Origin of the sequence: Nostoc sp. FACHB-133 (genome assembly GCF_014698055.1) — a bacterium.
Lineage (GTDB): Bacteria > Cyanobacteriota > Cyanobacteriia > Cyanobacteriales > Nostocaceae > Nostoc.
Genome location: NZ_JACJSH010000002.1, coordinates 115343 through 173013 on the forward strand (window position 1 = coordinate 115343; position 57671 = coordinate 173013).

Consider the following 57671-nt stretch of genomic DNA (forward strand, 5'->3'; position numbering starts at 1 on the left):
TTGGGGATGCCAGCGTTCGGTGGCTCTTGCCCATAGTGAAATCACAGGGGCACAACCAGCAATCACAACGGTGTTGTGAAGTGTGTCGAGATTATCGTCTAGTAGCCTGACTCGAACTTTATTTGTACCTATTTGGCTAGTACCTTCTCCATCAGCCGGAATCATATCTTGACGAAAAGCATCTTTACCAATCAAGGGATAAGCTATCCATTGTCCTCCTACACGAGCCATGCTAACTCGCAGTTGCTGACCATTAGGAACAGGTTTGGCAAGGACGGCTTCGATTTCAGGTAAATCCCGCTCTAACCAGAATAGATCCTCAACTTGACAGCCAAGCGCTTTGGCCAAGCGAAGTGTTATAGCAACTGAGGGAGCATATAATCCCGACTCTACACCACTAATAGTTTGACGAGTCACACTAGCGATGTTAGCCAAATCTTGTTGGCTCATGCCTAAGCGAGTTCTAATGGACTTCAAGTTATTACGGAGGTCACTATCCTGCTTCATTGGCTTTATCTCTTAGTTTCAAAAAGCCGTAGCGGATTTAACTTGTATCTGCCAAGGCGAAAGTATGGTCTTTGAGTTTATATCATTTCTCTCTGACGACTTTTTGTGCTTTCGCTGTCTTGATTCCCCATATAAAAAGACTATCACAGAAATTGCAAGTTTGCTTGCGAAGCGCAAATTATTTTTGCAAGTGGTTGTTTTTTAGCTGCTATTATCGCTCAAAAGCCCCAAATTCCAAGAAACAGAGTATTTGTCTAGTAAGAAAAGTTTACCAATTTTATTGGTAGAAGTAGCGTTTGATACAGTTTTAGAGATTATTTTCAGCTTTGATGCTTGCTTGATAGACGAGTAATAAAAGCCGTAGAAAACATACCAATCAATTTCGTACTTGGGTTTTAACTATTAATCCTCCTCATTGTCCTTAAAAAAATGATTCAATTTTCCACTATCTTTTCTTTATAAACTACTAATTTATTATGATTAAACCCCTTGAACCCTCATTCTTTCGTTTTTGCTCGTCCAGCGATCGCCTTCTAACAATTCTCTCACTGCAAGCGTTTCCCATTTCTGGATAAGTCTATTTTAATAAAACAATGGCCAAACCTTTTAAGTGGACATATAAAGGTAAAGTCTTGGCCATCTAATACTTGGCTTATTTCCGCCGTCCTGTACTAGTGCGTTGTGTGGGTTAAGAGCGTTGTCGCAACTGACGTAGGGCAAAAGCTTTTTCGATTGCTGAGAATAGGTAGACGATTCACCATTGGGTGCAGTTGTAAACTTGGCTTGTACCCTACAATATAAAACTGTCCTAGACGAAAGCTGGAGCAGTTTTTGTTAGAAGTAAATTGTATAGGGGACAATTAATGTTGTCCCCACTTTATCCATAGTAAATACCGTTGTACAATACTATTCACCTCAAGTTGCCTACTTTATGCAAAAAAGGAATAATCTTGAAGTTTTGGCATTACAATCTTTGTGCCCGTATATGCCACTACCAAATCTAGCGTAGCGTTCCTCAGTTGGTCAATTCTCCTAGCCCTAGTTTTCCGTTGACGAGCGCTTGACTTTTAACACAGTCGCTATATGTGCCGCAAACATTTTTCAACTTAGTATAACGATGGTATTAGTAAAGAATTAACACCCATTTATAGCGTTTTTAGCAAGCATAATTTTCCCTGTGATGTAGGCTTGAGCGATCGCTATTCGCCGTAACTTGCCACTGCTAGTTTTTTCTAGTTGTCCTGGGCGAATGAAGAGTATATTGTCCACAAGGATTTTAATACCCAGCTGCTTGAGAACAATCTCGCTGACTTGGCGTTGATGGTCAATTACTTGTTGAAGAATACTGGTCTGTTTGGTTTCTATCAAGACAATAATGCGGTCATCAGCCTGAATTGTCGCAACTTTGCTCGGTTGTACAAACGGTAGCGACTCTATGGCATGTTCAAAATCGCTTGCAAAATAACTTTGACCATTAATTTTGAAGCGATCATTCAGCCGACCTATGACGAACAACTCACCCTCGCTAATTACACCCAAATCACCAGTAGGAAAAAAACCATCACAATTGTAAAAAGGGCGTTCGCTTTCAAAATAATTATCGACCAAAGTCCCGCCTCTAAGTTCAACTTCACCAATTTCACCTCCATGGCATAAAAGACCATCTTCAGTTCTTAAACGGATATCAAATGTACTCAACGCTTGACCTACAGAAATAGCTTTGCAGCCATTTGCCAAAGTCACAATCCGGGGAACATCTTCTAACTTACAGCAGGAAATCATCAGGACTGCCTCCGCCATACCATAACAAGGCTTAATTGCTGTAGGTTGCAATCCATAGGGTGCAAGCACTTCCAAGAACTGATGTAGTTTGTCTATATTAATTGGCTCACTGCCATTAAAAACCATTCGTAGCTGGGTCAAGTTTAAGTTGGCAATTTCTTCTGGATCGGTAATTGCCAAGCGACGGAGACAGTAGCTAATGGCAAAATCTGGAATAACTGCGATCGCAATCTTTTTTTCTGACAGTTCGCTCAACCACTCCACAGGATTCATCAAAAAATGCATTGGGGTACTCAGGTGCAAGTTATGCCTCACGTATAGGGTTGTGAGCAAACCACCTACTAATCCCATATCGTGATAAAGTGGCAGCCAACTTGCAGTTGCATCACTGGGTCTATTTTGAGCATGGTTAGCGATCGCCTGCATTTGTGTCACAATTTTCCCATGAGTGACTGGAATTCCTTTGGGGAAAGAAGTCGAGCCAGAAGAAAACTGCACAAAAGCAATATCAGTATCTGTAATTGTTGCAAAATTTGCTGATTCTTGGGGCTGAATATCTGTGTCTGGTAACTGTAAACGCTGGAGGCTCAATTCTAAACTTCTAATACTAGGTGCTTCCAACACAAATTCAGCTTGATATTGGGTTGTAACCTTCGTCAAAAATTCCAGGTAGCTCTCTTTAACAACACCCATGCTGTAGGGTTTGACTGACAGTGGAATTGCTCCCAGTCCAACTAGAGCAAAGAATGCAATAATCACACTTTCGGTTGTTTCAAAAGGAAACAGAATCCTTGAGCCAGCTGTCACACCCGCAGTCCGAAAGTACTCCATATAGGCTGCAATCTTCTGGTACATCTCACAATAGGCGAGAAACTTAGACTCAGCAGCGCGATCCTGCCTTAAAAACAAGCCCAAGTGTGAGTCAGTATTCTTGAGGGCCTGAATCATTGCGATCACGGTCATCGACAGCTTAGTTCTAGGTTGTAAGTCTTGCATTGTTTTGACCTCAACCATCTTGTTGCTTATTTTCATCAAGAAAATCCTGGAGAGTTCTAAGTGATCGTTCAATTGAATCAATGAATGCTACTTTCACAAGAGCATCGGCAGCAACCTTTACAGTTCCGTTTTTGAAAATCTCAATAAATTGGTGAAAGATTACTTGATAATAGTAATTTTCCTCCGCGTCTTTGAGTTTCGTAATAATCTTGACCTCTCCAGGTAATATTTCACGGCTATAGTTGACTTCAATACGAGCAACTACAGGAATAATCCGCTGTCCGTGAAATAAGTTGTGATGCTCAAGCCATGACCATCGGCCTGCTTCTAGGTATTCGAGAACAGTGGCATTATTGACGTGACCCAAACTGTCAAGATCATTTGGGCGTACCTGAAGTTTTAGGTTAACAGCTTCAAAGTTCATAAGTGGGTTGGCGTGAATATTTATTATCAAGGCAAGGCAGAAGGTGAGTCACTTTCCGTCTTGGCGCTTTGCGTCGTTAGCGCAGCGTTAGCGAGTCTTCTCCCAAGGGGAGACGCTACGCGAACGAGCGTCTGGCAAAGTAACGAACCCGAAGGGAAAGAGGGTTTTAGTTAACTTTACTTTTTATTACACACTTCTGTTTATTTGCACCTTTCTACTGCCAAGTCGCTGCAATCATGACTGGGGAGAGATAGCCACAACAGTAGACACATAATCCCCAGTGTGAGATATGGAAAGGTGAACAGTCCAACCTTGAACCTGAAAATGCTCTGCCAGTGAGCCGTAAAATTCAAAGTAAGGTGCGTAACGGGAATTATGTCGCACTTCTACATCTGTCCAGTAGAAATTAGGGGCCATTGCTAAAGCCTTAAACAAGGCTTCTTTAGCTGAAAAAGTACCTGCCATACTTTGGAGAGGGTTTTTACTTTGGCTGAAGTAAAGGCACTCAGTGTTTGTAAAGAAAATGCCTGGAAGTTTCAAAGCTTCAACTTTTGTTAGTTCTGCAATCAGTTGAATATCGTGCCCCAGTCCAATTAACATCCCACCAGATCCAGCCATGTCTGCTCAACTTCAGCAGCAGAGTTTACCTGAATTCCTGTAATTTGTCTGAGAGCAGAAAATATCAGATTTTGTTTGCGCTCAATATTGTCTGGCAGAACCATCTCATACTTGATCGAATCCCACCAGTTGACGTGAGAATCCCGCTGCTCAAGATGTTGGCGGTTACTACCATAAAGTTCGCCCCCTTCTCGCACAAACAAGTGTGCAACAGCAAATGCGCCTTTGGGTGAGTACTCTTCACTATCAACTAAAGCTTTGGCAAAACTTATGAAGTATGTCAGATGCTGCGATTCATCAGCAGCAATTTGCTTAAATAGCTTTTTTAATCCAGGGTCTTGAGCAATACTTGCACACCAAGAGTAGTTAACCGTGGCTGTAATCTCTGAAATCGCTAATAATACTAGTGTTCTGAGCATGTCATCGTCGGGAAAAATCTTCCGAAACTCAATGACAGTCTCGTCACTGACAGGTTCTAGACTGAGTAGAGTCGATAAGCGATTAAGTGTGGTTTCGTGAAAGCTTTCTTCCTCATTCCAGTAACGGCTCCAAGTACTACAAGCTTGCATAATGCTTGCTAAAACTGGATTGCCATCTTGCCAACGACGACACTCAGCATCAGCCAATCTAGCCAAGCGATCGGCTCCTGGCTTAGTAGTCAATTCTGCACGTCCAGCATTCCAGAGATTAGCTTTGTCAAATTTACTCACAGCCTCCAGGTTAATCGCACCAATCATTTCCACTGCACTCCATCGTCGCTTTTCATGGAAATGGTGTTGTTCCCATATTAAATCAACTAAAGAGCTTCGTTGCTCGGCAACAATTGCATATAAGCTGCTGACAATATCAGATCGAGAAATTGTATTTACCATAGTGAAGATATTTGAATTTAATTTTTAAGTTTTAGAGGTTATTTGAAAAGCCTTGGTGACTAACTGGAAGTCGCAGCTACATAAACAAAACCCATCTACCCTTCTCTTCAAGACGCTGACGCGTAGCTTACTTCTCCGTTCGTGTTAGCGTCTCCGTTAGGAGAAGGAGTACGGTAACGCTAAGGGCGAACGTGGGTTAAAAAGCTAGTTGTAAAACTAAAAATGAAAATTTTTGCCACTACCCTTTATTGTCTAGACTCTATTCTCCAAAAAGTTTTAAGATTTAAAATTTATTATTTTTAGGTCAAAGTATTAACTTTATCAGCTTCATTTAGAAATGCTTCTAATACATCTGAAATAGGGGTATCAAGAGAGAAAGCTGGCAAACGTATTTGGACTCCATACTGCTTTTTCAGCATATTCGCAGTTTTGGCGAAAATCTCCATCAGATCGATGCTGTTATGTAGGTGATCGGAACGAGCAATAATCGCCGATAGCGTCAAGTCATTTTCAAAAATTTCTGCAATAGATAAACCAACATTTTGGGCAAAAATCTCACAGATATAGTCTTTCAAGATTTGAAACTCCTTTGTTGCGGTATTACAGTAAGTTAGATGCTGTTAGTTACAAGTTTTACTTAACATTAACAGAGAATTTGACGTTTATATGCTACTGATTACATACAGTAAGCTCAAATTAGCACAATTAATAAAGTTTTAGCTGCGTATTTATACTAAAGATGAGTTGCTATGTGTCCTGATGAAGTTTTTTAGCGGTAAACAAGGAGAACATACGTTAAAAACGCAAGTAGTAGTCCGTCAAAAAGTGGTCAGGTTATCTGTTTAGAGCATGGTCACAAAGAAGGGTGTAGAGAAGACAGCATTGAAACGGGGCTTGAAACTCAGACCGATGCAGTCGTTTTGAAAAGCGGGGTTTGTATCTCACCAGCTGTTGGGACTATTTCTTTCACTACGTAAGGATTCAGGTGGCAGAGTATTTACTCAAACAGTTATAACGATTGGGTCAATAGTTACAGCAGAAACTTTTCCCCAACTTGCCGCCACAATCAAAGCACCAGCCGCCAACTCATATCTTGCACTTGATAAAAACAATCAGTATTACGTTGCAGCACTTCTAGAACTTACTCTTGGTACGCACTCAAGGTTTTTTCTCCAAAAGATATTAGTATCATTTTTATAACCATCACTACGGTTATTACTGCCTTACTTCAGTGCTGATGAGCAATTAAAAAATTTAAATTATACAATTAACATCCGGAAAACAATGTTGAAGTTAGGAAAAATAGTGAAGATATGATTGTAACTTTCTTTGATTGAGTTCATCTAAAAGGCTTTCACAATGGTTACTACTCCTGTATACTATTTGCAATTTCTAGACAATCCGAATATTGAAATTTCTCAAGATCAGTTGCGATCGCTTTTAGGAGAAATAGAAGTAAAACTGCATCGTAGCGGAGTTTATCGACGTGCTTTAGCGATTGTACAGAAGTTAATAGGTGAACAAACAGATCAGGCTCAAGATTTATTAAAAGCCGTAGGTAGAGAAGCAATCGGGTTAGCATTTCAACAATTTGCCCAACAATCTCAAAAAGTTGAAACAGTTACAGATAACAAGCAAGCCACAGAAACAGTCAATTCTTCACCAGAGATACAGCAGGAGCATTGCACTCTCCGAGAGGAAACCTCTAAAAATACAGCAGAAAATTCGCTGTGGAAAAAACCACTACAATTGCTGAATCATCAGAGAATTTCTCAAGCAGAACTTGCTGAACAAGCTGAACTTGCAGCTCAACAACGCATGGTGTGCCTACGTCAAATCGGGCAACAACTCCAAAAGACCCGTCAATCCAAAGGCCTTTCTTTGCACCACATCCAGCTTTCCACTCATATCCGAACGGAGCTGATAGAGGCATTAGAAAACGGCAACTGGAAAGAATTATCAGATGACATTTTTGTACGTGGATTTATACGACGTTATGGAGATGCTTTAGGACTTAATGGTGTTGCTTTAGCTGCCTCTTTGCCATTCCTAGCAGCTATACCAGTAACTCAGCCCTTTTCGGATCAATCTAAAAAAGGAATGGGATTGGAAATTCGTCCGACGCATTTATATGTAGGTTATACAGCTCTTCTTGCTGGTGCAATGGGAGGATTAGCTTTCATGTCCCAGCAACAAGCAAATACCAATATGTCAATTGAGCAAGATAACTCTTCTTCTGTTTTACAATCGTTAAAACAACAATCCCCTACTGTTAAACCAGGGATTAAATCTACTAACACTGGTGTGGCTGTCGGATCTGATATTTCCCCACCAGAAGGATTATATTAACGAACTGCACTTGCCTGATAACGGCTCTCGTGTGGGTTACGCCGCCAATTTTAACTTTTAAACGGTATCTTCTGAATGTCTACAATGCCGTACAAAGAACTGATATAAGCGTTTTCAGCCGCCTATACGGTTATGGTATTTCCCCACTGTTGCGTTCGCGCAGCGTCTCGTAGAGAAGGACGTTGCTCTACAGCGTGTTCCAAATCCTGAATGCGCTGCCTAAGCTGTTGATTCTCAGTTTCCAACTGCCGTAGTGATTCCATTTCATCCAGCCGTTGCTGTAACTGGATGTTTTGCTCTTTCTGTTGCTTGTACAGGTTTTGCAAGGATTGGATTTGCTCTTGTACCTGGGTTTCAGCTTTAGCACCTGCTTCTGCTTGCAAACCAATTCTCAATTCCGGAGAAAGTCGCTCTAGTTCCTGTTTATGCTGTTTTTTGAGTGCTGCGATCGCTTCGGTGTACTCTTTTGGGTAAGTCCGTTCACTTGATTCAGACACAATTGCGGCATTTAAATCAGCCAAATCACTATTGTTTACCAGCAGTCTCTCTCGGTAGCAGTAGGGAAGGATTTTTCTTGGGACGCGACGTAACAGCTTCGTGTAGCTTGTCGGGAATCTTGACCAGCCTGAGTAAGGGGCGAGTTTGAGAGGGTTTAAAGGAGACGAAAATCTGAGAGGAGATGACCTGACTTTTCACGGTAAGCCCTCAAACCTCGAAAAAGCATGGCTTTTTCCACAGGCTAATTCTCAATAGCTTTGAGTTAATGAAAAGAGCTAACAGAAAAATCAGTGGTTAGGAAATCTTTAAAATGAGCTTTTTTATATGCCGTGAAAAGTCAGATATCTTCTTCTTTTGACAAAGGTATTGCGCTAAATAAACTAGCCCTTATTTAATGCCTACGTGAATTTGTTGAAAATTATTGGCATTTTGAGTATCAAAAAACTACATTGCTGTGGAGAGTCTCGAATGTTAAATGTTTATCGGAGAAATAAGATCGGGATTAATTGCTTTATTCAGTACTGCGTTGCTGTTCGCAACATTAGCAGGATTATTTTTACCCTACTTCACTATAGGCAAGAGGTGTTTGCTCCGGGTAAATTTGGCGATTTCATCAAACCGATTTTTGACACCCTTGACCTTTATCATAATCTAAGGTGTTGACCCCAGAGCGAGCGCTATTTCCTTTAAGCAGCTAGCCGAAAATCACCCAGAAGGGCAGACTTAACCTACTAATACTCCACTAGAAAAACAGATAGCGGTGACAGAAGCGCTCAAGCAAATCGATAGTAATCCCACTTTGAAAGCGCGGGTAATTGGGGCGTTGAAAGCCGGTGGAACAGAGGCATTAAAGGAACTAATGGATCATCCTCTTGTCAATATACTTTTGGCAACTTTAAAAGGATGGCAGGATGTTGAATAGTTCCGTTGCTACAGATGAAGCAGAGGATTTAGCTGGTGATGGCAAATGAGGAGCATTTGGCAATACTAAAGAAAGGTGTAAAAACTTGGAATAAATGGAGAGAAAAATATAATAAGTTGTAAGAATGGATCAACAGGAAGCTCCATACCTCTAAACTGTATGATACTGAAGTGGAGTGTAATTAGTTAATTATTGTGCTATTGTCAAATCCATGCATTTCAAACCTCACCAAAGTACTTTTGACGATAAATTAAGTGCAATTATAGGACTGGTAATTGGATTGGTGTTCATTGCTAGTGGTTTTTGGGTAAGCAATAAAGTCGCACACGAGCGTGCAACACTGATAGAAACACAGGGGATGGTAGTGGACAGCATCAGTCGTCGTGAGCGCGATAGTAAGGATAAGCTCATAGAAACCTATGCACCAGTTATTGAGTTTGTAGCTAAAAATGAGCGGATTCGTTTTACAGGTAATTATGAATCCTACCGCTCCAGTAATGGCAACAAAGTGGTTGTTCGTTATCACCCCAAACAACCAGAAACTACTGCGCTTGTAGTGAATCCGCTTGAAGGCTTGGTTTCTGTGGGAATGTTTGGGATGGGTGGCTTGGTTATAGTCTCTAGTCTTGGTAAGGTGTTGCCTATACAATGGTCTTCAGGTGGGCAAGCTGACCATAGTTGATGTTGCACAACACGGTAATCACAATCTAGCTAACTGACAGCTTTCAGATTGCATATTAGATACCAACCTTGTCAAGACGAACTAGATAGGTGGTAATATTTATAACAACAACACTTAAATCTGCCTAAACAGACCAATGCCGGACTCAGAAGACCCAAAGCAAGTCTCCAAGAACGACTTACGCAATTCACAGTTTGGCAGCGGGTTGATTAACGCTGGCACATTGAATGCTGGGCAAATTGGCGGCGACATCTACAACATTCACCTTGGGCAGCAGATGGCGGTATCAGGTAATTCAGTCCAATCACAGAATCAACGCCAGCGATCGCTCTCCGAAAGAGACTCACTCGAAAAAGCCTACACACTGCAAAGGCAGAGAGTTGACAGGATAAGAAATGCATGGGTGATAGAGACAGACCTATCCCACAAGTTTCAATACAAACAGCAACTTCAGGCAGAGGAACTTACGTTGAGGGAACTTGGCGAATGAAGGGTTCTGGTGGAGAATTGTTACTAAACGTTTTAGCGGATCATAAAGATAAAGAAGTTACCTTATTATAAGTTATCTTAGCTTTTTCAACCGTATAAAAGTATCCCAACTTATCCCTGTTTCTATATTCAAATTGGGTAATTCCAATTCTTCCTATTAGTGGTTCTACATTTCTATAAAAATCAAACCCAACTTTTTCAATTGCCATAGCTAATTCATGACATTCCTCAAATGAAGCAAATTGAGAAATACGAATTGATGGAATTTCATTTTTCAGCAATGCTTGAAAGTTTTTATAATGCATTTCGCGGTCATTTAAGGCTTCCTACTGGGTTGTTTTTAGCATGAGAAATTTATCATTCATATTTTGTAAATTAGGTTTTTCTCAAAATAGAAAGCGATACAGATTTTTAATGTATTTTTTATTAAAAAGTTATTTATCCTGATAATATTTTTTTGTTTAACATTTATCATGTCAAAATTTTTGACGTTAATAATTGCAAAGAAGAGGGAGAATGGTCTCTTCCCTTCCCTTCGCATGATTATTTAATTAACTGTTTGAAAAAGCTGCTTTCTTGACTTATCAAGGATAGCAGCCATTAAACTCTCGCCCATTTCAATACTTTGGGATCTTTATCATATCCATAGCTAACGCCTTCCTTAGTAGTTATAGGCTCTCCCTTGCTTGCCTTGCTTCTAATAGTGCTAAGAGAATAGTACGTTAGTTCATTCATTTCTTTATGGGTAAGCTTTTCGCTTGTGCTTATTTTTGACTTATTTTGAGCTTTATATTGAGATGAATCATCTATTTTGATTTGAGGATTTTTTGGGGGTTTAGTAAGACTTACTTTTTGATTTCGATAGTCCTGAACAGTCACAAGTTGCCAACTAGAATCTTGTGACAATTCCAAAACCCATTGGTGATAATCAAATAGGCTTTCCCTATGTCCAACACTGATAAATGTTGTTTTTGTTGATTGTAACTGTTGATATAAACTTTCTTCATTTTTCAAATCCAAAGCACTCGTTGCTTCATCTAATATAGTAAAGCTAGGATGAGTCACTAACAGTCGTGCAAAAGCCAAGCGTTGTTGTTCTCCTATCGATAATATATTCTCCCAAGGAACTTCAGTATCAAAGCCATCGACTCGACTAAGTAAGTTTTGCAGGTTGACTTGTTGTAACACTGCTTTGAGTTCTACGTCAGTCATCTGACGATTAGTATTAGGATAAAGTAACTGTTCGCGCAAAGTTCCCAAAATTATGTAAGGACGTTGGGGTAAAAACAAGACTTCTTCTAAAGGAGGTCGCACTAGGCGGCCAGTCCCAGCGTTCCACAAACCAGCTATTGCTCTCAATAGAGAACTTTTACCTCGACCACTTGGCCCAACAATCAATAAACCTTCACCTGGCTGAATCGACAACGACAAATCTTCAAAGACTACCTGTTCATAGTTAGGCGTTTGTAAAGTGACATTCTCAAAAGCGAGATGGTTTTCTTCTATTGTTTTAATAGTACTGACATTTTCTGGTTCTCTAGTTACTTCTTCTAAAGCATTTGAAAATTCAGATAACCGTTCAACATAGCTAGAAAATCTCCCAGAATTTCCAAATTCATTAATTAAATCACCCAAAGCATTAGCAAAAAAATAGCAACATACAGATGCTTGGATAATTTCTCCAAATTCCATTTCACCTTTAATCTGTAAAGGCCCAAATACTATATATGGAAATATTTGAATTACAGATTGATAACCTCTATTAAAAATCTCACTATTCCTCTCCCAATCAATTTTGCGTTTAGCATTTTTTATCAAATTACTAAATCGACGGGTAATAATATTTGATTCCTGCTTCTCTCCTCGAAAGAAAGCTACTGATTCAGCATGAGTTCGTAAATGAGTCAAGCAATAGGTGTAGTCAGCTTTCGCTTCGAGTTCTTCTCGATTAATTTTATTTAATTCTTGGGTCAAGTAGACAGCAATAAAATTGCCTATAACCGTATAAGTAACTAAAATCAGTGCAACGGACTCAGAGATTGACCAAAGAACTAATAAAAAAGCTGTCATCTCCAGTATTTTTTCCAAGAGAGTAGCTGAAAAACTTAAAGCATTGCTTGCAATAGGTTCGATCTCTTGAGATAAACGTTGATCTGGATTATCAATATCAGATTTAAAGTTGATTTTGTAATAAGCTCGACTGTTTAAATATTTTGATAAAATATTATTATTCAGCCATTGATACCAATCTAGAGCAATTTTTTTTCTTACTAGTCTAGAGAACCCCGCTAAGAGAGTTCCCAATAGCAGGGCTGAACCATAAAGCAGTAAACCATCATAAAACTGAGAGATTTCTTTCTCTTTAATTATGATATCGGCTAAATAGCGATTAATAAAGCTATTAAAAACATTTGCAGCAACAAGCACAATTATTAATAATATCAGAAGAATAAGCATTCCCCATGAACGAATCACCTCTGAAAATGCTCTGTCCCCTGGCTCGTGTGGATACCAGTAAGGTTGTGCGACTGCTTTTACGTCTTTCCAAAATTGAAGGAAACTTAATAAAGTATTTGTTGAAGGTTGAGCTTGAACAACTTTGGTTGGCATATTCTGAAACTAAACTAAGACTTTATCTAATAATTAAGCTAGTTATATGGAAATAGTGTTAAGGCTAAATTCTTACTAAATAGGCATCATAGTTATAAATAAGTTAGCAAACTGTCCTAGTGTAATTTTTGGGCTTTTTGGAGAGTTATAGGCTTTTTATCACAAATCGGTAAACATGCTTGTGAAGGTATTATTTAGCCCAATATTTATACTAACTGACACATTCATTAAATCTCCTGCAAGCTCCTTGGTGTCGAGAGTTGACAGCAGTTAATAATTTTTCAGTAAATAATTTTTGCGCTATGTTTCATATTCTATAACCATGTTTCATATTCTATAACGCAGTATAAACCAATTTATATTTTATTTTTTGTTTTTACCCCAATTTACCGAGTTGATACTTCTTAACTGTCTTAACTGTCTTAACTGTCTTAACTGTCTGTTTAACTGTCCGCTTAACTGTCTTAATGGGTATTGTATTTTGTTGACTAAGGTGAGATAATTCATAAGCTAAATTAAAAAGTACAGTTTGAAATAAACAAACTCCACTTATCGAAAAGTAAACTTTTATTGAAACCTAGTAAAATATATCATTCATTGGAAAAGCAAATTTCTGATACTTGATTACTATCAGAAAGTCTAGTTAATATTAACTTTCTTCTTAGCTAAGACTGTGACAATTTCAGGTAGCTTTAGAGGGAAATATTAATTTATTAAAATTAGCATCGATTAGAGTAAAATCATGAATTTAATAAAGTTTCTAGAAAATCTTTCAGCAAAGAATGTTGAACTTTGGGTTGATGGAGACAAACTGTACTATCGATCGCCTGAACAATCACTCCCCCTTGAGTTATTGCGAAAAATTAAGCAATCTGAACCAGAAATTATCCGAATTTTATCCCAGAGTACCGATCGCTCTGCAACTTATCCCCTATCTCACGGTCAAAAGGCACTCTGGTTTTTATATCAATTAGCACCCAGCAGTACTGCCTACAACGCCACGTATGCAGCAAAATTAGTTACAAATTTAGATATTCCCGCCCTAAAGCAAGCAGCACAATCTCTAGTTGAAAGACATCCAGTTTTGAGGAATACCTTTACAACCATTGACGGCGAACCTGTGCAAACAGTTCACGAAAATCAGCAAGTTAACTTTAGCATCCAAGAAGCTTTCGATCTTGGACAAGATGATGTAAACAACTGGCTCTCAGAAAAGAGCGATCGCCCCTTCGACTTAGAGCAAGGCCCGATATTGCGCTTTGATTTATTAATTAACCATATTAAAACTGATAAATTAGCAACAAAAGAACATATTCTCTTAATCACGCTACATCAGATAGTGGGAGATTTCTGTTCTTTAGAAATCATGATCGGTGAACTGAGAGCTTCGTATAAAGCGATGTCTACGACTGGCTACGCCTACGCCACAGATGTGGCAGCCCAACTATCAGTACAAAACTATCAGTATCAAGATTACGTGAAGTGGTCAGAGCAAATGCTCGCTAGTTCAGCTGGAGAAAGTTTGTGGACTTACTGGCAGCAACAACTATCTGGTGAGTTGCCATTGCTCAATTTGCCAACAGATCGACCAAGACCTGAGAGCCAAACCTATAATGGTGCTTCCCGCTTGTTTACTATTGACGAAGAACTGCGGCAAAAGCTTACAAAATTGGTGAAGAGAGAAGGTGCGTCTCTTTATATGGTTTTATTGACAGCACTAAAAATACTATTACTACGTTATACCAATCAAGAAGATATTTTAATTGGCTCTCCAATGGTGAATCGGGGCCGTTCAGAGTTTGAAAATATTGTGGGTTATTTTACTAATCCTGTAGTCTTGCGAGGAGACCTTTCAGGAAAACCGACTTTTAAAAAGTTGCTGGAGCGATCGCGCTCTTGTGTGTTAAATGCCCAAGACCATCAGGATTACCCCTTTCCTCTGCTGGTGGAGCAACTGCAACCTGTCCGCAACCTGAGTTTTTCGCCACTCTATCAGGTAGCCTTCGTCTGCGATCGCTCCCAACAGATGGATACCGATGGTTTGATTTTGGAATCAATGATTCCAGGGTCTAAAGGAGGCGCCTTTGATTTAACCTTAACCATTCTTGAGGGAACAGACTCACTCAAAGGTACATGGAATTACAACACTGACTTATTTGATGACAGCACAATCGCGCGGATGATGGGGCATTTTGTAACTTTACTCGAAGCCATTGTGGCAAATCCCCAGCAACGAATTGACCAATTACCAATGCTCACACAATCTGAGAAACAGCAGTTATTAGTTGAGTGGAATGATACTCAAGTAGACTACGCCTTCGATAAATGTATTCATCGGTTATTTGAGGAGCAGGTGGAGCGTACACCTGATGCTGTGGCAGTGGTGTTTGAGAATCAACAATTGACGTACCACGAATTGAATTGTCGTGCTAACCAGTTAGCGCATTACTTACGTTCTTTGGGAGTAGGAGCCGAGGTGCTGGTGGGGATATGTGTGGAGCGTTCTTTGGAGATGGTGGTGGGATTAATTGGTATTCTCAAGGCGGGTGGGGCTTACGTACCACTTGACCCAGAATATCCCAAAGACCGTCTGAGCTTCATGCTTGCAGATGCTCAAGTTTCAGTATTACTGACTCAACAGAGGCTCCTCGATCAACTACCTGACTATCAGGGAAAACTGATTTGTTTAGATAAAGTCTGGTCAGAAATTCTGCAAAACAAACAGAATAACCCGATTGAGGTAATAACGCCTACTCATCTAGCGAATGTGATTTACACATCCGGCTCCACAGGCAAACCCAAAGGGGTAATGGTTGAGCATAGTGGATTGTGCAATCTAGCTCAAGCTCAAATTCAGGCTTTCGGCTTGGATTGTGATAGTCGAGTTCTCCAGTTTGCCTCCTTCAGTTTTGATGCTTGCATATCAGAAATCTTGATGGCTTTGGGATCGGGAGCAAGACTTTACTTAGGAACAAAAGACTCGATAATGCCGGGTATGCCTTTAATTGAGCGATTAAAGAATGATGGCATTACCCATGTCACCCTACCACCATCAGCGCTAGCAGTCCTGCCAGTAGAAGAACTGTCAACATTGCAAGTGATCGTTGTCGCCGGAGAAGCCTGTCCTCTGGAACTGATGCGACAATGGTCTACAGGAAGAAACTTCTTTAACGCCTACGGCCCGACAGAAGCGAGTGTTTGTGCAACGATCGCTAAATGCACTCCCAAAGACCAAAAAATTTCCATAGGTCGTCCAATTTCCAATACCCAGATATACATACTTGATCAAAACTTACAACCAGTACCTGTAGGTGTACCAGGAGAACTGCACATTGGTGGTGCAGGGTTAGCGCGAGGCTATTTCAATCGCCCAGAATTAACACAAGAAAAATTCATCCCCAATCCCTTCAAAAATTCAAAATTCAAAATTCAAAATTCAAAATTATATAAAACTGGGGATCTAGCACGTTATCTGCCAGATGGCAGTATCGAATACTTGGGACGTATTGACCATCAGGTGAAAATCCGTGGTTTCCGCATCGAATTGGGAGAAATTGAAGCAGCACTAAGCCAACATCCCCACGTGCAAGCATCATGTGTTATGGCCCGTGAAGATAACAGGGGTGACAAACGCCTAGTAGCCTACATCGTACTGCAACCAGAGCAGATACCCACAGTTCAAGAACTGCGTAGCTTCCTCAAAGAAAAGCTACCAGAATACATGGTACCAAGTGCGATCGTCATATTAGAATCTTTACCCCTAACCCCCAACGGTAAAATAGATCGTCGCGCTCTACCAGAGCCAAGTAGTGAATTAAGAGACAAATATGTAGCTCCGCGCACCCCCATCGAAGAAATCCTGGCACTGATTTGGCAACAAGTCCTGAAAGTAGAACTTGTAGGCAGACATGAAAACTTCTTTGAACTAGGAGGACACTCCCTACTTGCAACGCAATTCATCTCTCGTGTGCGTAGCAGATTGAAAGTAGAAATATCATTGCGTGAGTTATTTGCTGCACCAACAATTGCCGAGTTAGCACCATCAATTCAGCAGTTACAGCAGCAAAATATAGAACTGTCAGCACCACCCATCTTAAGGCGGGTAGAGAATACAGAAATACCACTATCATTTGCTCAACAGCGTTTATGGTTTTTAAACCAGTTAGAGTCGAACAGTGCCTTATACAACATCCCCATTGGTTTGCGTCTGGTAGGAACTCTTAATTTTGCAGCCTTAGAACAAAGTTTAAAAGAACTTATAGATCGCCATGAAGTCTTGCGCACCAATTTTGTTACTGTTGATGGAAAGCCAACACAAATAATTCAAACTCAAACGAATTGGACAGTAACAGTTGTTGACTTGCAGCATTTACCCGCACTTGTACTGAGCGAAGCTGTTGGCGTTGGCGTAGCGTCTCCGTTAGGAGAAGCCTCAGCAGAAGTAACAGAACAAAAAACGGCTGCACAGAAATTACTAGAACAAAAAGCAATTGAGTCTTTTGACTTAGCTCATGATCCATTAATCAGAGCGACATTAATTGTGCTGTCTCCTACAGAGCAGTGGTTATTAGTGTGTATGCACCACGTTGTCTTTGATGGCTGGTCAATAGGTCTGTTTATCCAAGAGTTACAAGCACTGTACAATGCTTATTCTCAAGGTCAACCGTCACCCTTGTTGCCACTACCAATTCAGTATGCAGATTATGCAATTTGGCAAAGACAATGGTTAGTCGGGGAAGTACTACAAAACCATTTGAGTTACTGGGAAAAACAGTTGGCAAATGCACCCACATTCTTGCCACTACCCACAGATAGACCCAGACCTGCTGTGCAGACTTTCAATGGCTCATATCATGTGTTTGCCCTATCTGGTGAACTAACTCAACGATTGTTGCAGCTAAGTCAACAGCAAGGGGTGACTTTGTTTATGACTTTATTAGCGGCTTATAATACCCTGCTTTACCGCTACACGGGACAAGAAGATATTTTAGTGGGGACACCAATTGCCGGCCGCGATCGCACAGAGCTAGAAGGTCTAATTGGCTTTTTTGTCAATACCTTAGTGATGCGGACTGATTTAGTAGGGAACCCCAGTTTTAACGAATTACTTTCGCGCCTGAGAGAAACGGCTTTCGGAGCCTACGCACATCAAGATTTGCCCTTTGAGATGTTGGTGGAAGCATTGCAGCCAGAACGGGATCTCAGCCATACACCACTATTTCAGGTGATGTTCGTTCTTCTGAACGCTCCCATGTCTGAAATAGAGTTGACTGAGTTAAGTGTCAGTGGCTTGCCAATAGCAATCACCACGGCAAAGTTTGATTTAACTTTATCAATGGAAAACACTCCCAATGGACTCTTTGGATGGTGGGAGTACAACACTGACTTGTTTGATAGCAGCACTATCGAACGGATGACTGGTCATTTTCTGACACTGCTTGAGGCAATTGTGGCAAATCCTAGCGAGCGGATTTCCCAATTGCCAATTTTGACCCCATCTGAGCAGCAACAGTTATTAGTGGAGTGGAATGATACTCAAGTAGATTATCCCCAAGATAAATGTATCCATCAGTTATTTGAGGAGCAAGTAGAGCGTACACCCGATGCCGTAGCAGTGGTGTTTGACAATCAACAATTGACATACCACGAGTTGAATTGTCGTGCTAACCAGTTGGCGCACTACTTACGTTCTTTGGGAGTGTCCGCCGACGTACTGGTGGGAATTTGTGTGGAGCGCTCTTTAGAAATGGTGGTTGGGCTGTTGGGTATTCTCAAGGCGGGCGGGGCTTACGTACCACTCGATCCAGAATATCCTCAAGAGCGTTTGCGCTTTATCTTGGAAGATGCTCAAGTTTCAGTGCTGCTTACCCAACAGCATTTAGTTGAAAAATTACCTCAATGTCAGGCGCAGCTTGTAAGCTTGGATACTAACTGGCAGCTTATTTCTCAGTTGCCTCAAGGAAATCCCATCACTAATGTCCAAGCTAGTAACTTAGCTTATGTGATTTATACTTCCGGTTCTACAGGACAGCCCAAAGGTGTGCAAATTTCACATACGGCTGTGAGCAATTTCCTATCTGCCATGCAGCAGCGCCCAGGAATAACAAAACAAGATACACTGCTTGCAATCACTACTATTTCCTTTGATATTGCTGCCTTAGAAATTTTTCTGCCTATAAGTGTAGGTGCATGTCTGGTCATAGCCCGTCGTGACGTGACTCTTGATGGAAGAGAGTTATTTGATTTGCTAGTTAAGTCTAAGGCAACAATTATGCAAGCAACTCCAGCTACTTGGAGATTGCTTTTAGACTCCAACTACCAATTTAGCGATCTAAAAATACTTTGTGGGGGTGAAGCTTTACCTTGGGATCTAGTTAATGAACTGCTTGCCAGAAGCACTTCTTTCTGGAACCTTTATGGGCCAACAGAAACTACTATTTGGTCATCGGTATGTCAACTCGAATCTAGTGAGAGCTTGATTTCTATTGGTCGCCCAATTTCCAATACGCAAATCTACATACTTGACCAAAACTTACAACCAGTACCCGTAGGTGTACCAGGAGAGTTACATATCGGTGGTGCAGGATTAGCAAGAGGCTACTTGAACCGACCAGAGTTAACACAAGAAAAATTCATTCCCAATCCCTTTAAAAGAGGCAGGGGGCAGGGGGCAGGTGAGCCAGCCCGATCTTGTTGTTTCAACAAAGAGGGACTGGCGAATCCGAAGGAGAGCAGGGGGGAAACAAAAGACCAATCCTCTAATTCCGAGCGTCTGTATAAAACTGGGGACTTAGCTCGTTATCTGCCAGATGGAAACATCGAATACCTGGGACGTATCGATAACCAAGTAAAAATCCGGGGATTCCGTATTGAGTTAGGAGAAATCGAAGCAGCACTAAGCCAACATCCTCATGTGCAAGCATCATGTGTTATTGCCCGTGAAGATAACAGGGGTGATAAGCGCCTAGTCGCCTACATTGTACCGCAGCTACAAGTAACACTCATAACTAGTGAACTACGTAGTAACCTCAAGGAAAAGTTACCAGACTACATGGTACCAAGTGCAATAGTCATCCTGGAGTCTTTACCCCTAACCCCCAATGGCAAAATAGACCGTCGCGCTCTACCAGCACCAGAGCCAAGTAGCGAATTATTAGAGAAATATGTCGCCCCACGCAACCCCATTGAAGAAATACTGTCACTGATTTGGCAACAAGTCCTAAAAGTAGACCTTGTAGGCAGACATGACAACTTCTTTGAGTTAGGGGGACACTCACTATTAGCAACGCAACTTATTTCCCGTGTGCGTAGCAGCTTGAAAGTAGAACTGCCATTGCGATCGCTATTTGCTGCACCAACAATTGCTGAACTATCACATAACATTCAGCAGTTGCAGCAACAAGACTTAGAACTTGCCGCACTACCCATATTACCAAGGGCAGAGAATGCAGAAACACCACTGTCTTATGCTCAACAGCGTTTATGGTTTTTAGACCAATTCGAGCCGAACAGTGCCTCATACAACATCCCTTTTGGGTTGCGTTTAGTCGGAACTCTTAATGTTGCTGCCTTAGAAGAAAGCTTAATTGAAATTATTCATCGCCACGAAGCATTACGCACTAACTTCATCACAGTTGATGGACAAGCTACTCAAATCATTCAAACACAACCGAATTGGTCAATTGCAGTTGTTGACTTAAAGCATTTACCCTTAACAGAACAAGAAATCGCTGCACAGAAATTAGTTAAACAACAAGCATTTGAACCTTTTGACTTAGAGTCAGAGGCATTAATCAAAGCAACATTAATAGTGTTGTCCCAGACAGAACAGTGGTTATTAGTGTGTATGCATCACATTGTCAGTGATGGCTGGTCAATAGGTGTGTTTGTCCAGGAGTTACAAGCAATATACAATGCTTATTCTCAAAGTGAACCGTCACCTTTGTTGCCACTACCGATTCAGTACGCAGATTTTGCCTTATGGCAAAGACAATGGTTGCAAGGGGAAGTACTTAACAGTCAATTAAGTTACTGGCAAGAACAATTGGCAAATGCACCCACGTTCTTGCCATTACCCACAGACAGACCTAGACCTCCTGTACAGACTTTCAATGGCGCATATCTTGAGTTTGCCCTGTCTGTTGAGTTAACTAAAAAGTTGATAAAACTGAGTCAACAGCAAGGGGTGACTTTGTTTATGACTTTGTTGGCGGCTTATAATACCCTGCTTTACCGCTATACAGGACAAACAGATATTTTGGTGGGGACACCAATTGCTAACCGCGATCGCACCGAGATTGAAGGGTTAATTGGCTTTTTTGTCAATACTTTAGTGATGCGGACTGATTTATCTGAAAATCCCACCTTTAGCAAATTACTCCCGCGCCTGAGAGAAGTGGCATTATCCGCCTACGCACATCAAGATTTGCCCTTTGAAATGTTGGTGGAAGCATTGCAGCCAGAACGGGATCTCAGCTATACACCACTGTTCCAAGTGATGTTCGTTCTTAATAATGCGCCTATAACTGAAATAGAGTTGACTGGGTTAAGAGTCAGTTCCTTGCCAATAGAAAGTGCGATCGCTAAGTTTGATTTAACTTTATCAATGGAAAGCACTACCACTGGACTAGTGGGAGGGTGGGAATACAACACAGACTTGTTTGATAGCAGCACTATCGAACGGATGACTGGCCATTTTGTGACACTGCTGGAAAGTATTGTTGCTAATCCCCAAGAGCGCATTTCGCAATTACCAATGCTCACAGCATTTGAGCAACAGCAATTATTAATTGAGTGGAATGATACTCAAGTAGATTATCCCCAAGATAAATGTATCCATCAGTTGTTTGAGGAGCAGGTGGAGCGCACACCCGATGCTGTGGCGGTGGTGTTTGAGAATCAACAATTGACGTATCACGAATTGAATTGTCGTGCTAACCAGTTGGCGCATTATTTGCGGTCTTTGGGTGTGGAAGCTGATTTGCTAGTGGGGATATGTGTGGAGCGTTCTTTAGAGATGGTCGTGGGATTACTTGGTATTCTCAAGGCGGGTGGGGCTTATGTACCACTTGACCCTGAGTATCCCCAAGACCGTCTAACTTTCATGCTTGCAGACGCTCAAGTTTCAGTCTTGCTTACCCAACAGCATCTAGTTGAGTCTCTTCCTCAATATCAAGCGCGTGTAGTCCACTTAGATAAAGACTGGTTTGCGATCGCTAAGTCTAGCCAGGAGAATCCCATTGCCCAGGTGCAAGCTAATAACGTAGCTTATCTGATCTATACTTCTGGCTCTACTGGTCAACCGAAGGGGGTAATGCTATCTCACAGTAACCTTTGCAACCACATGTTCTGGATGCAAGCAACATTCCCCTTGACTAAAAAAGACAAAGTACTGCAAAAAACTCCCTTTGGCTTTGATGCCTCAGTTTGGGAATTCTACGCTCCATTGTTAGTAGGTGGACAGTTGTTAATAGCTGAACCTGGAGGTCATACTGACAGTGCTTATCTCTTAAGGTTAATTGCCCAGCAGCAGGTAACTACTGTTCAACTTGTTCCATCTCTACTACAAATGCTTTTAGAACAGGGAGGAATCGAAACTTGTCACTCCCTCAAACACGTGTTTTGTGGCGGTGAAGTCTTACCCGTTACTCTGCAAGAAGGCTTGTTAAGTAAACTAGATGTAAATTTGCACAATCTCTACGGGCCAACAGAGGCTTGTATTGATGCAACTTTCTGGAATTGTCAGCGTGAGATTTATCCACAACTTGTCCCAATTGGTCGTCCAATTGACAACACGCAAATCTACATACTCGACCAAAACTTACAACTAGTACCTGTGGGTGTACCAGGAGAGTTACACATCGGTGGTGCAGGATTAGCAAAAGGCTACCTCAATCGTCCAGAGTTAACGCAAGAAAAATTTATACCCAACCCGTTTGAGGATAGCGCAGCGTTAGCGAGTCCGCGAGCGTCGTTAGGAGGGAGTAGATTATATAAAACTGGGGACTTGGCTCGTTATCTACCAGATGGCAATATCGAATACCTGGGTCGCATCGACAACCAAGTAAAAATCCGGGGTTTCCGCATCGAGTTGGGAGAAATCGAAGCAGCACTAAGCCAACATAGTGATGTGCAAACATCTGTAGTCATCGTCCGCGAAGACATTCCCGGAAATAAACGCATAGTCGCCTACATAGTACCGCAGCCACAGATAACACCCATAGTAAGCGTTCTGCGTAGCTTTCTCAAAGAAAAGCTACCAGACTACATGGTACCAAGTGCGATCGTCACTCTAGAATCCCTACCCCTAACCCCCAACGGCAAAATAGACCGTCGCGCCCTACCACAACCAGAAGCACGCACAGGAATAGAAAGCAACCTAGTAGCACCGCACACCCCGATTGAAGAAAAATTAGCCCAAATTTGGACGCAAGTATTAAGAGTAGAGCAAATAGGCATACACGATAACTTTTTTGAACTAGGAGGAGATTCTATCCTCAGCATTCAAATCATCAGCAGAGCAAAAGTTGCCGGCATAAAACTGACAGTCAAACAACTATTTGCCAATCAAACCATCGCCCAATTAGCCACAGTTGTAGGTACAACAAAAGCACTCTCAATTGAACAAGGATTAGTCAGTGGGACATTACCCCTAACACCAATTCAACACTGGTTTTTCCAGCAGAAATTACCAGAAAATCACCACTTTAATCAATCATTTCTTCTCACAGTACCATCAAACCTCGACCTAGAAATATTAGAGCAAGTATGGCAACAATTATTAAAACATCATGATGCTCTAAGGCTAAGATTCACCCAAACAGATACAATATGGCAGCAGATTCATGCTGCCCCAACAGATAATATTACTATCCCCCGTTTTGACTTATCGACAGTTCCAGAAACTCAGATAGAAACTGTCATTGAAACCACAGCCAATGAATTACAGGCGAGTTTAAATCTTTCAGAAAATCTCGTGCAAGTAGCATTTTTCTGGCTGGGTATTGACAAAAAAGCGCGATTGCTAATAGTAATTCACCACCTAGTAGTAGACGGTGTTTCCTGGCGGATATTGTTAGAAGATTTGCAGACAGCTTACCAGCAACTCAGTCAAGGCAAAACCATTCAGCTACCTGCCAAAACCACATCCTTCAAAGATTGGGCGCGACAACTGACAGAATATGCTCAATCAGAAGTCTTGAAATCAGAACTAGATTATTGGTTGAGTGCATCTTACGATGCAGTTGACTCTATCCCCGTAGACTATGCACAAGGAGTAAACACAACTGCATCGGCTAGGACAATATCAATATCATTAGATGAAGCTGAAACTCTTTCCCTCCTGCAAGATGTTCCGAAAGCTTACAAAACACAAATAAATGATATCTTGCTAACTGCCTTAGTGCTGGTGTTGAGCGAATGGACTAACTCTGAGTCAGTGTTATTCAACTTAGAAGGTCATGGGCGTGAAGAGATTATTGATGGCGTAGACTTATCACGCACCGTTGGTTGGTTTACAACAATTTTCCCAGTGGTTGTGGAACTGGGAATCATAGATGATCTGGGTACTGTTTTAAAATCCGTCAAGGAACAATTACGTGTAATTCCTAATAAAGGTATTGGCTATGGCTTATTGCGTTATCTGAATGTTGATGCAGAAATTAACGCCCAACTGGAAAAAATTCCCCAAGCAGAAATTAGCTTTAATTATTTGGGACAATTTTCTCAAGTTGTGAATACATCTTCTCTAATGCAAATAGCTAATGAGTCTAGCGGAAACAGCGAGAGTTTACAAGGTCATCGCCATTATTTGCTAGACATTAATGCCATTATTATTAACGAACATCTGCAAATAGATTGGACATACAGCAGCAATATCCATCAGCACGCAACAATTGAAAATATTGCCCAAGAATTTGTCGAAACTTTGCAGCAGATCATTGCTCATTGTTTATCACCAGAAAATACAGGTTATACACCTACAGATTTTCCATTAATTCAAATTAACCAACTAGAACTAGATCGGATATTACAAAATTTATGAAGTTAGAACTTAGCAAAACTAATCGCCAAAATATTGAAGATATTTATCCCTTATCTCCCATGCAAGGGGGGATGCTGTTTGAAAGTTTATATACTCCAGACTCAGGTGTATATTTTGAGCAGATAACTTGCATTTTTACGGGAAATCTAGATGTAAAAATCTTCGAGCAAGCTTGGCAGCAAGTGGTAGCTCGGCATCCCGTCTTTCGCACAGCTTTCCTTTGGGAGTCTTTGAGTCAGCCAGTTCAAGTAGTGTATCGACAGGTTCAGGTGACGGTCGAAACTTATGACTGGCGCGAGTTATCTACACAAGAGCAGCAACAGCAATTAGAGACTTTTCTGGATTCTGAGCGACAACAGGGTTTTCAACTATCGCAAGCGCCATTAATGCGCCTACATCTAATCCAGTTGGATGGGAATACTTATCAGTTTGTTTGGTGTCATCATCATTTATTACTTGATGGCTGGTCGTCACCTTTGGTTTTCCAAGACCTGTTGGACTTTTATCAAGCTATTTCTCAGGGTAAAAGTTTATCTAACATCGGAACTGTCAGCTACCGCAACTATATTGCTTGGTTACAGCAACAGGATCGAGATTTAGCTAAAGAATTTTGGCGAGAAAAGCTGCAAGGTTTTACTACACCAACACCTTTGACTGTGGATAAACCATTGTCAATGCGCGAGCAGCATTCGATCTACAGTGAACAACAAATTGACTTAACTGTACCAGCGACAGCAGCAGTAGTGTCTTTTGTCAGACAGCATCAATTGACGATGAGTAATTTGGTGCAGGCGACTTGGGGATTGTTGCTGTCTCGCTACAGCCAAGAAACAGATGTGGTTTTTGGTGCAACAGTGTCTGGTCGTCCGCCTGAACTTGTTGGTGTAGAGTCGATAGTGGGTTTGTTTATCAATACTCTGCCAGTGCGGGTGCAAATCTCCGAGCAGACTGAATTGCTGGGTTTATTGAAGGATTTACAGGCAAAACAGGTTGAGTCTGAGCAGTTTTCCTATAGCTCATTGGTAGAGATTCAGGGGCTGAGTGATGTTCCCAGGGGTACATCTTTGTTTGAGAGTATTGTTGTTTTTGAGAATTATCCTGTTGATACTACTGTTCTACAAGGCAATAGCGATTTTTCCCTCTCGAATTTTAGGTGGATTGAACAAACAAATTATCCTTTGGCAGTTTCAGTTTCTCCTGGTGAGCAATTGTCACTGAGGGTGATGTACGATACTAGTCGGTTTGAAGATGGAACGATTAGCCGAATGCTGGGTCATTTTAGAACAATGCTTGAGGCGATGTCTGACGACAAGCCGCTTTGCGTCTACGCTACTAATCCTCAGCAACGAATTTCCCAGTTGCCAATACTAACAGAATCTGAGCAGCAACAGCTATTCGTTGAATGGAACGATACCCAATCTAACTATCCCCAGGATAAATCTATTGATCAGTTGTTTGAGGAGCAGGTAGAGCTTACACCCGATGCTGTCGCAGTGGTGTACGAGAATCAACATCTCACATACCGCGAATTGAACAGCCGTGCTAACCAGTTGGCGCATTATTTGCAATCTTTGGGTGTGAAAGCTGATGTGCTGGTGGGGATATGTGTGGAGCGTTCCTTAGAAATGGTCGTGGGACTATTGGGGATTCTCAAGGCGGGTGGTGCTTATGTGCCACTTAACCCAGAATATCCTCAAGAGCGATTGACCTTCATGCTTGAAGATACTCAGTTATCAGTCATATTGACTCAAGAAAAACTAGTTAATAAATTAGGCGAACACAAAGCTAGTGTAATTTGCTTAGACTCAAACTGGGATATCATCAATCAACACACACAACAGAACCCAACTACCAGCGTCACAGCTGATAACTTAGCTTATGTAATGTACACCTCCGGTTCTACCGGTCAACCCAAAGGTGTGAGCATTGTCCATCGAAGTGTAGTTCGACTCGTCAAAGAAACCAACTATATCAGCATTTCTGCTGGTGATGTAATTGCCCAAGCCTCAAATCACGCCTTCGATGCTGCTACTTTTGAAATTTGGGGAGCCTTACTGAACGGAGCGCGGTTGGTAGGAGTGAGCAAAGATTTGGCACTTTCGCCCAAAGATTTCGAAGTCTTTATGCGATCGCAAAGTATCAGTGTGTTATTCTTGACAACTGCTTTGTTCAATCAAATTGCTCAAGAAGTCCCCTCTGCTTTCAATTCACTACGGCATCTTCTATTTGGCGGCGAGGCTGTCGATCCTAAATGGGTTAAAGAAGTACTCAACAATGGTGCGCCGCAGCGACTACTCCATGTTTATGGGCCAACAGAGAATACAACATTTAGTTCCTGGTACTTGGTGCAGGATGTGCCAGAAGGCGCAACAACTATTCCCATCGGGCAACCAATTTCTAACACACAAATCTATTTGTTAGATTCCCAACTACAACCAGTGGGTATTGGTGTACCGGGAGAATTATACATTGGTGGAGATGGTCTAGCTAGGGAATACCTTAACCGCACCGAGTTAACACAAGAAAAATTCATCCAAAACCCCTTCGGTGGAAGCAGGGGAGCAGGGGAGCAGGGGAGCAGGGGAGCAGAGGAGCAGTCTTTCCCCTCTGCCTCTTCTGAGCGCCTCTACAAAACTGGGGATAAAGCACGTTATTTAAGCGATGGAAATATTGAATACTTAGGACGCATCGACGACCAAGTAAAAATACGTGGTTTACGGATTGAGTTGGGCGAAATTGAAGCAGTCCTGAGCCAACACAGCGATGTGCAGGTATCTTGTGTCATTGTCCGCGAAGATACCCCTGGAGATAAACGTTTAGTCGCCTACATCGTAACGCATCAGGACTGTCAACCTACGATGGGCGAAATACGTCAATTCCTCAAAGCAAAGCTGCCAGATTACATGATACCTTCGGCAATAGTAATCTTGGAATCTTTCCCCTTGACTCCCAACGGCAAAGTAGACCGCCGCGCTCTGCCAAAACCAGAATTAGACACCGCACTCCTAGAAAAATATGTCGCTCCTCGTACACCTGTTGAGGAAATGCTTGCACTCCTGTGGGCGCAAGTTTTGAAAGTAGAGCAAGTGGGTATTTACGATAATTTCTTTGAACTTGGGGGACACTCACTCCTAGCAACGCAACTGGTTTCACGCATCCGCACTAGCTTCAAAGTAGAACTACCATTACGTGAGTTATTTGCTGCATCAACAATTACGGAATTAATGCCATTGATTCAGCAGTTACAGCAACAAGACTTAGAACTTGTTGCACCACCCATCTTAAGGCGAGCAGAGAATGCAAACTTACCACTGTCTTATGCTCAACAGCGTTTGTGGTTTTTAGACCAGTTCGAGCCGAACAGTGCTTCATACAACATCCCCTTCGGGTTGCGCTTAGTCGGAACTCTTAATGTTGCCGCGCTACAACAAAGCTTAATTGAAATTATTCATCGCCACGAAGCATTACGTACTAACTTTGTTGTTGTTGATGGACAAGCTGCTCAAATCATTCAAACTAAGACGAATTGGACAGTTACAGTTGTTGACTTGCAGCATTTAGCCTTAACAGAACAAGAAATCGCTGCACAGCAATTAGTCCAACAACAAGCACTTCTTCCTTTTGACTTAGAGTCAGAAGCATTAATCAGAGCAACATTACTGGTGCTGTCTCATACAGAACAGTGGTTAGTAGTATGTATGCACCACGTTGTATCTGATGGCTGGTCAATAGGTGTGTTTGTTGAGGAGTTACAAGCACTGTACAATGCTTATTCTCAAGGTCAACCATCACCCTTATTACCACTGCCAATTCAGTACGCAGATTTCGCCTTATGGCAAAGACAATGGTTAGTCGGGGAAGTACTTAACAGCCAATTGAGTTATTGGAAAGAACAATTGGCTAATGCACCCACGTTCTTGCCACTACCCACAGACAGACCCAGACCTGCTGTGCAGACTTTCAATGGTGCATATCTTGAGTTTACTCTGTCTAGTGAACTAACTCAACGGTTGGTGCAGCTGAGTCAAAAGCAAGGGGTGACTTTGTTTATGACTTTGTTAGCGGCATATAATACCCTGCTTTATCGCTACACAGGACAAGAAGATATCCTGGTAGGTTCGCCAATTGCTAACCGCGATCGCACTGAGATAGAAGGGTTAATTGGCTTTTTTGTCAATACCTTAGTCATGCGGACTGAGATATCAGGCGATCGCAGTTTTAACGAATTACTCCCACATATCCGGGAAATGGCATTATCCGCCTACGCTCATCAAGATTTGCCCTTTGAAATGTTGGTGGAAGCATTGCAGCCAGAACGGGACTTGAGCCATACACCACTGTTCCAAGTGATGTTCGTTCTTAATAATGCACCCACATCTGAAATAGAGTTGACTGGGTTAAGTGTCAGTTCATTGCCAATAGAAAGTGCGATCGCCAAGTTTGACCTTACTTTAGGAATGCAAAACACTAACAATGGACTCGTGGGGTGGTGGGAGTACAACACTGACTTATTTGATAGCAGCACTATCGAACGGATGACTGGTCATTTTGTGACTCTACTTGAAGCAATTGTGGCGAATCCCCAAGAGCGGATTTCGCAATTACCAATGCTCACAGCATTTGAGCAACAGCAATTATTAATTGAGTGGAATGATACTCAAGTAGATTATCCCCAAGATAAATGTATCCATCAGTTGTTTGAGGAGCAGGTGGAGCGCACGCCCGATGCTGTGGCGGTGGTGTTTGAAAATCAACAATTGACGTATCACGAGTTAAATTGTCGTGCTAACCAGTTGGCACATTACTTACGTTCTTTGGGTGTGGGAGCCGATGTGCTGGTGGGGATATGTGCCGAGCGTTCTTTGGAGATGGTGGTAGGACTGTTGGGCATTCTCAAGGCGGGTGGGGCTTACTTACCGCTTGACCCTGAGTATCCCCAAGACCGTTTAAGCTTTATGCTTGCAGATGCTCAAGTTTCAGTATTACTGAGTCAGCAGCAATTAGTTGAGAAATTACCAGAACATCAAGCGCGTGTTGTTTGCTTAGATACCGACTGGCAAATCATTCCCCAGTTGAATCAGCAAAATCCAATTGCTGCTGTGCAAGCTAGTAACTTGGCTTATGTAATTTACACTTCGGGTTCCACCGGAAAGCCTAAAGGAGCGATAAATACGCATCTAGGGATTTGCAATCGCCTCCTGTGGATGCAGCAAGCATATCAATTAACAGAAATAGACTGCGTTTTACAGAAAACTCCTTTCAGCTTCGATGTCTCCGTTTGGGAGTTTTTCTGGCCATTATTGACTGGAGCGCGTTTAGTTGTAGCTAAACCAGGTGGACATAAAGATAGTGGTTACTTGGTCAACCTAATACTAGAGCAGCAAGTTACCACACTGCATTTTGTTCCTTCAATGCTCCAGATTTTCATAGAAGAACAAGGTTTAAAAGATTGCAGTAGCTTGAAGCGAGTTATTTGTAGTGGCGAAGCACTGCCAAAAGAACTTCAGGAACGCTTTTTTGCTTGTTTAGGGTGTCAATTGCATAATCTCTACGGGCCTACAGAAGCCGCAATTGATGTCACCTTCTGGGAATGTCAACCAGAGAGCAATTTGAAGACTGTGCCTATTGGTCGCCCAATTTCCAATACCCAGATATACATACTCGATCAAAACTTACAACCGGTACCTGTGGGTGTACCAGGAGAGTTACACATCGGTGGTGCAGGATTAGCGAGAGGCTACCTCAACCGAAGCGAGTTAACACAAGAGAAATTCATCCCCAACCCCTTCAGTGGAAGCAGGGGAGCAGGGGAGCAGAGGAGCAGAGGGGTAAGGGAGCGGAGGAGAAAAATAGCCCAATCTCCAGTCCCCAGCCCCCGCCTCTATAAAACCGGAGATTTGGCTCGTTATCTACCAGATGGCAATATCGAATATCTGGGACGTATCGACAACCAAGTAAAAATCCGTGGATTTCGTATCGAATTGGGAGAAATCGAAGCAGCACTAAGTCAACATAAAGATGTGCAAACATCTGTAGTCATCGTCCGCGAAGACATTCCCGGAAATAAGCACCTAGTCGCCTATATAGTACCGCAGCCACAGATAACACCCACAGTAAGCGTTCTGCGTAGCTTTCTCAAAGAAAAGCTACCAGAATACATGATACCAAGTGCGATCGTCATCTTAGAATCTTTACCCCTAACCTCCAATGGCAAAATAGACCGTCGCGCCCTACCAGCACCAGAGCCAAGTAATAAATTATCAGATAAATATGTAGCCCCAAGCACGCCCCTAGAAGAAATCCTGGCACTGATTTGGCAAGAAGTCCTAAAAATAGAGCTTGTAGGCAGACATGATAACTTTTTTACCTTGGGAGGACACTCTCTATTAGCAACGCAACTCGTCTCTCGTGTGCGTAGCAGCTTGAAATTAGAACTGCCATTGCGTTCGTTATTTGCTGCACCAACAATTGCAGAGTTAGCGCCATTAATTCAGCAATTACAGCAACAAGATATAGAACTTGCTGCATCACCCATTTTAAGGCGGGCAGAGAATACAGAACTACCATTGTCTTATGCTCAACAGCGTTTGTGGTTTTTAGACCAGTTCGAGCCGGACAGTCCTTTCTACAACATCCCAATAGGGTTGCGCTTTGTCGGGAATGTGAATGTTGTCGCTTTGGAACAAAGCTTCAGGGAAATTATTTATCGCCACGAAGTATTACGCACTAATTTTGTTTCCCTTGATGGAAAACCAACTCAAATCATTAAAATAGAACCAAATTGGTCACTGACAGTTGTTGACTTGCAGCATTTAACCTTAACAGAACAAGAAATCGCTGCACAGAAATTAGTCCAACAAGAAGCAATTGAGCCTTTTGACTTAGCTCATGATGCATTAATCAGAGCGACATTAGTGGTGTTGTCTCCTACAGAACAGTGGTTAGTAGTATGTATACACCACGTTGTATCTGATGGCTGGTCAATAGGTGTGTTTGTTGAGGAGTTACAAGCACTGTACAATGCTTATTCTCAAGGTCAACCCTCACCCCTGTTGCCACTGCCAATTCAGTACGCAGATTTCGCCTTATGGCAAAGACAATGGTTAGTCGGGGAAGTACTCAACAGCCAATTGAGTTACTGGAAAGAACAATTGGCAAATGCACCCACATTCTTGTCATTACCCACAGACAGACCCAGACCTGCTGTGCAGACTTTCAATGGTGCATATCTTGAGTTTGCCCTGTCTGTTGAGTTAACTCAACAACTAACCAAACTGAGTCAACAGCAAGGGGTGACTTTGTTTATGACTTTGTTAGCGGCATATAATACCCTGCTTTATCGCTACACAGGACAAGAAGATATATTAGTGGGTTCGCCAATTGCTAACCGCGATCGCACTGAGATTGAAGGGTTAATTGGCTTTTTTGTCAATACCTTAGTCATGCGGACTAACTTGACAGAAAATCCCACCTTTAGCAAATTACTTACCCATGTTCGGGATATGGCAATGGAGGCATACTCTCATCAGTATTTGCCCTTTGAAATGCTGGTGGAAGCATTGCAGCCAGAACGGGATCTCAGCCACACACCACTGTTCCAGGTAATGTTTGTCCTCCAGAATGCGCCCACATCTGGATTAGAAATGAGTAAGCTCAATGTCAGTTCATTGCCAGTAAAACTGACAACTTCCAGGTTTGATTTAACCTTAATCATGCAGAACAGTCCTACTGGGCTGATAGGATTGTGGGAGTACAGCACTGACTTGTTTGATGCTAGTACTATCGAGCGCATGACAAGCCATTTTGTCACCTTGCTTGAAGGCATTGTTGCTAACCCTCAACAGCAAATCTCACAATTGCCCCTGCTGAGTGAAGTTGAGCAACAAAAATTACTTTTTGAGTGGAACGATACTCAAGTTGATTATCCCCTTCATAAGTGCATTCATCATTTGTTTGAGGAGCAGGTGGAACTGACACCCGATGCAGTGGCAGTTGTGTATGAAAATCAACAACTTACTTACAACCAATTAAACTGTTGCGCTAACCAATTAGCTCATCACTTGCGTTCTTTGGGTGTAGGTGCAGATATTCTAGTCGGGTTGTGTGTCGAGCGTTCTTTGGAGATGGTCATTGGACTGTTGGGAATTCTCAAAGCAGGGGGAGCGTATGTACCACTCGATCCAGAGTATCCAACTGAGCGTTTGAGATATATTTTAGAAGATACTCAAGCTAAAGTGTTGCTAACCCAGCGATCGCTTCTTGACCGACTGCCCCCAAATCAAACACAGCTTGTTTGCCTAGATACTGACGCTGAATTAATTTCTCAGTACAGCCAGGATAATTTCATCACTGGCGTACAAGCCAATAACTTGGGTTACATAATTTACACTTCTGGTTCTACAGGTCAACCAAAGGGTATAGCCATGAATCAGCTTGCCCTTTGCAATCTGATTTTGTGGCATCCGGACAATCTGAAAATTGCTCGTGGCGCAAAAACCCTACAATTTGCTTCAATTAACTTTGATGTCTCCTTCCAAGAAATCTTCACTACTTGGTGTTCTGGCGGTACATTGTTCTTAATAACTGAGGAATTACGCCACGATACCTCAAATTTGTTAAGAGTAATCCAAGAAAAAGCAATTCAAAGAATGTTTCTCCCCGTTGTGGGATTACAACAACTAGCAGAATTCGCTGTTGGTAGTGAGTTAGTAAATACTCATTTGCGGGAAATCATTACTGCTGGGGAACAGTTGCAGATTACTCCTGCCATTTCCAAGTGGCTGAGTCAGCTAAGTAACTGTACTCTGCACAATCATTACGGGCCATCCGAGAGCCATGTAGCCACCAGTTTTACTTTGCCTAGTTTAGTAGACACTTGGCCGCCACTACCTCCAATTGGGCGACCCATTTCTAATACTCAAATCTACATCCTAGATAAATATTTACAGCCTGTACCCATTGGTGTACAAGGGGAAGTGTACATTGCTGGTGTGCTTTTAGCCAGAGGCTACTTGAACCGCCCAGAGTTAACACAAGAAAAATTCATCCCCAACCCCTTCGGTGGAAGCAGGGGAGCAGAGGAGCAGTCTTTCTTCCCCTCTGCCCCCCATCCCCTCTGCCCCTCTGCTTCTTCTGAGCGCCTCTACAAAACAGGGGATTTAGCACGTTATTTACCTGATGGGAACATTGAATCTTTAGGACGCATTGACAATCAGGTGAAAATTCGCGGTTTCCGCATCGAGTTGGGCGAAATTGAAGCAGTACTGAACCAACATACTAATGTACAGGCTTCTTGTGCGGTTGTGCGAGAAGATACCCCAGGTGATAAACGCTTAGTCGCTTACATTGTGTCGCAGCCAGAGCAGAGAGTCTCTGTAAGCGCTGTGTGTAGCTTCCTGAAGGAGAAATTACCAGAGTATATGCTGCCAAGTGCAATAGTTATCTTGGAAGCTTTACCAATTACCTCCAACGGAAAATTAGACCGTCGCGCATTGAGAGCACCTGATTTACACAGTCAATTATCAGATCAGTATGTTGCTCCACGTAACCCAATTGAAGAAATTTTGTCACTAATTTGGGCGCAAGTGCTGAAAGTAGATATTGTGGGCATACATGATAACTTCTTTGAACTTGGAGGACATTCGCTACTAGCAACGCAACTGGTTTCCCGCGTCCGTACCAACTTGAAAGTAGAACTACCATTGCGTAGCTTATTTGCTGCACCAACAATCGCTCAATTATCCCAAAACATTCAACAGTTGCAGCAACAAGACTTAGAAATTGTTGCACCACCCATCTTAAAGCGGGCAGAGAATACAGAAATACCACTGTCTTATGCTCAACAGCGTTTGTGGTTTTTAGACAAGTTAAACCCGAACAGTGCCTCATACAACATCCCCTTCGGGTTGCGCTTAGTCGGAACTATTAATGTTGTTGCCTTAGAACAAAGCTTTAGGGAAATTATTCATCGCCACGAAGCATTACGCACCAACTTTGTTGTCATTGATGGAAAGCCTTTACAAATAATTCAAACCCAGACGAATTGGACAATTACTGTTGTTGACTTGCAGCATTTACCCGTAACAGAACAACAAACTACTGCACAGAAATTACTTCAACAACAAGCAATTCAACCTTTTAACTTAGAGTCAGAAGCATTAATCAGAGCCACATTACTGATACTGTCTGCAAAAGAACAGTGGTTATTAGTGTGTATGCACCATGTTGTCAGTGATGGTTGGTCAATGAGTGTGTTTGTCGAGGAGTTACAAGCACTGTACAATGCTTATTCAATCGGTCAACCGTCACCCCTGTTGCCACTGCCAATTCAGTACGCAGATTTTGCAATTTGGCAAAGACAATGGTTGCAAGGAGAGGTACTCAATAGCCAATTGAGTTACTGGAAACAACAATTGGCAAATGCACCTACATTTTTGCCATTACCCACAGATAGACCTAGACCTGCTGTGCAGACTTTCAATGGCGCACATCTGAAGTTTACACTCTCTGCGGAACTAACCCAAAAGTTGGAAAAGCTGAGTCAACAGCAAGGGGTAACTTTGTTTATGACTTTGTTGGCGGCATATAATACTCTGCTTTATCGCTACACAGGCCAAACAGATATTTTAGTGGGGACACCAATTGCTAACCGCGATCGCGCCGAGATAGAAGGGCTAATTGGCTTTTTTGTCAACACTTTAGTAATGCGGACGAACTTGGCAGAAAACCCCAGCTTTAGCGAATTACTCCCGCGCCTGAGAGAAATGGCATTATCCGCCTATGCTCATCAAGATTTGCCCTTTGAAATGTTGGTGGAAGCATTGCAACCAGAACGAGACATGAGCCATACACCACTGTTCCAAGTGATGTTCGTTCTCCAGAATACTCCTGTGTCTCAATTGGAGTTGACCGGGTTAAGTGTCAGTGAGTTGCCAATAGAGACTTCCACGGTAAAGTTCGATCTGAGTTTAGTCATGGAGAACACTGGCACTGGACTAGTGGGGTGGTGGCAGTACAACATTGACTTCTTTTCTTGCAGCACTATCGAACGGATGATGGGTCATTTTGTGACATTGCTAGAAGGTATTGTTGCTAATCCTCAAGAGCGGATTTCGCAATTACCAATGCTCACAGCGTCTGAGCAACAGCAATTATTAGTTGAGTGGAATAATACTCAGGTAGATTATCCCCAAAATAAATGTATCCATCAGTTATTTGAGGAGCAGTCTTTGAGTACACCCGATGCTGTGGCAGTGGTGTTTGGCAATCAACAATTGACGTACCGCCAATTAAATTGTCGTGCTAACCAGTTGGCCCATTATTTGCAGTCCTTGGGTGTAAAACCAGATGTATTAGTGGGGATATTTGTAGAACGCTCCTTAGAAATGGTAGTAGGAATACTAGGAATTCTCAAGGCGGGTGGTGCTTATGTACCACTTGACCCAGAATATCCCCAAGAGCGATTGAGCTTCATGCTCGAAGATACTCAAGTTGGAGTACTGCTGACCCAAAAGCGACTCTTAGATACACTACCTGCAACTCCAGCAAAAGTTGTCTTTTTAGATGATATCTGGTTACACATTAGCCAAAACAATCAGGACAACCCCGTTAGTGAAGTCACAGCGTCTCATCTAGCAAATGTGATTTACACGAGTGGTTCCACAGGTAAACCCAAAGGTGTGATGGTTGAGCATCGGGGATTAGTTAACCTAGCTCAAGCACAGATTCAAACTTTTGGCTTGGATTCTGATAGTCGCATTCTCCAGTTTGCCTCCCTCAATTTTGATGCTTCCATCTGGGAAATCATCATGGCTTGGGAATCTGGGGCAATTCTCTACCTGGGAACAAAAGACTCAATAATGCCGGGTATGCCGTTAATGGAGCGATTACACGACTATGGTATTACTCATGTCACCCTACCACCATCAGCCCTAGCAGTCCTACCAACAGAAGAACTTCCCAAGCTGCAAACAATCGTCGTTGGTGGTGAGGCTTGTCCTGCTGAATTGATAAAACTTTGGTCTGCTGACAGAAACTTCTTTAACGCTTATGGCCCAACAGAAGCCAGTGTCTGTGCCACAGTAGCAAAATGTACTCCGGAGGACGAGAAAATTACCATTGGTCGTCCAATCGCCAATGCAGAAATCTACATTTTAGATTCGCAATTACAACCAGTACCAATTGGTGTACCAGGAGAACTCCACATTGGTGGTGCAGGAGTGGCACGAGGTTATCTCAACCGAAACGAGTTAGCACAACAGAAATTCATCCCCAATCCCTTTAACGATGAACCAGATTCCCGGCTTTACAAAACAGGAGACTTAGCACGTTATCTACCAGACGGCAACATCGAATACCTGGGACGCATCGACAATCAACTAAAAATCCGAGGTTTCCGAATTGAGTTAGGGGAAATTGAGGCAATGCTGAGTCAGCATCCAGGAGTTAGGGAAAATGTGGTAGTGGCGAGAGAAGATATTCCAGGAGAGAAACGCTTAGTAGCTTATTTTGTGCCACAGTTGGAGCAAACACCAACTACCAATGAGTTACGCATTTTCTTGACAGAGAAATTACCACAGTACATGATGCCTTCTGCTTTTGTCAGGTTAGAGTTTTTACCGTTAACTCCCAATGGCAAAGTAGACCGCAAAGCCTTACCCATTCCTGATTTCCAGAATACACAGTTGGCAGTCACTTTTGTGGCTCCACGTACCCCTGTAGAGAAGATATTGGCAGATATTTGGGCTGATGCACTGCATCTAGAGAAAGTGGGTGTTCTGGATAATTTCTTTGATTTAGGAGGCCATTCGCTGACAACGATTCGGGTGATGTCCCAGGTAAATGAGACTTTCCAGATGAAGCTACCGTTGCGCCACTTATTTACTGCACCAACGATCGCTGAACTTGCTCAAACTATTGAATCTACCTCTGGGACAGATTCTACTGTCAGTGCCAATGAAATTACTCCCTTAAACTTACAGGCAGAAGTTGTCCTTGATGAGACAATTAAGCCTGGGAATTTGGTTTATCAACCTGTGAGTCAACCAAAGGCGATTCTGCTCACAGGAGCAACAGGCTTTGTCGGTGCTTTCTTGCTGGCGGAATTATTACAACAAACTCAAGCAGATATCTACTGTCTAGTGCGTAGTGCTAATTTGACAGTAGGGAAACAACGGCTCCAAGAAACCCTGAAAGCTTATTTACTTTGGGAGGAATCTTTCAACGAGCGGATTATTCCCGTATTAGGAGATTTATCTCAACCGCTTCTTGGTCTCGGTGATGAGCAGTTTCACCTCATGGCGGGGCAAATTGACTCAATTTACCATAATGGGGCTTTGGTGAATAATATTTATCCATACGCTTTATTCAAAGCCGCAAATGTGCTTGGCACTGAGGAAGTCTTGCGATTAGCTAGTCAAATCAAAATCAAGCCTGTACATTTCATTTCTACTCTTAGCGTTTTCGCCTCAGATGAGTATTTCAAATTAGAGGTTGTTCTAGAAAATGATCCTCTAGAACACTCTCAAGGACTTGTTGGAGGCTATCCCCAAAGTAAATGGGTGGCAGAAAAGATTGTCATGATGGCACGCGATCGCGGTTTGCCTTGCAGTATCTACAGGCTTGGTAGAATAACATGGCACAGTCAAACCGGCGTTTGGAATTCAAATGACATATTTTATAGATTCATCAAAAGCTGCATTCAATTAAAAAGTGCGCCAGAGATGAACAGCATGGAAAAAATTACACCTGTAGACTATCTCGTTAAAGCTTTAATCAACCTGTCGCAGCAGCCAGAATCTTTGGGCAAAGCTTTTCATCTAATTAGTTCTCATTCTGCTCCTTGGGGTCAATTTGTTAACTACATCCGCTCTTTGGGCTACCCTCTGCAAGAGCTTTCTGATGAGGATTGGCAAGCTGAACTAGTTCGCAGTAACCAAATTTCTACTGATAACGCTTTGTATTCATTTGTATCGCTGGTTGGAGAAAATACATCTTCAGAGTCAACACCAAATGAAACACCTAGCTTAAAATTTGATTGCCAAAATACCCTCAATGGACTTGCAGATACCACCATTCGCTGGCCGGAAGTAGACGATAAATTACTCCAAGCTTTCTTTACCAACTTTAGCAATTCGACTTTGGACAAAAAAAAGTAATTGAGGTTTTTTGCATAAATGTGGCTTTGAACAGAAGCCTGGTAGAGTCGATAGCGTTATTGGGATAAGGTTTGAGTGTAACTGCTCTTTCCTTCCTTAAGAACCCTGCATAAGACTTTTGTACTTACACAGATCAAGCTTTACTTCAAGCGAGTTGACTTGGTTTTAGAATATTCCTGTTTGTGAACCTTTTTACGACCATGGGCAGGAATTTATTAAGTTTCGAAATGGGAAAGAAATTCTAGTTGACACTGCTTATAAGTAGTGATAGAAGTAAGGGAAACGCACCTTATTTACTAATAAAAACTAAGAGAGATTTAAAAATGACATAGATAATTGTAAAAATTCCTAAAATGATAAATAAAACAGCGACTTTTTGCTGATCTACATAGCTCCATATCATTTTAATGTATAGTCAAGGGAATCCCGTTATCTTTGGGTTTTAAATTGAGAATAAACGGAACAGCTTTCAATACCCAATCGGACACGGGTGTATAATTAGCAGCTTCTTCTCCAAAGCTAATAGAAAGCATATCTGTATGAATAATACCTGGATTGAGGGGTATAGCAGCCATACCAGTTGGCAATTCTTGTGCCAAAGAACGAGTTAATCCTTCGATTGCCCACTTGGAAGCACAGTATGGTGCAACTTGGGCTGAAGTCGAACGTCCCCAGCCGGAACTAAAGTTAACAATAATACCCCGTTTCTTTTTCACCATTGCTGGTACGAAATGGCGAATTATATTCGCTACTCCTTTGATATTGATATCTATTAGATCAGAAAATTCTTCAGATGGTATTTCCCACAAAGGTGCTGGATAATTAGTAATTGCCGCATTATTAATTAATATATCTGGCGGTTCATATTTTTGAAGTACGTCTAGTGCCCATTTTTTTACAAGGTGTTCATTTGCTACATCTACAGAAGTGAAATCGTTGGGCGCACTAAAATTCTGGCGTATTTTATCAATAGCATCTGATGAACGAGCGCAACCAATAACAGTATGCCCTTGTTGAATAAAACCCTCGGTCATCGCATAACCTAGACCTTTACTTATGCCTGTAATTAAGATGAGCTTACTCATATTTATCTGCTATTCCTGTTCTGAATCAATAATTCGTGGAAAAAAATAACCACTACCTCTTACTGTAATAATGAATTCTGGGTCGTTGGGGTCTGATTCTACCTTTGTCCGCAATCGTGAAATATGCACATCTACCACACGGGTATCTGTATTCATCTCTGGTACAAAGCCCCACAATTACTGTAATATTTTAACCATTGAAAAAATCTTTCCTGAATGATTCACGTAACTTCTCTAATAAGCTAAATTCTATACATGTTAACCGAATGCGTTGCTCATTTTTGTGGATCACTTTTTTTGCGATGGCGTGACCGCCTGCTGGAAGCGATCGCCAGATACTTGGTTGCAATAGTTGCAGATTACTTTAAGTGAGATTAACCTGAAGGCTCGAAACTAAGCCAATCACAACTACAACAGGAGAACATCGTGCCAATCCAAATCCATACCCGCCATAACATCGAAGTAAGCTTCACCTACTAAAATATCCCGATACAAGTTCATTTGCCGGACAAGACTCGCCTGAGTTTCTTCGACTTTCCAGCTTTTTTTGCGGTAAGTCAATTCCACATAAATCGCTGGTGTAGCAGAGGTAAATAAAATTAACGGTATCCACCAAGCAATTGAGCCAGAGAGCAAAATAGCAGGAATTAAAAGAAAAAAACCATGCAAAGTTGTAATTACAAGCAAGGATAGTTCCTTAAGCCGTTCTATTCCTGTTTCTGCCAGTTGCACCAAGTTCAATAATTCGGGTGTTTCAAATAACGCGATATCCGTAAAATTAGCAATTTTATTCAGCACAATACTTTGAGCGAAACCTTGAACGCGATCGCACAGGGAAGAAAAAACAAAGTTGGTAATCCCGTTCATTGGTCGGTTAATAAATTAAGTAATATTAATCCGCCAATGCTCCCAAGTAATAGTGGTTTGTGTAGGATAAGAGCGAGCGAGCTTACCGTACTCAGTAGGTGCTGATTGAATTACTAACAGCAGGCTACGCCGAAAAGTTTGAAACAGACTGGGTTAGCTCGGTTGCACTCAAGGTTAAATAACGTCTTTTATTGTGATATTCTAATTGACAATAAATATTCTTGAATTTGTTGTTCATTTTATTTCAAATAATACACAATAGAGTTGTAGAGACTTTCGAGTTTATTACTATGTTTAAGCAAAATTTAGAGTCTTCAACAGAGCTACTAAGACAGCTAACCAAGACCGATAAACGACTTCCCTATCGTCAACCTGAGATTTACTCTCTTGGTACCCTAGAACAAATTCAGGCTGGGTATCAGGGATCTGCAAATGATGGTCCTAATACATCTTACTGGTGGACTCCTCCTAACTGACTCAATCAAATTTTTGCTGCCAGCGCTTCTCACAATCTCGTTTGGATATATATCCATTAGGCATCGTGGTATTGCAAAGATAGGTATTAGGAAAATCCTGTTCGGCTAGTTCGGGTCTGGCATACTGGGATTTAAGGCTTGGAGGTGTGGCATTGGTGAGATCGGCATTGGTAAGATTAGCATTGGTGAGGTTAGCTCCTCCCAAATTAGCTCTTTTCAAATCGGACTTTGTGAGATTAGCTTCTCTCAAATTGGTGTTAATCATAGAAGCTTGACTGAGGTTGGAACCGCTGAGGTTGGAACCTCTGAGGTCAGCTTGTGAAAGGAAAGCTTGAGATAAATTGGCATTACCAAAATCAGCTTTTTTGAGGATAAAGAGGTCTAGGTTGATTTTGGGAAGTTGGAGGCTGTTAAGGTTAATACCAATTAGGAGATTTGCTTCTTGCTCTTGCTTTTTACATCTTTCAGATTTATCGTCTCGTTCAACACAAGTTCGATCTTTAGTAGCTAATGTTGTTTCCCTCAAGAAATTAATGAGCAAGTCGCGGCGTTTTGTACCTAAACGTAGCAAGTTCAAAGTGGTTAAAGTTTGCGCCCTCGCAATAGCCTCCAATTCTTTTAACTGACTGTCTTTTATTTCCTTTAAGATTTCCACTATCCTGTCTCGTTGTTCTTTATTGAGCCTATCATTTGGTTCTAATTCTTCTAATATATCAATGGATTGAGAAATGGAGTCTTGATGATTAAACGGCTGGTTGTCTGTATGAATGTGATGGAGGGTACCTAGTTTTTTCTCAACTAATATGTCTGTCATTTCTTTGAAATAGTTTTCTAAGGCTGTTTGTTGGTATCTTTCCTGGTCACGATTTTTTTCATATTCGTATCTTTCCTGGTCACGATTTTTTTCATATCTTTGATGACACTGAGTTAGCACAATACTTATTACAGTCACGACGACAGATAATCCTACCAATTGCAGAATATCCCATAACGTTTTATTCTCAAAGCCAGTCCATTTCAAAAAACGAGCAAATCTGTTTTTTGGAGGTATGTAGCACTCTTGTCTTTTAAGGTGTTGTTCTGTCTCCGAGTAATCAGTAGCTTGCTGATTTTCTTGCTTATTCAACATTTTTATCGCCTTCTTCTTCTAGTACAAAAAAGATTATTCTACCAATCATAAATTGTTGTATTGGTTGTAATTCTTCAGAAAAATGACAAATAAATATTTAATTTAAACTATCAATCAAAAGATAGAAAGTATTTCGATTGGTGCTTATTTAATTTTTATGATTTAGGAATACAGAAGCTAAAAAGGTGTGAGTTGATAAGTATGGCGGTGTAAATATTTGTGGTTGGTATAAAGCAGGATGAAAAAGAATTTTAATCTATTTTTCTTTTTAATTTATTTTTCTTTCTTAAGATAGATGTTTTTCCGCCGAATTACTTAGATATTTCTGGCTAATTAGCAGATGATGAAAAGGTTGCATTTATTCTAGAAATAGGTGAGACGATGTAGACAATTATTGTAATAAATTTTAGTATTATATTCGTTGAATATAAACATTGTATTTATGAAATATTTAAGTATAATTGATAAAAATCTTTCTATGAAATATGTAATTTTTCTCACTACTTAATACAGCATATAAGAAATGTTGAATAAAGGAAACGAAAACAGTTACAGCCTCAATCAGGACGTATTTCTATTTGTGCAAGATGGGATCGCTCAAATCTTGGACTTTGAGCGCGGACAATTTTATGGGCTGGATAAAGTTGCTACCTTAATGGTGTTACTTGTACTCGAAAAAGGAGTAGAAGAGACAGTTAACGAACTAACTAAAATCTATGAGGTAACTGAAGAAAATATTCGCTCTGACTTGAATAAACTCTTACAGGATTTAGAGCAAAAAAATCTATTTGTTACCGAAATAAAAACGCATAATTACATATTTAATTTGATACATTCTTGTTCAAGAGAAACCAGTAAAATTTTTAACAAAACATTACTTTTGCTCTTAAAAACAGTCAGCGCAATTTTCCACAATTTATTCAACCCTGAACCAACGCCAAATCGCCTGACAGTTGAGCTATTGTTAAGCTTAAGTTGGCTTAGTTTTCGTCTACTCGGATGGAGTCGTACTATCTCATTGTGGCAACACTGGCATCGTGCAATATCACCAACTGACACCACAGTAACAACAGATGTCATTCAAACAGTGGATCAAATCGTGCGGGAAACTGCTGCTAGTAAACTTTTCTTACCAATGGTTTGTAAAGAACGATCGCTGGTTGGTTATCATCTTCTCCGTACTTTTTACGGCTTACCTGCAACTTTAGTTATCGGCATTGACCGCTATCCGTTTCAAATCCACGCCTGGGTGGAGTGTAATGGCTTAGTTGTGACGGATGAATTAGCTCATTGTCAACCCTTTACCCCAGTTGTCAGATATTCCTAAACGCGATCGCGAGGACTGCTATGAGAACCGGATTTGAAGTCATCCTAGAAGCAACCGGAAAGGCTGAATTTCATCTCTTTTCCCCAGCAAATTCCCTAGTAACCTTTGCCCAAGACTCCGCAACAGAGATGGCAGTGGTGCTGATGGGACGAATTTATTACCAGGATGACTGGAAAACTCGCTTTCCTCAAGCATTTTCGCAGAAATTCGCCTCAGATGCAGCCTTGGCATTGGCTATTTTCCAACATTATGGCGCACAAGGTTTAGAGAAACTTGAGGGTGAATTTGCCCTAGTGGTTTTCGACCCGAAAGAATCGCGTCTTTTCGCCCTGCGAGATCCTCTAGGAAACTTTCCCTTGTACTGGACACGCCACAACCAAACTACCTGGGTTAGCACTAGTTTGCAATTATTAGCGCAACGACTTCCCCAAGCTGCCATTAATAAAGACTTTCTCGCCTCATTCTTAATGTTTACCTATGCTTTTGTCGAATTAGCCACTGAAAAGACGGCATTTGAGGAAATTCAACGGATTCTACCAGGCACTCTCCTAGTATTGACTGCCTCTCGTCGGACAACAAAAATCTGGTCTTGGGACTGGATGAAGCAAATTCAACCGATAGAAAATATCACGCACCAGGAAGCTGGTTTACAGTTTAGCTACCTTTTTCGGCAAGCGGTTAAACAGCGCATTCAGGAGGAGAAAACCGCCTCTCACTTATCAGGAGGGATGGATAGCTCTTCTATAGTGTGTATTGCCCGTGACTTACTAGCCGCAGAAACCTCTCCCAGAAAGTTGACTACCCTTTCTTTGGTTTATCAAATGCGGAGTCTGTCAGGTGAAACAGATTACATTCAGATGGTGGTAGATCAGGGTGGAGCGATTGAACCACACTATGTGGATGGGGATGCGGCTCTAGACTTCCAGTGGTTTACCCAAGAAATCCCTAGCCACGACGAACCTTATCCTGGTTTATTCCACTTAGCAATGGAAAAGGTGCTGGTGGATGTAGCTGCTCAACTAGGGGTAACGGCGATTATGAGTGGAGGGGGTGCAGAACTGATTGTAGAAGGAAATCGGATGCACTTGGCAGATTTGATGCGTCAAGGTCACTGGAACAAAGCTTTACAGGAGGCGCGTCAATGGGCTAATGCCAAAAACCAGAGCCTCTGGTCAATTTTGTACCCCTTCGGAATTGAACCCTTAATTCCGCCACTGCTGCGCGAGGGCTTCTCAGCTTTAATCCGAGACGGCTATGGACGCTGGCCAAAGCTAGGTTCATTTAGTATTCCTCCTTGGGTTCTGCCTGACTTTGCCAAGCAGCATGATATGTGGGGCAAGGCACTAGCAACTATACGTGATATCAATAGATATCCGGTAGAAGAATCCTTAAATCTGCTAGGACTGCGGGCATCTGCCGGAAATTGGGCTGCTTGGAATCTTGCCGCACCTCTGGGAATCCGCATTTGCCAACCCTTCCTCGATCCGCGTCTGATTACTTACTGTCTCAGTCTCCCCAAAGAACTGAGAGAAATCCCTGGCGTTCCTAAGCCTCTGCTGCAAGTGGCCATGGGCGGGATTCTGCCCGAACCAATTCGGACTCGGCGGTTCAAGGGAAATTTCAATGAGGTTTATTGGCAAGGACTAGCCAAGAATTTACCCCATCTGGAGGAAATGGTCGCTCAGTCGCAAATTGATGAGTTAGGCATTTTCGACAAACAGCAATTGATTCAGGCTATGCGACAACACGCGCTTGGGATTGCCGATGTGAGAAGTGGCAGCCGGATCAGTAGTTCCTTGGCTGCGATCGCCTGGTTTGACCAAATGAAAGCTAATCGGTAATCGGTTGAGGGAATTTCTACTTCCAGCCCAGCCAAATAAGCAATGACTTTACTCACTGCATTATGACAACTTTTATCCGTATCTAAAACTTGAGATAAAAATGCCCAAAGCGTTACTATTGGGTCAAATAATCGCTGATAATATCTAATTTTTAGCTCCAAGAGTGCTTGCTCAATTACACTTGTTGGTAATAGCTCTTTAAAAGGCAATCCTAAACTTTGACTAAATTTATCAAGAGAGAATTTGTACTCGTAGTGTCACAATGATAGTAGTTATATTTGCTTTCTCATCTTCAATAAAGTATTTCATGAACGAGTAAGCTTTTCCTATCTAAAAATTTTTTGGACAATCCGCACAGTTACTGCCTCCATTTCACAGCACCTACAAAAAATAGTGATCGCACCTACTCCTTGACTGCTTAATAGCATAAACGTCTGTAATCTTTATGGAGCATAGCTTAGAGCTTTTCTTAGTGCCATTCGATTATATCCACTTTTTGGTTGCGAAAAAACTTAAGGGAAAATAGAAAATCCGACCAAGTATTCTGGATAAAACTTGAGTAAATGCGTGTTGTCAACCCAGTACGACAAATAATTTGTTATTCTACACTTTCCTTAATTATCTTTTAGTAGAGAAACTACTAAAGTAAAAACATAATCTGAAAGTTCTATTTTTTGATTACTCTTGGGATAAGGTTCAGCCTTAATAAACTCTATTAAATAATTATCAATTTTTTTGATAGCTAAATCCTTCCGGCTTGCATTGTAAATCAAATTTGATTTTCCCAAATCTTTCTTATCTACTAAAATTTTAACAATAATTTGTATTTGTCCTGCCCAGAAACAATTTAGATCGGAAGGACATCTTGAATCTTCTGTTACGTCTAGTAAAGTTAGTTCAACCTTTCCAGAGTTTATACTAGCAATTTCACTAATTTTCAATTGAAACTGCTCTCCAAAATCAGCACTAACCATGTTATGTCGTGTTTCATTATAAAATGTATGAGTTAAAAAAAGATTTGTATTTAATTTTTCTGGTACATATACTACTAAGGCATGATTATTAGCCAAAATCACACTAATAAAGAGAATAAAAATCAAACTCAAGACAATCAAAATTTTTGATTTGAATTTTGTCGATTTAAAGGTCATTTTTTACAATTGAAGGTAAGCTAAATTTTTCCAGAAAATCTCAAGACTCTGAACTCTATGAATCGCGGAACTCCAAAGTGTTGCGTCAAAAATAAATATGTTAGCCGCACGGGATGCACTTGGTGAAATCTAAGAACATTTTGTAATTGCATGAAGTCGAGGTTCATTATTGAGTAGGGGCAGGAAATACTCATTTACCCCTACGCTTTACCTATAAGCCTGGGGGCAGACTAGTATCCTCAACAATTCCATTGAGCGAAGCCCCAAAACAATCAGCATTAGCCCCCATGCCAAACTTAGCGAAGACTGTCCAAACAGCCCTTCTTACATTAGCGTGTTCGTCACTCGTTAAGCGTCCTGTTGTAAGCAAGTCATTGAGTGCGCGGAGTATTGCGTCACGTTCATCTAGGAAACTGGGATTAGCGGGAGACAGTTTTAATCCATCAACGACCATTTGCCAACCAATCTGATGACCGCGTTCTTGCGAGCCTAATGCCTGCCCAATCTGGCGATTCATCTCCATTAAGGTGGCGCACCAAATCTCACCGATATTATGTTCTTCGTTGTAGCGATCTTTCCCAAGTTTGCCAAAGTGATCAGGAAAGTTGCTATCGTATGGGTGAAGACGGATACCTTTTGGATTATCGATCACCCAATCACCTGTAACGACTTTCTCAACTGGCTTACCAAAATTTTGAATCGTAAGCGCAAAATAGTCACCCCAGCCTTCACCCATGCCCCGACTTTGGGGCTGTTGGAGTCCTCGTGGACTATTCATTCGACCACCGACTAAACGATTAGTCACGCCATGAGCAAATTCATGGAAGACTACATCTGCATCAAAAGTAGTATGTCGCTTAGTAGAATCTACCAACCCCATGTTCATAATGGCTTTTCGCCCATCTGGCAGAGTTAACATATTCGCTGTCCCAGGAACCGGATTACGAAAGGCGCGAGCATCCACCGGATCGCCAGAACTTCCTTGCTCTGTAAAATTTATCTGTTGAAAATTACCGACTGCTTCATTGAAGCCCAACAGGTAGAAGAAATCGTGCATATAGTTGCAGAAATAGAAGATGTTTAATATCTTCTGTTCATCTCCATTAGGGTCGTTAGGATTGAACACGACATTACCATTTTGCTCTTGCCCTTCAAGCTTCTGAATTTCACGTTCTTGTCGTCCTGGAAATATAACCTCCCAAAGAGCTGCGATCGTATTATTGCCAACGGACTGGTTGTGAATACACCAGTCACCAGGGAATTGAGGAGGCAGAGGTTGGGGGACTGGAACAGGATACTCATTCAAGTCTCTGGGAAAACGAATCATTCTTCGGGGGGTAGTCCTGGGATTTTCTGTATAAACGTTGCCCTCCACAACCGTTCTCATTAAGCTTTGACAGTAAAGAATGTCTGGGTTAGATTGATCGGCTGAGATAATAACTTCGTATTGATCTTGATAATCTGGCAGAGTAATCTGCACGTACCATCCGAGGCGTGTCTCAGGATTTTGATAAAAAAGAACCAGATGAGCCGAAATCAAGTCAGCAAAAGGCCCTTTATCCAAGACTGTCGGTTGACTCGGCATGGGAAAAGTAACTAGCACTCGCGGGTTGTAATCGGACAAGTCCACGCTGATAGGGGTTATTGGCTGTCCCCAACCGTCTGTTATTTCTTCAGTTTCATTGGGGTTAGCGATATACCCAGCAGCAGCTGTTACGGCTTGGGTAACATCAATTTGCGGCGCAATATTAATCCCGGTTGGGAGATTAACGTTATTTCCGACGACTTCATTAATCTCCTGGTTAGGAGAAAAGCGAACGGTACGAACCATCTGAAAGACAGGAATACCACGATAGGTTTGTTGTAAGTGAACGGCGCGACTATCAGCACTAGTTGTTTCAATGGTCGGGTCTGGGACAAATTCTACTGGTTCGCTGGGAGCAAATCCGAAAGCAGCACTTGTCTGGCTGACAAAGTTTAACGCTCGATCAATCAGCGATCCATCTGTGCTTGGGGCATTGTTTGAAACGAGAGTGTTGGGTGTACCTGTGAGCGAATTGAAGTAAGAAACACTAACAGTATGGTTTCCAGGCAATTCATTAGAAACAAATGACGCATTTCGGCTGAGTTCATCAATACGCGTTTGAGTCGCACGATTTGTGCTGAAGTTACGACGGTCAATAGAGTGTACCATTGTGCATACCTAACCTTTTTGTAATGAGAAAGCAGAAGTTAAAGAACAAGGGAAAAACTAGGTTTTAATAACCTTCTATGGGCTGATCCCAAATTAAGCATTTGCTGTCACCCATGCAGCAGCGCCAACTACGCGGGCAATATCAGCCGCATAGTCAAAATCCACAAACTTATCTTCCTTTCGGTGATAGTTGACGTTGGGTTCAGCTTCGGGTGATGTTAGATCGGGCCCAACGAAAAAGTCCTCAGAGGTAATGCAAGCTGCGTAGCCCCGTTGATGAAAACTTGCATGATCGCTCCTACCCTCGGCAGGGTCGGGTTGGGTATAGATTTGAGGATGTTCTAGCCTGGGAGAAAGAACAGAAACTAGCCGTTCAAGACGTTGGGCGAGAACGAGCGATCGCTGCTGCACGTCGTCGCATTTGGCATAACCAACGTGAACTTCAAAGGAACGAGGAGCTTCGATGTTGTAACCAATCATGTCCATCTGGTACACGCCAACAATGGGAGCAGCGATCGCCGCTTGCGTTCTGGCGTAAGCTTGGCTACCAACTAAGCCATGCTCCTCGGCATTAAAGAGGACAAAGCGAATTGTTCTCTTAGATGGGTTAAGGGAATTAAGCTCTTTGATGACCTCGGCAAGCCCTAAGACAGCAGCAACTCCACTTGCATCATCATCGGCACCGGGGGCAGGATCATTTTTGGCATCGTAAGGCCTATCGCTGGCAGCAGTAGAATCTAAATGGGCAGTGACCAGAACTATCTCCTGTGATTGACTGCCTTGAATTTCTGCCTCGACGTTGTATAACTCCCGTCCTTCGTGGACAAACTGATTCATGCTGACACTAAAAATATCTCCCCCAATGCTTTTTAGGTCTTGTGCTAATGCTTCTGTAACCAACGGCATATCTGGACTGTGAATATGTCGGCTTTTGATAATTCTCTGCTGCTCATTGAGAGGTTTGATCCCTGCATACCTTTCCACATGGCTGCGAATTTTGTCGGGTGTAATGGCTTTAAATTTGTCTAATTCAGCCTGAATTAAGGATGGCTCAGTGGTAGGGGAGGTTAAAAAGCCAGCAGTTCTTGCATTATTACCTTCTCCAAATGGTTCGAGCAAACTAATATCGGGCAGCAGTTTCAGATTATGTCCGTGTTGGGCGTTCTCAAAATGATAGTCCTCTACTGAGCGATCTGATGGTAAGGCAACGAAAAGACCTTCGGTTGAAGAAGCCAAAACCATTTTAGAGGATTCATCATTAGCAAAAAATTCCGTTGATCTTCCTTGTGGGTTGAGAAAGCCAGTGCTTTTTTGAAGATCGTCCCGTAGTAAATAAACTTCTGTAGTCAGGGGATCGTCTTCACTACCCAAGCGATCTACTGCAAATCCCAAATCATCAAGTCTCATCGCCGCTTGGCTTGTGGCGATCGCATAAACCTGATTTCCTTTGTCACCAGTCACATACAAAGGTACAACAGGTAAAGATTTAATGACTTGCTGCCATCCCTGTTCACTGCGATCGCTTGGGACAGTTATGCGAATATACCTTAAATGGCTACCATTAAGCACGTCCCAAACTAGACAAGGATGTGGAACTACACGCCAACCAGCTTGTATTGCATAACTTCGCTCATGACTATCCTCACCAACAAATAGACACTGGTTTGGAGTATCAGAATGGCCTGCTTGACGTGCTGTAAACTGAAAGATTTCTGAAGAGTTTTTTGCACCATAAATGATTAGATCAGAATCGAAAAGATCATAAATTTGGCACTTTTCCAGTACTCTCTTTACGTTTTCGGGTTTATCATCGCCGATATTTGATATGATTCCGATGCGACTGTTGCGCTCACGCAACTGCCGCAGTATATCAGGCACATAAGGATAAACATCTAAACCTTCAAGGCGATAGGGAAAGGGTGAAATTCTTGGAGATCCAAGAGTACCGCCTATGTCAAAAAAAATAACATTATGGGTGTTTTCACTCATAATTTAACTTCTCAAAATTATTTACAATGCTCTTTATTAAATGAGGCTTTCTGGTAGCAATCGTACAGAAACTTTAGCTAAAAAACTTTTTACTTGCTTTTGATACAAATCATCCACTATGACAAAGATTGTTGTGATTAACGTTCTAAAGTCTATGCTAGTCATGAGGAAGTCTGATTTGAAAAGCTGGTAAATTTCATCTTCTTACTTCTCCTGCCTTTTTTCCTAATTCACATTAGGTGTAAGTGGATACGCACAACTTTGGAGATAGTTAAGCAATGGTTGTATACCTTCAGGTAAGCTCAAGTCATCAAATGAGACATTGCACTGCTCGCCCTCAGCCGTTTCAACAGTAATGTTGTAGTTAAACAAGTCGCGGGCATGTGGCGCGTGATTACTTTTAGCTTTTTGTAGAATACCACTTTGTTCCACTAAAGACTTTAACTTAGCCGCTTCGTTGCTTGGAAGTAAGTTTGTATCCACTTCACAACCCCTTCTCAAGCCTGCGTATCCTCCTGACTGAACGAACTTAACTTTCATAGTTGAGTAAGCCTCACTTATTGGCTGATTGGCAAGAAAAAGAAGAAGGATGAAAGACAAAAGATATAAAAATAAATGCTTCATACAGGAGAGCGGTCATACACTTTATACTTCACACTTGCTTCTTCTCCTTGCCATCCTCTCAAAGAGAGGGGAAATTAAACTTGCTTGTCATTTTTCCATTGGAGTGAGGAGTGAATGGCACTAAGTTAAGTCTAAAAGCAAGTACTGTAATGAGTGTAAGGGTTACAGAGGGGAAGAAGAGAATTTATCCCTTTGGCTCAAATGCGAATGGCACGCTTAAAAAGCACAACCCTTAATATAGCTGGTTTTTGGGCGTAAGGGGTAGGGATGTAAGGGAAAAAACGAAGAACCAAATAATACTTACAAATCAACAACTTCCCTACACCTGCCCTGGCAAAGATTTCAGCTTTTGTTGATGACATTGGACTCAGATGCTCATGGAGCTTCTTCTTTCTCCCCTGCTTCTTTGCTCTCCTACACCTATGGTGTCTTGACCATTCCATCTGTGTGAGTGCCATTCAAGTGAGCAGCCTTTGGTCTATATTGTGGATGCTGCATTGTCCCACAAGCGCAACGACGACTAGGATACATACCAAAATTGGATAAATCAATGTGAGTCCCAAAAGCTTTTGATCCCAAAACTTCCCGAAATTCAAAGTTTTTCTGTACAAATTTAGCGCAATCGTGATTACCATCTGTTTGAGCAATTCTAATCATGGCATTAGCCACATCTGCAAAGCTGGCATTAGAGTTTGGGGACTCAATGATGGCACGCAGCACAACTTCACCCAAATATTTCCCAGTTTGGTAGAGAACTTCGGCACTATCTTGCACATAGGGATCTCTGCGTGATGTAAACAAATCTGCCAAAGTGTCGAACACTCCTCCTGTAAATACCTGAGACAAGTCATGTACCTCAGGAGTAACCTCACTGAGTTTTAAGTTATTATCTGCATTTCGTAACCCATTACGTAGGTTAAAAGCTAGTCCAAATTCCTCTGCTAGTTCAGCCAATATATTCTTGTGATGTAAATCTGCTTTCGTCTCCGCGACAATATACTCGACCAAATCCAACTGAGACAGAATCAAAAAGATGGATGTCAAATCACCAAATGACTCGTGTAAAGCTCCTGTTTGTGCTGGCGCATCCCATAAGATCCATTCAGGCTTTAGCGAGTCTAATATTGCATGTCCAGTTTCGTGGGCAACAATATCTAGTGAACGACAAGTAAAAACTTTCGAGGTTAAATTTGAATCTTTAAAGGGAGTGAAATAGAAAAACTTTAAAGCTTTTTCCTCACGGCTATAAAAGGCATTTGCCGTTTCTCCTGCATGAGGATAAACATTGATTGCTTGCTCACCATTATCTTGACTCCACTGCCAATTCAACTTTTTCTTCAATACTCTTTGGTAGAAAGTAAGAACTTGACGCACGACAGTATAAGTATGTACCGCGTCGAAAGCTTCCACATTTGCAGCAGGGTCTGGTAAAAAATCTCGATTAACATCCGCAGGAACAGGCACAACACCCTTTATTCTAATTTGGGAGTCACTAGGCCCATCGTTTACTTCGGTGTGAACATAAACAGTTCTTGGCAATTTTAGTTCTGTTACAGAAGGATCTTGCTTCCAAATACGCGTGCGAGAACCAAGTATAGGTGGATTTATTTGTGCAGGCAAGTCCAACATTTTCTCTGCTACAGCGCGAACAGCTCCCTTTTCAGTAGCAAGAGTCTGGAAGTTATCAAATTTGTGCGTGATTGGTTTAGCCGCCGATTCAGTGGTCATAATTATCCCTCTTTATATGGTAATTATGCTTTTTTAAGCATTATCAAGTATCGGTTATATAGTAGTTTGTGATTAGCTTCAGTTAAGATGTTTAATATCTGTAGAGGTACCTAAATCCTAGTTTTATCTATTAAAATTATGAGCTAAATAAGTAGTAGAACCCAAACTATTGTTAAGCCCGTAATTGAATTCTCACAGTTAGACAGAAAAACTTTAAGACTGAAAGCTAATCCCATTCATCGAGCAACATTCTGAATTTCCAATAGTTATTAAATAGACATCCCGAATAATTGATTTTGCGTTGCTCAAAATCCTTAGTAGGGGCGAACGTAATACGGTTCGGATAAGCATTTTTCACAATCGAGTGTGGTCTGGGAAATGGGCTTGCAGGTATTGCGTAAAGGATGTATTCAACACCAATACCTTTAACCGAAACGTATTGGGGGCGAAGGGTTGTTCGCCTTCATATCATTTCTGGAGATGTCTAGTCTTAAAAAATTGGGTATTTGATATCTGAATCATGTTTCGATACATAATTTCATTATGATAAGCTCAAATACTTAATCCTCTAACTTTAGTTAGAGTATAAGTAAGCCAAAGGTATAGTATTGCTGAAAATGATACTAATTAAGACAAACCTCTAAGACAAACCTCGTCTCTTTATTGGGTAGATTTAGGTAATTTTAATTAGCAAGTTGTCAATATAACAAAATACGGCAACGATAAACTCTTCAATAGAAAACATCTTTCCCTCATTCTAATCACTGGTGACGATTTTCTCTCTCCAGATGAGGATTGTGGGATTTTTCTTTTCAATCATTTGTACACCAGCTTTTTGTAACGAAACATAGTCGTATTTCTCACCAGAATTCTCAAAGCCTTATAAAATCTAGATTCTGGTTTTTCACACTGCATCAACAAATAAACTGCCAAAAATGCCCGAAACATATTCTGGGTAAGGATTATGAAAAGTGCGATGCCTGCGGCGGGCGTAGCCATCGCAGAGCTTGTGAGAAATGCGGGAATAAGTCACACATCGCGTTTTGTAAAGAAATTTATACTATTACATTCACTTTTATAGCATTCATATAGTCTTGAAAATACTAGTAACTATGTATTGAGCTTGTTCTTTTGTCGAATAACAAATTATTTGTCGTTGTTAACACATTAGTGTCGCTCTACAATGCACCCTGCCTAGTTACGCTATATCAAGCATTAGCCCATTATACGCAGTATAAGTCTTTTTTACCTGCCGTTGTTCTAAGGAATCCAAAGTGCTACAACATAGCTGGGATGAAAATTACATCAATTTAAAAGTTTAACGACATTAATTTCATAACACGACAAATAGATTTTTATCCGACATTTGCTATGGGGAGATACTTCCTAGCAAATTTTGTTAAAAAAATACTACAAGTAATTATAAGTATGGATTTACCACAACCCCTGGAATCCCCCTATGGATTCTGGAAGTCTGCTATTACTGCTGACGCTATCGTTGCTGAAACGGTTAATATTCAAGAAGTAGCCTTAGATAGCGAAGATGTTTATTGGATCGAGTCACGACCGTCAGAAAAAGGTCGATATGTAATTGTCAGACGAACTACCAATGGCGAAATTGTCGATATTACTCCAAAGGGTTTCAGTGCTAGAACACTAGTCCACGAATATGGAGGTGGTGCTTTTGTTGTGAAGGACGGAGTTACATATTTCTCAAACTTCAACGATCAACGGATTTATCGACAAACTAATATAGACACCCCCCAGCCATTGACACCTGATGAGAAAAAGCGATACGCAGATGGTGATTACGACGTGGCTCGAAATCGAATTATCTGCATCCAAGAAGATCACACAAATGAACTCAGTGAGCCTGTCAATTCTATTGTTGCGGTTGCGGTTGCTGACAGTAAGAAATTGGAGTCTCTAGTTCAAGGTAATGATTTCTATTCATCTCCTCGACTGACTCATGACGGTAAGCAAATTGCCTGGCTAACCTGGAACCATCCAAATATGCCTTGGGTAGCCACAGAATTGTGGATTGCTAATTGCACAGATGAAGGTAAACTGGAGAACTCACAAAAAGTTGCAGGTAGTTCAGCAGAATCCATATTACAACCAAAGTGGTCGCCGGATGGTGTACTCTACTTCATTTCTGACCGGAGCGGTTACTGGAACCTCTATAAATTTGTGAATGGCAAAGTTGAACCAGTTCTTTTGGATGAGGCTGAGTTCGGTCAGCCTCCTTGGCAGTTTGGAACTTCTACCTATGCATTTGTATCTGCCAACCATATCGTCTGCACTTATGCAAAACGAGGAAGGTGGATACTAGGAATCATTGACCTCTTGACGGGTTTGCTGAAGCCTATCGATACACCGTTTACTTATTTCACAGCTGTTCATGCCACACCCGGAAAGGTTGTGGCTATTGCAGGTTCACCCACTATGACCTCGGCGCTAGTTCAGATTGACTTAAAGACTTACGAAGTTGAAATCTTACGTCGGTCTACTCAAGAAAACCAGCAATGGCAACCTTATTTTTCTACTTCTGAAGCTATTGAGTTCCCCACCGAGAAAGAGTTGACAGCACACGCCTTTTTTTACCCTCCCAAAAATCCTGATTATATTGCACCTGCTGGGAGTTTACCTCCTCTATTAGTGATGTGTCATGGTGGCCCTACAGCAGCATCTGACGATACTTTAAATTTGTCAAAACAATTTTGGACAAGTCGAGGGATCGCAATTCTTGACGTTAACTATGGTGGTAGCACTGGATTCGGTAGAGAGTACCGCGATCGCCTGAAAGGAAAATGGGGAATTATTGATATTGATGACTGTATCAATGCAGCGAAGTATCTCATTCAAAAAAATTTAGTTGATAGCCAACGGATAGCTATAACAGGAGGAAGTGCTGGTGGATATACAACATTAAGCGCCTTAACGTTTCGCAATTTCTTTAAAACAGGAGCCAGTTTTTATGGCGTTAGTGATTTAGAGCTTTTGGTTCGGGATACGCACAAATTTGAGTCGCACTATCTCGAATGGTTAATTGGCCCTTATCCAGATCGACGTGACCTCTATGAAGAACGCTCTCCTGTGCATCATGCTGACAAACTCTCTTCGCCCCTGATATTTTTTCAAGGCAATGAAGATCGAATTGTTCCTCCCAACCAAACGGAGAAAATTGTCGAGGCGTTGCGGGGTAAAAATATTCCTGTAGGTTATTTTCTCTTTGACGGCGAACAGCACGGCTTTCGGCAGGCAGAAAACATCAAGCACGCTCTAGAAGCGGAACTGTATTTCTTCGATCTATGGCTGACAAAATCAGGTTTGCGTTTTTGATTTATTACCGTTTTGGCATAATCCCCATAATAAAGTATGACAAATAAGACTATACAACACCCAGAACGCTGGACTCGCGACTACATCTTCGACATTCTGCGTGAGATAGGCATTCACTACATTTTTGGTGTACCAGGTACAAACGAAATTCCAATTATTGATGGCACATCATATCCAGAAAATGAAGTCCAATACATTGAATGTTTACATGAAAACATCGCCATCGGTGCAGCGATGGGTTCGGCACGGATGAGCGGCAAACCAGGTGTTGTTGTTGTCCACGTTACACCGGGTATCGCTCATAGCATCGGTAATCTTTTCAACGCCTGGCGATCGCATGTCCCCTTAGTAATACTTTGTTGCCAGCAGCAAAATGAGTTAGTAACACAAGAGCCACTCTTGGCCTCAAACCTCGTTGATCTGGCACGGCAGTATACGAAATGGGCACATGAGGTTCGGACACCCGAGGAAATTGGGCTGGTTTTACAGCGTGCGTTCAAAGAGGCGATCGCGCCGCCTAACGGTCCAGTGATGGTCGCCATCCCGTGGGAATTTACAATGCGCCACATTGATGCCGAAGATCGTATTCCAGGGATCACGCAGATATCGCCCCATTTTGCTGGTGACTCATCAACAATCCAGCAAGCGGCTTTGCTGCTGGCAGAAGCAAGGAACCCGATTATCATTGCTGGTGATGCGGTTGGCTATGCTAATGCTTGGCCAGAGTTACAGGAACTCGCGGAACTCCTGGGCGCACCAGTACTACTCCAGACCTTCAGTAGCGTGGCGAATTTCCCCAATGATGACTTCCATTGGCAGGGAGAACTCCCTGGTACCCAATTAGGAATGCAGCAAGTATTTCAGGATCATGATGTTGCCTTTTTCTGCGGCTTTGGTCTCCAAGCTCAGATTACAGTCTTCAAGTATTCCGACGGTCCTCTGATTCCCCCCAGTGTTCAGCAGATTTATT

General features: G+C 41.8%; 30 protein-coding genes and 1 pseudogene (2 of these 31 running past the window's edge). 11 read left to right on the top strand and 20 right to left on the bottom strand.

From position 1 onward, the window contains the following. From H6G86_RS02665 to H6G86_RS02690, 6 genes are all read right to left on the bottom strand, one after another. Positions 1-507, bottom strand: the beginning of a protein-coding gene (locus tag H6G86_RS02665) for an XRE family transcriptional regulator (RefSeq protein ID WP_190932978.1). Its footprint begins 627 nt before the window's first position; 507 of the gene's 1134 nt are visible here — the first part of the coding sequence; it begins with the start codon at positions 505-507; its stop codon lies beyond the left edge, outside the window. A 1134-nt stretch (positions 508-1641) separates the two neighbouring features. Beyond that, positions 1642-3285 carry an AMP-binding protein gene (locus H6G86_RS02670; RefSeq protein WP_199338137.1) on the bottom strand — a complete coding sequence of 548 codons (1644 nt, stop codon included), beginning with the start codon at positions 3283-3285 and terminating at the stop codon, positions 1642-1644. A 10-nt stretch (positions 3286-3295) separates the two neighbouring features. Then, positions 3296-3709, bottom strand: a complete 414-nt coding sequence (locus H6G86_RS02675) for an acyl-CoA thioesterase (RefSeq protein WP_190932979.1) — start codon at positions 3707-3709, stop codon at positions 3296-3298. Positions 3710-3943: 234 nt separating this feature from the next. Next, complete coding sequence (locus tag H6G86_RS02680) at positions 3944-4327, bottom strand: holo-ACP synthase (protein WP_190932980.1); 384 nt, start codon at positions 4325-4327, stop codon at positions 3944-3946. Beyond that, positions 4303-5199, bottom strand: coding sequence for an acyl-ACP desaturase (locus tag H6G86_RS02685; protein ID WP_163932901.1), 897 nt, complete (start codon positions 5197-5199; stop codon positions 4303-4305). Before H6G86_RS02685 ends, H6G86_RS02680 begins: the two co-directional genes overlap by 25 nt. Positions 5200-5498: 299 nt before the next feature. Further along, on the bottom strand, positions 5499-5774 hold the full coding sequence (locus H6G86_RS02690) for a hypothetical protein (RefSeq protein ID WP_163932904.1): 276 nt from the start codon (positions 5772-5774) through the stop codon (positions 5499-5501). A 784-nt stretch (positions 5775-6558) separates the two neighbouring features. On the opposite strand from H6G86_RS02690, the gene H6G86_RS02700 reads away from it, so the two are divergent. After that, positions 6559-7548 carry a helix-turn-helix domain-containing protein gene (locus H6G86_RS02700; protein WP_190932981.1) on the top strand — a complete coding sequence of 330 codons (990 nt, stop codon included), beginning with the start codon at positions 6559-6561 and terminating at the stop codon, positions 7546-7548. Positions 7549-7670: 122 nt separating this feature from the next. On the opposite strand, the gene H6G86_RS02705 is transcribed toward H6G86_RS02700, so the two are convergent. After that, positions 7671-8045: an MreC domain-containing protein gene (locus H6G86_RS02705; protein WP_190932982.1), complete on the bottom strand. Its 375-nt coding sequence runs from the start codon at positions 8043-8045 to the stop codon at positions 7671-7673. 28 nt (positions 8046-8073) lie between these two features. Further along, positions 8074-8244, bottom strand: coding sequence for a hypothetical protein (locus tag H6G86_RS02710; RefSeq protein ID WP_190932983.1), 171 nt, complete (start codon positions 8242-8244; stop codon positions 8074-8076). Between the two features lie 562 nt (positions 8245-8806). On the opposite strand from H6G86_RS02710, the gene H6G86_RS02715 reads away from it, so the two are divergent. The 3 genes from H6G86_RS02715 to H6G86_RS02725 all read left to right on the top strand — a co-directional run bounded on the left by H6G86_RS02715 (position 8807) and on the right by H6G86_RS02725 (position 10140). Further along, positions 8807-8968, top strand: a complete 162-nt coding sequence (locus H6G86_RS02715; RefSeq protein WP_190932984.1) for a hypothetical protein — start codon at positions 8807-8809, stop codon at positions 8966-8968. Positions 8969-9179: 211 nt separating this feature from the next. Then, the gene (locus H6G86_RS02720) at positions 9180-9650 is read left to right on the top strand and encodes a DUF3592 domain-containing protein (protein WP_190932985.1); all 471 of its coding nucleotides are present in this window, start codon (positions 9180-9182) and stop codon (positions 9648-9650) included. Positions 9651-9786: 136 nt separating this feature from the next. Beyond that, the gene (locus tag H6G86_RS02725) at positions 9787-10140 is read left to right on the top strand and encodes a hypothetical protein (RefSeq protein WP_190932986.1); all 354 of its coding nucleotides are present in this window, start codon (positions 9787-9789) and stop codon (positions 10138-10140) included. A 40-nt stretch (positions 10141-10180) separates the two neighbouring features. On the opposite strand, the gene H6G86_RS02730 is transcribed toward H6G86_RS02725, so the two are convergent. Next, entirely contained in the window at positions 10181-10444 is a 264-nt protein-coding gene (locus H6G86_RS02730) for a hypothetical protein (protein ID WP_190932987.1), read from the bottom strand. A gap of 295 nt (positions 10445-10739) precedes the next feature. Further along, positions 10740-12749: an ABC transporter ATP-binding protein/permease gene (locus H6G86_RS02735; RefSeq protein WP_190932988.1), complete on the bottom strand. Its 2010-nt coding sequence runs from the start codon at positions 12747-12749 to the stop codon at positions 10740-10742. Positions 12750-13491: 742 nt separating this feature from the next. Here H6G86_RS02735 and H6G86_RS39820 point away from each other — a divergent pair. Together H6G86_RS39820 and H6G86_RS38500 are read left to right on the top strand one after the other, a co-directional pair. Next, on the top strand, positions 13492-24792 hold the full coding sequence (locus H6G86_RS39820; protein WP_190932989.1) for a non-ribosomal peptide synthetase: 11301 nt from the start codon (positions 13492-13494) through the stop codon (positions 24790-24792). After that, the gene (locus tag H6G86_RS38500; RefSeq protein ID WP_190932990.1) at positions 24789-38948 is read left to right on the top strand and encodes a non-ribosomal peptide synthase/polyketide synthase; all 14160 of its coding nucleotides are present in this window, start codon (positions 24789-24791) and stop codon (positions 38946-38948) included. Before H6G86_RS39820 ends, H6G86_RS38500 begins: the two co-directional genes overlap by 4 nt. Positions 38949-39352: 404 nt before the next feature. On the opposite strand, the gene H6G86_RS02750 is transcribed toward H6G86_RS38500, so the two are convergent. The 3 genes and pseudogenes from H6G86_RS02750 to H6G86_RS02765 form a co-directional block, all read right to left on the bottom strand. Continuing rightward, on the bottom strand, positions 39353-40033 hold the full coding sequence (locus H6G86_RS02750; protein ID WP_190932991.1) for an SDR family oxidoreductase: 681 nt from the start codon (positions 40031-40033) through the stop codon (positions 39353-39355). A 9-nt stretch (positions 40034-40042) separates the two neighbouring features. Beyond that, a pseudogene (locus tag H6G86_RS40110) lies at positions 40043-40310 on the bottom strand (winged helix-turn-helix domain-containing protein); the annotation flags it as partial. 131 nt (positions 40311-40441) lie between these two features. Next, complete coding sequence (locus H6G86_RS02765) at positions 40442-40900, bottom strand: hypothetical protein (protein WP_190932994.1); 459 nt, start codon at positions 40898-40900, stop codon at positions 40442-40444. Positions 40901-41190: 290 nt separating this feature from the next. Here H6G86_RS02765 and H6G86_RS02770 point away from each other — a divergent pair, with 290 nt between their 5' ends. Beyond that, positions 41191-41376, top strand: a complete 186-nt coding sequence (locus H6G86_RS02770) for a hypothetical protein (RefSeq protein WP_190932995.1) — start codon at positions 41191-41193, stop codon at positions 41374-41376. 1 nt (position 41377) lies between these two features. Here the strand turns inward: H6G86_RS02770 and H6G86_RS02775 are convergent, their stop codons facing one another. Next, positions 41378-42505 (bottom strand): pentapeptide repeat-containing protein, encoded by a 1128-nt coding sequence (locus tag H6G86_RS02775; protein ID WP_190932996.1) that lies wholly within the window; start codon positions 42503-42505, stop codon positions 41378-41380. Between the two features lie 523 nt (positions 42506-43028). Between H6G86_RS02775 and H6G86_RS02780 the strand changes: the two genes are divergently transcribed. Together H6G86_RS02780 and H6G86_RS02785 are read left to right on the top strand one after the other, a co-directional pair. Continuing rightward, entirely contained in the window at positions 43029-43832 is an 804-nt protein-coding gene (locus H6G86_RS02780; RefSeq protein ID WP_190932997.1) for a lasso peptide biosynthesis B2 protein, read from the top strand. A 20-nt stretch (positions 43833-43852) separates the two neighbouring features. Then, positions 43853-45673: an asparagine synthase-related protein gene (locus H6G86_RS02785; protein ID WP_190932998.1), complete on the top strand. Its 1821-nt coding sequence runs from the start codon at positions 43853-43855 to the stop codon at positions 45671-45673. Positions 45674-46287: 614 nt separating this feature from the next. Here the strand turns inward: H6G86_RS02785 and H6G86_RS02790 are convergent. The 6 genes from H6G86_RS02790 to H6G86_RS39410 form a co-directional block, all read right to left on the bottom strand. Next, positions 46288-46824, bottom strand: a complete 537-nt coding sequence (locus tag H6G86_RS02790; RefSeq protein ID WP_190932999.1) for a hypothetical protein — start codon at positions 46822-46824, stop codon at positions 46288-46290. A 211-nt stretch (positions 46825-47035) separates the two neighbouring features. Then, entirely contained in the window at positions 47036-49018 is a 1983-nt protein-coding gene (locus H6G86_RS02795) for a M36 family metallopeptidase (protein WP_190933000.1), read from the bottom strand. A 93-nt stretch (positions 49019-49111) separates the two neighbouring features. Next, a complete protein-coding gene (locus H6G86_RS02800) occupies positions 49112-51007 on the bottom strand; it encodes a M20/M25/M40 family metallo-hydrolase (protein WP_190933001.1) in 1896 nt (631 codons plus the stop codon). A gap of 225 nt (positions 51008-51232) precedes the next feature. Beyond that, positions 51233-51631: a protealysin inhibitor emfourin gene (locus H6G86_RS02805; protein ID WP_199338138.1), complete on the bottom strand. Its 399-nt coding sequence runs from the start codon at positions 51629-51631 to the stop codon at positions 51233-51235. Between the two features lie 420 nt (positions 51632-52051). Next, positions 52052-53359 (bottom strand): gluzincin family metallopeptidase, encoded by a 1308-nt coding sequence (locus tag H6G86_RS02810; protein WP_190933002.1) that lies wholly within the window; start codon positions 53357-53359, stop codon positions 52052-52054. A gap of 904 nt (positions 53360-54263) precedes the next feature. Further along, positions 54264-54392: a hypothetical protein gene (locus H6G86_RS39410; RefSeq protein ID WP_277883525.1), complete on the bottom strand. Its 129-nt coding sequence runs from the start codon at positions 54390-54392 to the stop codon at positions 54264-54266. Between the two features lie 395 nt (positions 54393-54787). Between H6G86_RS39410 and H6G86_RS02815 the strand changes: the two genes are divergently transcribed. Both H6G86_RS02815 and H6G86_RS02820 read left to right on the top strand, forming a co-directional pair. Then, complete coding sequence (locus tag H6G86_RS02815; protein ID WP_190933003.1) at positions 54788-56701, top strand: S9 family peptidase; 1914 nt, start codon at positions 54788-54790, stop codon at positions 56699-56701. Positions 56702-56737: 36 nt separating this feature from the next. Further along, positions 56738-57671: the start of a thiamine pyrophosphate-binding protein gene (locus H6G86_RS02820; protein ID WP_190933004.1), read on the top strand. Its footprint extends 986 nt past the window's final position; the window shows 934 of its 1920 coding nt (coding positions 1-934); it begins with the start codon at positions 56738-56740; its stop codon lies beyond the right edge, outside the window.

Coding starts and splice junctions, on each gene's coding strand:
- H6G86_RS02670 (WP_199338137.1), bottom strand. CDS start 3,285: ATGCAAGACTTACAACCTAGAACTAAGCTGTCGATGACCGTGATCGCA.
- H6G86_RS02700 (WP_190932981.1), top strand. CDS start 6,559: ATGGTTACTACTCCTGTATACTATTTGCAATTTCTAGACAATCCGAAT.
- H6G86_RS38500 (WP_190932990.1), top strand. CDS start 24,789: ATGAAGTTAGAACTTAGCAAAACTAATCGCCAAAATATTGAAGATATT.
- H6G86_RS02785 (WP_190932998.1), top strand. CDS start 43,853: ATGAGAACCGGATTTGAAGTCATCCTAGAAGCAACCGGAAAGGCTGAA.
- H6G86_RS02765 (WP_190932994.1), bottom strand. CDS start 40,900: ATGAACGGGATTACCAACTTTGTTTTTTCTTCCCTGTGCGATCGCGTT.
- H6G86_RS02800 (WP_190933001.1), bottom strand. CDS start 51,007: ATGAGTGAAAACACCCATAATGTTATTTTTTTTGACATAGGCGGTACT.
- H6G86_RS02780 (WP_190932997.1), top strand. CDS start 43,029: ATGTTGAATAAAGGAAACGAAAACAGTTACAGCCTCAATCAGGACGTA.
- H6G86_RS39820 (WP_190932989.1), top strand. CDS start 13,492: ATGAATTTAATAAAGTTTCTAGAAAATCTTTCAGCAAAGAATGTTGAA.
- H6G86_RS02730 (WP_190932987.1), bottom strand. CDS start 10,444: ATGCATTATAAAAACTTTCAAGCATTGCTGAAAAATGAAATTCCATCA.
- H6G86_RS02775 (WP_190932996.1), bottom strand. CDS start 42,505: ATGTTGAATAAGCAAGAAAATCAGCAAGCTACTGATTACTCGGAGACA.
- H6G86_RS02815 (WP_190933003.1), top strand. CDS start 54,788: ATGGATTTACCACAACCCCTGGAATCCCCCTATGGATTCTGGAAGTCT.
- H6G86_RS02805 (WP_199338138.1), bottom strand. CDS start 51,631: ATGAAGCATTTATTTTTATATCTTTTGTCTTTCATCCTTCTTCTTTTT.
- H6G86_RS02725 (WP_190932986.1), top strand. CDS start 9,787: ATGCCGGACTCAGAAGACCCAAAGCAAGTCTCCAAGAACGACTTACGC.
- H6G86_RS02750 (WP_190932991.1), bottom strand. CDS start 40,033: ATGAGTAAGCTCATCTTAATTACAGGCATAAGTAAAGGTCTAGGTTAT.
- H6G86_RS02795 (WP_190933000.1), bottom strand. CDS start 49,018: ATGGTACACTCTATTGACCGTCGTAACTTCAGCACAAATCGTGCGACT.
- H6G86_RS02770 (WP_190932995.1), top strand. CDS start 41,191: ATGTTTAAGCAAAATTTAGAGTCTTCAACAGAGCTACTAAGACAGCTA.
- H6G86_RS02685 (WP_163932901.1), bottom strand. CDS start 5,199: ATGGTAAATACAATTTCTCGATCTGATATTGTCAGCAGCTTATATGCA.
- H6G86_RS02810 (WP_190933002.1), bottom strand. CDS start 53,359: ATGACCACTGAATCGGCGGCTAAACCAATCACGCACAAATTTGATAAC.
- H6G86_RS02675 (WP_190932979.1), bottom strand. CDS start 3,709: ATGAACTTTGAAGCTGTTAACCTAAAACTTCAGGTACGCCCAAATGAT.
- H6G86_RS02735 (WP_190932988.1), bottom strand. CDS start 12,749: ATGCCAACCAAAGTTGTTCAAGCTCAACCTTCAACAAATACTTTATTA.
- H6G86_RS02680 (WP_190932980.1), bottom strand. CDS start 4,327: ATGGCTGGATCTGGTGGGATGTTAATTGGACTGGGGCACGATATTCAA.
- H6G86_RS02720 (WP_190932985.1), top strand. CDS start 9,180: ATGCATTTCAAACCTCACCAAAGTACTTTTGACGATAAATTAAGTGCA.
- H6G86_RS02790 (WP_190932999.1), bottom strand. CDS start 46,824: ATGACCTTTAAATCGACAAAATTCAAATCAAAAATTTTGATTGTCTTG.